This window comes from Streptomyces griseus (assembly GCF_001715295.1).
GTDB classification, from domain to species: Bacteria; Actinomycetota; Actinomycetes; order Streptomycetales; family Streptomycetaceae; genus Streptomyces; species Streptomyces griseus_G.
This window is the reverse complement of record NZ_MDKB01000004.1, coordinates 261,014-318,684: the sequence shown is the minus strand read 5'-3', so window position 1 is coordinate 318,684 and position 57,671 is coordinate 261,014. Positions and strand designations below refer to the sequence as shown.

Here is a 57,671-nt window from a genome sequence, read left to right as displayed (position 1 = left end):
CTCGCACGGTGGCGTGCCGCCGTCTCCCGGCCCGACGGGCTCCCCGCCGACGCGCTGGTCGAGGAGGTGCGGGAGGCGCTGTCCGACGACCTCGACACACCCGCCGCGCTCGCCGCGGTGGACCGCTGGGCCGCTGCCCAGACCTCGGACGGCGGTACGGACGAGGGCGCCCCCGGCCTCGTCTCGCGCACCGTGGACGCACTCCTGGGCGTCGCCCTGTAACCGCTCCGCTTCCCTGCCCGCACGCCCCTGCCCCCGGACTTCTCGCCGCAGTCCGGGGGCAGGGGCGTGCGAGGGCGAAAGGGCGGTCAGCCGTCCGTGGAGCCCGGGTCCTCGCCCGGCCCGGCGGGCGGGTCACTGGGCGGGTCCACGTCCTTCGGCCGGCCCTTCCCGGGCCGCTGCGGTCCGGGCGGCCTGGTGCGGCCGCTCGACGGGTCCCGCAGATAGGAGGTGTCACCGCTCTCCGTGGCGTGCCCGCCGGGGCCCTGGCCGGGACCGCCGACGTCCCGGCGCCTCAGGTACCGCTCGAACTCCCGGGCGATGGCATCCCCGGACGCCTCGGGCAGTTCCGCGGTGTCCCGCGCCTCCTCCAGCGTCTGGACGTACTCGGCGACCTCGCTGTCCTCGGCCGCCAGCTGATCGACCCCGAGCTGCCACGCGCGCGCGTCCTCGGGCAGCTCGCCCAGCGGGATACGCAGCCCGAGCAGATCCTCCAGACGGTTCAGGAGGGCCAGCGTCGCCTTCGGGTTCGGCGGCTGCGACACGTAGTGCGGTACCGCCGCCCACAGGCTCACCGCGGGCACGCCCGCGTGGGTGCAGGCCTCCTGGAGGATGCCGACGATGCCCGTCGGGCCCTCGTACCTCGTCTCCTCCAGATCCATGGTCCTGGCCAGGTCCGGGTCCGAGGTGACGCCGCTGACCGGCACCGGCCGGGTGTGCGGTGTGTCGCCGAGCAGCGCTCCCAGGACGACGACCATCTCGACGCCCAGTTCGTGAGCGAAGGCGAGGATCTCGTTGCAGAACGACCGCCAGCGCATGGAGGGTTCGATACCGCGGACCAGCACCAGGTCGCGGGGTTTCTCGCCGCCGACACGGACCACGGAGAGCCGTGTGGTGGGCCACACGATCTTGCGCGTCCCGCCGTCCAGCCACACCGTCGGCCGGTTGACCTGGAAGTCGTAGTAGTCCTCGGCGTCGAGGGCCGCGAAGACCTCGCCCTTCCACTCCCGGTCCAGATGGCCGACCGCTGTGGAGGCGGCGTCACCGGCGTCGTTCCAGCCTTCGAACGCGGCCACCATGACCGGGTCGATCAGCTCGGGTACTCCCTCGAGCTCGATCACCCAGGCCTCCTTCCGAAGTTCCCTTGGTTCCCTTGTGTACGGACCAACCTTACGGCTTACCCCCGCTGCGGCCGTAGCCCGTTTGCATGGATCCGTGAACCGTGCCGGGCTTGATTCGTCCGATCTGTGCCGGTCGCGCGCCGGGGCGACCTGCGCGCGCCCTGGACTCCGGGGCGCGCGGAGCGCGATACATCGGATGACCGTGAGAGATCCGATGTTCATACCCAGGGGGCGCGCATGGGCCGTACCGTCACGCACGTCGAGGTCCACGACATCCGCTTCCCCACCTCGGAACAGCTGGACGGTTCCGACGCCCTGAACCCGGATCCCGACTACCCGGCCGCCTACCTCGTCCTGCGTACGGACGGCGGCGGGGGGAGGCGGGACGGAGAAGCGCGCGGGCCGGAGGAGAGCGACCCGGGGGAAGGGCACGGCTTCTGCTTCACCATCGGCCGTGGCAACGATGTCATGGCCGTCGCGATCGAGTCGCTCGGTACCGCCCTGGTGGGGCGCCCCGCACCGGTCACCGCCGCCGGCCTGGCGGCCCTGTACCGCGAGCTGACCCACGACTCCCCACTGCGCCGGCTGCGCCCCGAGAGGGGGTGACGCACATGGCGGCCGGCGCGCTCGTCAACGCGGCCTGGGACCTCGCGGCGAAACAGGCCGGACAGCCGGTCTGGCGGTTCCTCGCCTCGATGACCCCCGAGGAGCTCGTCTCCCTCGTCGACTTCCGCCACCTCACCGACGCGCTCACCCCCGAGGAGGCGCTCGCCCTGCTGCGCGCCGCCGAGCCCGGCCGGGCCGCACGCACCGAGCGGCTGCTCGCCGAGGGCTACCCCGCCTGCACGACCTCGCCCGGCCGGCTGCTCGGCGGCGCTCGACGCCCGCCAGCCGCTGGGACGGCTCGTCTCGGCGGACGAGGTCGCCGCCGCGGTCGTCCACCTGGCGAGCCCGGCAGCCGCCTCGATGACCGGCACCGCGCTCGCCGTCGACGGAGGCATGCAGGGCCTGCGCCTGCGCCCCGCCACCGGCTGACCGGCGGACACGAGCCGCGGGGCAGGGGCCGGGGCGCGCCCGGGGCCCGGCACGGCGCCCCGGGTTCACAGCGAGGAGCGCAGCCACTGCTCCACGCTGGCCACGTGCACGGTGGCCCAGGAGCGGGCGGCCTCCGGATCGCGGTCCCGCAGGGCGGCGAGGATCGCCCGGTGCTCGTACAGGGTGCGGCTGACCGCGTCCTGCTGGGTCAGCCCCCGCCAGACCCTGGCCCGCGTGGTCGGCCCCGACAGACCGTCCAGCAGCGAGCACAGGACCGAGTTGCCGGAGGACCGGACGATCCCGCGATGGAACTCCAGGTCGGCGGCGACCAGTTGCTCCACCGAGGGATCGGCACCCAGGGCGTCCAGCTGCGCCCTCAGCACGTCCAGCTGCGACTCCTCGATGCGCAGCGCCGCCATCGCCGTGGCCGCGGGCTCCAGGATCCGGCGTACCGCGAGGAACTCCAGCACGGTGTCGTCGCGGTGAAAGTCCACCACGAAGCTGAGCGCCTCCAGCAGGAGCTGCGGGTCGAGGCTGGTGACGTAGGTGCCGTCGCCCTGGCGGACGTCGAGGATCCGTATCAGCGACAGGGCGCGTACCGCCTCGCGCAGCGAGTTACGGGAAAGACCCAGCTCGGCGGCGAGTTCGCTCTCCTTCGGCAGCCGGTCGCCCGGGGCCAGGGCGCCCGAGACGATCATCCCTTTGATCTTCTCGATCGCTTCGTCGGTGACGGCCATGGAGGGTCTCCTCGCACATAAGACATCGGATCTATGGCTCATTATGCGGGGTCGGGGAGCGCGTGCCGGTGCCTGGAGCGGGCGCCCCGGCAGGCCGGGGACGGACCGGACCGGGAGACCGGGAGCGGGCCGGCGGACAGGGCGCGCGGAAGGGGACGGCCCCGGTGGAGCCGTCCCCTTCCGCGCGTACGGGGTGTCGTCAGCGCCGCTCGGCCAGCAGGGCCTCGACCCGGGACCGGATGTCGTCGGTGGCCAGGCCCCGGACCGTCAGCGTCGTGCGGCGGCGCAGCACGTCGTCCGCCGTCTCGGCCCACTCGCGGTCGCGGGCGTACGCCACCTGGGCCCAGATCTCCGGGGCGTCCGGGTGGATCCGCTCGGCCAGCGCCGGGTCCTCGTTGGCGAGGCGCGCGATGTCGAAGGAGAGCGAACCGTAGTGGGTGGCGAGGTGGCGGGCCGTGTCGGCCCCCATCCGCGGCCCCGGTGCGCCGCCGTCGACCAGCAGCCGGTGCGCGACGGCGTTCGGGTTGGCTATGCCCGGAAGCGGCAGCTTCCTCGGCAGCCGCGCCATCGGCTCCATGTCCTCCGCCAGGGGGTGCCCCGGCAGGGCGGCCAGCTTGTTCATCACGGTGCGGCCGATGTGGCGGAACGTCGTCCACTTGCCGCCCGCCACGGACAGCATGCCGCCGCGTCCCTCCGTGACGACCGTCTCGCGCTTGGCCTTGGACGTGTCGCCGGGACCGCCCGGGAGCACCCGCAGCCCGGCGAAGGAGTAGGTGATCAGGTCGCGGGAGAGCTGCTGGTCGCGGACCGAGAACGCGGCCTCGTCCAGGATCTGCGCGGTGTCCTTCTCGGTCACCGAGACGTCGGCCGGGTCGCCCTCGTACTCCTCGTCGGTCGTACCGAGCAGCAGCATGTCCTCCCACGGGAGGGCGAACGTGATCCGGTACTTGTCGATCGGGGTGGCCAGTGCGGCCTTCCACGGCCGGGTCCGCTTGAGGACCAGGTGCGCGCCCTTGGACAGGCGTATGGAGGGAGCCGCGTTCGGGTCCTCCATCTTCCGCAGGTGGTCGACCCACGGGCCCGTGGCGTTGAGCACGAGACGGGCGTCGACGCCGAACTCCGTACCGTCCTGGCGGTCCTTCAGTTCGGCCCCGGTGACCCGGCCCCTGGTGAACCGCAGCCCGGTGACCGCCGCGTGGTTGAGGACCACGGCGCCCGCGTCCACGGCCGCGCGGACCGTCATCAGGGCCATCCGGGCATCGTTCATCTGGTCGTCGCCGTAGACCGCGACGGCCTTCAGGTTGTCCGTACGCAGCTCCGGCACGTCGCGCTGCGCACGGGCGGGGCTGATGACGTGGCCGACGCCGTCACCGAACGCGGACAGCGCGGAGTAGGCGAAGACACCGGCCCCGAGCTTGGCCGCGCCGTGCGGGCCGCCCTTGTAGACGGGGAGGTAGAAGGTGAGCGGGTTGGCCAGGTGCGGGGCGACCTGACGGGACACCGCGCGCCGCTCGAAGTGGTTCTCCGCGACCAGCTTCACCGCGCCGGTCTGCAGGTAGCGCAGACCGCCGTGGAGCAGCTTGGAGGAGGCGGAGGAGGTGGCGCCGGCGAAGTCGCTGGCGTCCACGAGGGCCACCCGCAGTCCGGACTGCGCGGCGTGCCAGGCGGTGGAGATGCCCAGGATGCCGCCGCCGATCACCAGGAGGTCGTACGTCGCCTTGGACAGCTGCTCCCGGGTCTCGGCGCGGCTCGGGAGGGAGCCGGAGGCCGGATGCGTCCCGAGGGCGGGGACGCTCTGCAGGGTGGTCATATCGATTACTCCTCGACAGTGTCGTCGTCGAGCCAGCCCATGGACCGTTCGACGGCCTTGAGCCAGCTCTTGTACTCGCGGTCGCGGGTGGCCGCGTCCATACGGGGTGTCCACTCGGCGGCCCGGCGCCAGTTGGCGCGCAGTGCGTCGGTGTCCGGCCAGAAGCCGACGGCGAGGCCGGCGGCGTAGGCGGCGCCGAGGCAGGTGGTCTCGGCGACCATCGGGCGCACCACGGGCGCGTCCAGGAAGTCGGAGAGCGTCTGCATCAGCAGGTTGTTGGAGGTCATGCCGCCGTCGACCTTCAGCGCGGTCAGCTCGACGCCGGAGTCCTTCGTCATGGCGTCGCTGATCTCGCGGGTCTGCCAGGCGGTGGCCTCGAGCACGGCACGGGCGATGTGGGCCTTGGTGACGTACCGGGTGAGACCGGCGATGACACCCCGGGCGTCGGGGCGCCAGTAGGGGGCGAACAGGCCGGAGAAGGCGGGTACGAAGTACGCGCCGCCGTTGTCGTCCACGGAGGAGGCGAGCGTCTCGATCTCGGCCGCCGACTTGATCAGGCCCATCTGGTCGCGCATCCACTGCACCAGCGAACCGGTGACGGCGATGGAGCCCTCCAGGGCGTACACCGGCTTCTCGTCGCCGATCCGGTATCCGACCGTCGTCAGCAGCCCGTTGTACGAGTTGACGGGGGTGTGGCCGGTGTTCATCAGCATGAAGGTGCCGGTGCCGTACGTGGACTTGGCCTCGCCCTGGGCGAAACACGTCTGGCCGAACAGCGCGGCCTGCTGGTCGCCGAGCGCGGAGGCCACCGGCACGCCGTCCAGGACGCCGCCCTTGGTGGTGCCGTACACCTCGGCGGACGAGCGGATCTCCGGCAGCACGGCGGGCGGGATCTCCATCGACTGCACGATCCGGTCGTCCCACTGCATGGTGTGCAGGTTCATCAGGAGGGTGCGGGAGGCGTTGGTCACGTCGGTGACGTGCACCCCGCCGTCGGTGCCGCCGGTCAGGTTCCAGATGACCCAGGAGTCCATGGTGCCGAAGAGGATGTCGCCCCGCTCGGCGCGCTCGCGGAGCCCCTCGACGTTGTCGAGCAGCCAGCGGACCTTGGGGCCGGCGAAGTAGGACGCCAGCGGCAGACCCGTCTCGCGGCGGAAGCGGTCCTGGCCGACGTTGCGGCCGAGGTGCTTGCAGAGCGCGTCGGTGCGGGTGTCCTGCCAGACGAGGGCGTTGTGGACGGGCTCACCGGTGTGCCTGTCCCAGAGCAGGGTGGTCTCGCGCTGGTTGGTGATGCCGATGGCCTTGACGTCGGCCGAGGTGATGCCGGCCTTGACGATCGCCCCGGCGACGACCTCCTGGACGTTCTCCCAGATCTCGGTCGCGTCGTGCTCGACCCAGCCGGGCTTGGGGAAGATCTGCTCGTGCTCCTTCTGGTCGACGGAGACGATCCGGCCGTCCTTGTCGAAGACGATGCAGCGGCTGGACGTGGTGCCCTGGTCGATGGCCGCGATGAACGGGCCGGTGGTGTGTGCGTCGGTCACGGTGTGCTCCCGGAGGTCTGTGGGGTGGTGAGGAGGTGGCTCAGGCGAAGGCGAGGTTGTAGAGCCCGCCGGCCAGGGCAGCACCGATGAGCGGTCCTACCACCGGTACCCAGGCGTACCCCCAGTCCGAACCGCCCTTGTTCGGCAGCGGCAGCAGCGCGTGCACGATGCGCGGACCGAGGTCGCGCACCGGGTTGATCGCGTAGCCGGTCGGGCCGCCGAGCGAGAGGCCGATGCCGACGACCACCAGCGAGGTGATCAGCGCACCGAGGGCCCCGAGGCCGTTGCCCTCGTTGTTGAGTCCCTGGGTGAGGATCGCCAGGATCAGGACGAAGGTCGCGATGACCTCCGTCACGACGTTCTGCACCGCGTTCCGGATCTCCGGACCCGTGGAGAAGACGCCCAGCACCGGGCCCGCCGCGGGCGCGGACGTCTGGTCGACCATGCCCTCCTCGACGGGCTGGTCCCGGAGGATCTCGGGGTCGGTGAGGTGGGCCCGGAACTGGCCGTAGTAGACGGCCCACACCAGCACGGCGCCGATCATCGCGCCCAGCAGCTCGGAGGCGAGGTACAGGGGTACGTCGCTCCACGCGGTGCCGCCCTGGATCGCGAGGGCGATCGTGACCGCCGGATTCAGGTGGGCGCCGGACACGCCGGAGGCGATGTAGGCGCCGGTCAGCACGGCGAAGCCCCACCCGAAGGTGATGGCCAGCCAGCCGGCGTTCTGCGCCTTGGAGCGCTTGAGCGTGACGGCGGCACAGACACCGCCGCCGAGCAGGATGAGTATGGCGGTACCTATGGTCTCGCCGATGAAGATGTCGGAGCTGGACACCCGCGACTCCTTTGTCCTTCGTCCAGGGGGAAGGCGAAACACCGGGTACCTCCGGTGGATCGCGCCCCAGGTGGGTATCCGTCGTGTACGGCGGACGCCACCTGTGAGGGCTTGACCGGCCCTCGGCACTGTCACACTCTAACGCGTATTGCCGTTAAGTGTTCGGCAATGCCGACCGGTGAACGGCAATGTTTCTCCCCAATGAACGACGCGTCAAGAGTTCCGGTGGTCCGGAGTCGGCACGGAGCCCGATCGTTACCGAGGGGTCGGGGTCCTCCCGGACGTCCCGGCGGGGCGGCCGGCGGCGCCGGGCGCGGGGCGTCGCGAGGCGGAGGGGCGCCGGCCGGCCGCAGGGCCGCGGACTCCCCGGAAGTGTGACGAGGGGGCGCGGCCGTCGTCGCGTGGCCGCGGCGGTGCGGCGCCGAGGGTGCGCTCAGAAGCGCCCGGCCCCCAGGTCCCGCGAGACGGCACGGGCGCAGTCCCGTACGGCGGCGACGAGCTCGGGCCGCAGGTCGCCGCCGGTGCAGACGCGCTCCACGGCGCCCGTCACGGCCACGGCGCCGACGGGCATCCTGCGCCTGTCGTGGATCGGCGCGGCCACGGCCGCCACCCCCCTCCCAGGTCTCCTCCACGTCGGCCGCCCACCCCTGGGCCCGGATCACGTCCAGCAGGGACTCGAACTCCTGCGTGCCGGTGACCGTGCGCTGGGTGAAGGCCCGCCGCTCCGAGTCGACGGCCTCGCTGTGCGCGACGGGGTCGTAGGCGGAGAGCACCTTGCCCAGGGCGGTGGAGTGCAGCGGCTGCATGGCGCCGACCTCGAGGACCTGCCGGCTGTCGTCGGGCCGGAAGACGTGGTGGACGATCAGGACCCCGTGCTGGTGCAGTACGCCGAGGTGGACGCTCTCCCCGCTGGAGCGGGCCAGGTCGTCGGTCCACACCAGGGCGCGGGCCCGCAGCTCGTGCACGTCGAGGTAGCTGTTGCCCAGGCGGAGCAGCTCGGCGCCGAGCTGGTAGCGGCCGGATGCCGGGTCCTGCTCGACGAAGCCCTCGAGCTGGAGCGTGCGCAGGATTCCGTGGGCGGTGCCCTTGGCCAGCCCGAGGGAGGAGGAGATGTCGGACAGCCCGAGCCGACGCTCGCCGCCCGCCAGCAGACGCAGCATCGCCGCTGCCCGCTCGAGCGACTGGATGTTCTTGGCCATCGCGCCGTACTCCTCCACCTCGGTTCGACAATGCTGAACACTATCGGTCGATGCCGACCTGTGTCTGGCCGCGCGACGATTCTGCGCCACCACGCGGACGGGGCCGCGCCCCGGACAGCATGCAGTCCGTCCCCTGGAACACGGCTACCGGCCCGGCCCCGCCCCGCTACGCTGGCCGCGTGCCCTCCTCCGCAGAAGGGCGCAAAGCCGACAGCCGTCGCATCCCAGGGAGAACATCCATGGCCTCGTCGCCGACCCCCTCCGCTGACAGCCGGACCCGAGCCGCAGCGCTCCGTGAGGCCCTTGCCACCCGTGTGGTGGTGGCAGACGGTGCCATGGGCACCATGCTCCAGGCCCAGGACCCCACCCTCGAGGACTTCGAGAACCTCGAAGGCTGCAACGAGATCCTGAACGTGACCCGGCCCGACATCGTGCGCTCGGTGCACGAGGAGTACTTCGCGGTCGGTGTGGACTGCGTCGAGACGAACACCTTCGGCGCGAACGCCTCCGCTCTGGGTGAGTACGACATCCCCGGCCGGATCCACGAGCTCTCCGAAGCCGGTGCCCGCCTCGCCCGCGAGGTGGCCGACCGCTTCACCGAGTCCACCGGCCAGCAGCGCTGGGTCCTCGGCTCGATGGGCCCCGGCACCAAGCTGCCGACGCTCGGCCACGCCCCTTACACGGTCCTGCGCGACGGCTTCCAGCAGAACGCCGAGGGTCTGATCGCGGGCGGCGCCGACGCCCTCATCGTCGAGACCACCCAGGACCTCCTGCAGACCAAGGCCGCCGTGCTGGGTGCGCGCCGCGCCTTGGCGGCGCTGGGCAGCGACCTCCCGGTGCTGTGCTCCCTGGCCTTCGAGACGACCGGCACCATGCTGCTCGGTTCCGAGATCGGTGCGGCGCTGACCGCGCTGGAGCCGCTCGGGGTCGACATGATCGGTCTGAACTGCTCGACCGGCCCCGCGGAGATGAGCGAGCACCTGCGCTACCTCACCCGCCACTCCCGCATCCCGCTGCTCTGCATGCCGAACGCCGGACTGCCGGTGCTCACCAAGGACGGGGCGCACTTCCCCCTCGACGCCGAGGGGCTGGCCGACGCCCAGGAAACCTTCGTACAGGAGTACGGACTCTCTCTGGTCGGCGGATGCTGCGGTACGACGCCGGAGCACCTGAGGCAGGTCGTCGAGCGGGTCCGCGGCGCGGTCCCCGGAGTGCGTGATCCGCGCCCCGAGCCGGGCGCGGCCTCCCTGTACCAGACGGTCCCGTTCCGCCAGGACACCTCGTACCTGGCGATCGGCGAGCGGACCAACGCCAACGGGTCCAAGAAGTTCCGCGAGGCGATGCTGGAGGCCCGGTGGGACGACTGCGTCGAGATGGCCCGTGAGCAGATCCGTGAGGGCGCTCACATGCTCGACCTGTGTGTCGACTACGTGGGGCGCGACGGGGTCGCGGACATGGAGGAGCTGGCCGGCCGGTTCGCCACCGCCTCCACGCTGCCGATCGTGCTGGACTCCACGGAGCTGCCCGTCCTGCGGGCGGGGCTGGAGAAGCTGGGCGGGCGCGCGGTCATCAACTCGGTCAACTACGAGGACGGGGACGGGCCCGAGTCGCGGTTCGCGAAGGTCAGCGCCCTGGCCGCCGAGCACGGGGCCGCGCTGATCGCGCTGACCATCGACGAGGAGGGCCAGGCCCGTACCGTCGAGCACAAGGTGGCCGTCGCCGAGCGGCTCATCGAGGACCTGACGACGAACTGGGGCATCCACGAGTCGGACATCCTCATCGACTGCCTGACCTTCACCATCTGTACGGGTCAGGAGGAGTCCCGCAAGGACGGCATCGCCACGATCGAGGCGATCCGTGAGCTGAAGCGGCGCCGGCCCGGGGTGCAGACCACCCTGGGCCTGTCGAACATCTCCTTCGGCCTCAACCCCGCCGCCCGGGTGGTGCTGAACTCCGTCTTCCTCGACGAGTGTGTGAAGGCGGGCCTGGACTCCGCGATCGTGCACGCCTCGAAGATCCTGCCCATCGCCCGGCTGGAGGAGGAGCAGGTCAAGGTCGCCCTCGACCTGATCCACGACCGGCGGGAAGAGGGATACGACCCTCTCCAGCGGCTCATGGAGCTCTTCGAGGGCGTCAACATGAAGTCGATGAAGCAGGGCAAGGCCGAGGAACTGCGGGCGCTGCCGCTGGACGAGCGGCTCCAGCGGCGCATCATCGACGGGGAGAAGAACGGCCTGGAGGCCGACCTCGACGAGGCCCTGCGGACGCAGCCCGCCCTCGACATCGTCAACAACACCCTCCTGGAGGGCATGAAGGTCGTCGGAGAGCTGTTCGGCTCCGGGCAGATGCAGCTGCCGTTCGTGCTGCAGTCCGCCGAGGTCATGAAGAGCGCGGTCGCCTACCTGGAACCCCACATGGAGAAGACGGACGACGAGGGCAAGGGCACGATCGTGCTGGCCACCGTCCGCGGCGACGTCCACGACATCGGCAAGAACCTGGTCGACATCATCCTGTCCAACAACGGCTTCAACGTGGTCAACCTGGGCATCAAGCAGCCCGTCTCCGCGATCCTGGAGGCAGCGGAGGAGCACCGGGCCGACGTCATCGGCATGTCCGGCCTGCTGGTGAAGTCCACCGTGATCATGAAGGAGAACCTCCAGGAGCTGAACCAGCGCAAGATGGCGGCCGACTACCCGGTGATCCTGGGCGGTGCCGCCCTGACCCGGGCCTACGTCGAACAGGACCTGCACGAGATCTACGAGGGCGAGGTCCGCTACGCCCGCGACGCCTTCGAGGGCCTGCGGCTGATGGACGCCCTCATCGCGGTCAAGCGCGGGGTCCCCGGCGCCACCCTCCCCGAGCTCAAGCAGCGCAGGGTGCCCAAGCGCGACACCGCCCTGCCGGAGGCCCCGGAGCCGGAGGAGGGCGTGCGCTCCGACGTGTCCGTCACCAACCCGGTCCCCGAGCCGCCGTTCTGGGGCACCCGGGTGGTCAAGGGCATCCAGCTCAAGGAGTACGCCTCCTGGCTGGACGAGGGCGCCCTCTTCAAGGGCCAGTGGGGCCTCAAGCAGGCCCGCGCCGGCGACGGGCCGTCGTACGAGGAGCTCGTCGAGAGCGAGGGCAGGCCGCACCTGCGCGGCTGGCTCGACAAGCTCCAGACCGAGAACCTGCTGGAAGCCGCCGTCGTCTACGGCTACTTCCCCTGCGTGTCCAAGGGCGACGACCTGATCCTGCTGCACGAGGACGGCTCGGAGCGCACCCGCTTCACGTTCCCCCGCCAGCGCCGGGGCCGTCGCCTGTGCCTCGCGGACTTCTTCCGGCCCGAGGAGTCGGGGGAGACCGACGTGGTCGGCCTCCAGGTCGTCACGGTCGGTTCGAGGATCGGCGCCGAGACCGCCAAACTCTTCGAGGCGAACTCCTACCGCGACTACCTGGAACTGCACGGGCTCTCCGTGCAGCTGGCCGAGGCCCTCGCCGAGTACTGGCACGCACGGGTGCGCGGTGAACTCGGATTCTCGGGCGAGGACCCGTCCGACGTCGAGGACATGTTCGCCCTGCGCTACCGGGGCGCGCGCTTCTCCCTGGGGTACGGGGCCTGCCCCGACCTGGAGGACCGCGCGAAGATCGCCGCGCTCCTGGAACCGGAGCGCATCGGGGTGGAGCTCTCCGAGGAGTTCCAGCTGCACCCCGAGCAGTCCACCGACGCCATCGTCATCCACCACCCCGAGGCGAAGTACTTCAACGCACGGTGACGCGGTCGCGTCCTGCCCGGCGGACGGCGGGCAGGACGCGACGGTCCTCGGGGCGCGGTTCGACGCGCGGTAACCGCGCGTTCCACGCGTCGTATGCGGACGAGTCGTACAATGGTCGGTCCAGCGCGGGCCGGTCACCCTTCCCACCGGGGAGGTGGCCGGCCTTCTCGTCCCCCATGGAGGTGTGCCGGATGACCAGTACGGTCCCCGCGTCCTTGACCCGTACGGCCGAAGGATCCGCCCTGCAGGCGGTCCTTCTCGACATGGACGGCACGCTGGTCGACACCGAGAACTTCTGGTGGGACGTGGAGGCCGAGGTGTTCGCGGACCTCGGGCACCGGCTCGACGAGAGCTGGCGTGACGTGGTCGTCGGCGGTCCCATGACCCGCAGCGCCGGCTACCTCATCGAGGCCACCGGCGCGGACATCGCCCTCGACGAGCTCACCGTGCTGCTGAACGACCGCTTCGAGAAGCGGGTGGGACTGGGGGTGCCCCTGATGCCCGGCGCCGCGCGGCTCCTCGCCGAGCTGGCCACCCACGAGATCCCCACCGCCCTGGTCTCCGCCTCGCACCGGCGCATCATCGACCGGGTGCTCGACTCGGTCGGCCACCACCACTTCGCGCTCACGATCGCCGGGGACGAGGTCACCCGCACGAAGCCCCACCCCGAGCCCTACCTCGCCGCGGCCGCCGGGTTCGGCGCGGATCCGTGGCGCTGCGCGGTCATCGAGGACACCGCGACGGGCGTGGCCGCGGCGGAGGCGGCTGGCTGCCGGGTCGTCGCCGTGCCGTCGGTGGCGCCGATCGCCCCCGGACCGGGGCGAGTGGTCGTTCCCTCTCTCGAACAGGTGAATCTCCGGTTCCTGCATGATCTGGTCGGCCAGGACAGGTGATCTTTGGCGTGATCAGGTGCATGCCCATGCGGCGATTCGAGCCCGGATGTGACGTTGCTCACGCGTCTCGGTGTTCCGGGTCCCGCGGGACCGGCTGCGCTGCCCGATATGGGCGTCCAAAAGTCCGGTTGGTGGAGCTGTGCACGAAACATTCCGGGGCGTGACATAGACAGGCCGTCATGGGCGATCACCGAACGGATACGGGTCCGGATCACGCCGGTAGGGCGTCTTGGCAGCGCCTACTAATGTCAGTTTTCTCGCATGCCGTGATGAGGGAGAACGCCCAGATGAACCGCAAGACGTTGGTGCTGCCGGCCGTAGTGGGCCTGCTCGCGCCTGTGCTCGCCGCCTGTGGCGGGTCGGACGCCGCGGGCGATGCCATCGTTGTCGGTACGACGGACCAGTTCAGCGCCTCCGCGGACACCCCGGCGCCGTTCGACCCGGCGATCGCCTACGACGCAGGTATCTGGAACGTGCTGCGCCAGACCGTGCAGACCCTCACGCACATACCGCGCGGCGGCGGCGAGCCGGTGCCCGAGGCGGCCGAGAGCTGCGCCTTCACCGACACGGAGAACGAGAGCTACCGCTGCACGCTGCGTGACGGGCTCACCTTCGCCGACGGCACACCCGTCACCCCGGAGGACGTGAAGTACTCCATCCAGCGCGTCCTGGACATCAAGGACGAGGCCGGACCGGTCGGTCTGCTCGCCAACATCGACACGATCGAGACCAAGGGCGAGAACCAGGTCGTGTTCCACCTGCGCACCTCGGACGCGACCTTCCCGTACAAGCTGGCCACGCCGCCCGCGGGCATCGTCCAGAAGGACAAGTACCCGGCGAAGACGCCCCGTGAGGGCTTCCAGGTCGACGGGTCCGGCCCGTACACCATGAAGCCCGAGGTCAAGGACGACCAGGTCGTGAAGCTCGTCTTCACGAAGAACCCCAAGTACAAGGGCGACCTGAAGATCCTGAACAACGAGGTCGAGATGACCCCCTTCCCTGACGCGGAGGCGATGGGGAAGGCCCTCGACGACAAGAAGATCGACATGATGACCCGCACCATGTCGCCCGAGCAGGCCCAGGAGATGCTCGCCGAGCCCAAGGACGGCATCAAGCTCACGGAGATGCCCGGCCTCGCCATCAGCTACCTCGGCTTCAACACCGAGGACCCGGTGGTGAAGGACAAGGCCGTCCGGCAGGCCATCGCCCAGGTCATCAACCGCGGCAGCATCGCGAGCAAGGTGTACGGCAGCACGGCCGAGCCGCTGTTCTCGCTGATCCCCTCCGGTATCACCAACCACACCAACTCCTTCTTCAACAAGTACGGCGATCCCGACGTCTCCAAGGCCGCCAAGACCCTGGACAAGGCGGGCATAGACACGCCGGTGAAGTTCACGCTTCACTACACGACCGACCACTACGGTCCGGCGACCAAGGCCGAGTTCGAGCTGCTGGCGAAGCAGCTCAACGCCTCCGGGCTCTTCGAGGTCAAGGCCGAAGGCACCCCCTGGGCGAAGTACCGGCCGGCGCAGAGCAAGGGCGAGTACGCGGTGTACGGCATGGGCTGGTTCCCGGACTTCCCGGACCCGGACACCTACACCGCGCCGTTCCTCGACAAGGACAACTTCCTCAACTCGCCGTACGCGTCGGCCGCCATCCAGAACACGCTCATCCCGCAGTCCCGGCGCGAGGCCGACCGCAGCGCCGCCGCCGAGACCTTCGCGAAGATCCAGAACATCGTGGCCGAGGACGTCCCCCTCCTGCCCGTCTGGCAGGGCAAGCAGTACGTCGCCTCGCTCGACGAGCTGACCGGCGTGGAGTGGGCCGTCACCTCCTCGGCCGACCTGCAGCTCTGGGAGCTGGGCCGGGGCACCGCCTCCTGACCTCCGCGTGAACGGCGATGCGGCCCGGGGCTCCCCAGCCCCGGGCCGCATCGCCGTTCACGCGGACACCCGCGTCACCCTGCGGGCCCCGGCGCCGCGCGGAGCGGGTCGCCGGGGCCGGGTGGCTCCCCGGGTCACTGGGCCCCGGGTCGCACCAGGCCGCTCTCGTAGGCGTAGACGGCCGCCTGCACCCGGTCGCGCAGTCCCAGCTTCGTCAGCACGTGGCCCACGTGGGTCTTGACCGTCGTCTCGCTCACGAACAGGTCGGCCGCGATCTCCGCGTTGGACAGCCCCCGCGCCACCAGCTTCAGCACCTCCACCTCGCGCTCCGTGAGCGTGTTCAGGGCGTCCGACACCGGCTCCTCGCCCGACGGGAGGTGATCGGCGTACTTGTCCAGCAGCCGGCGCGTGATGCTCGGCGCGAGCATCGCCTCACCCCCGGCCACCACCCGGATGGCCTGCACCAGCTCGTTGGCCGGAGCGTCCTTCAACAGGAAACCGCTCGCTCCGGCGCGCAGCGCCTCGACCACGTACTCGTCGAGATCGAACGTCGTCAGCACGAGGACCTTCGCCGGGCCGTCGCGCCCGGGGCCCGTGATCTGCCGGGTCGCCTCGACGCCGTCCATCCGCGGCATGCGGATGTCCATCAGCACCACATCGGGCTGCAACGCGCGCACCTGATCGATGGCCTGGAGGCCGTCACCGGCCTCGCCGACCACCGCGAGGTCGCCCTCCGCCTCCAGAATCATCCGGAAACCGGTGCGCAGCAGCGGTTGATCATCGACCAGCAGGACGCGGATAGCCACGGAATCTCCTTCAAGGGCCTTCGAGGGCCTCCGGTCGGCCGGTGCCGGCCCGGACCGGCTCCATTCTGCCCTGCACACCCTCCACCGGATCCGCCGGGCGGACGGACAGCGGATAGACCGGGGGAGTCCCGCCGAACTCGGGACACACCGCCCGGTGGTCGCACCAGCCGCACAGCTTCGTCGGCCTCGGCCGCCACTCGCCCGTCTCCGTGGCCAGCCGGATCGCCTCCCACAGCGCCACCAGCTTGCGCTCCACCCGCTCCAGGTCGGCCGGAACCGGGTCGTAGGTGAGCACGTCGCCGCTGCCGAGGTAGACGAGCTGGAGCCGGCGGGGCACCACGTTCTTCAGGCGCCGGATCACCAGGGCGTAGAACTTCATCTGGAAGAGCGCGCCCTCGGCGTACTCAGGACGCGGGGCCTTGCCCGTCTTGTAGTCCACGATCCTGACCTCGCCCGTGGGAGCGACGTCCACGCGGTCGATGACCCCGCGCAGCCGCAGCCCCGACTCGAGCTCGGTCTCGACGAACAGCTCCCGCTCGGCAGGCTCCAGACGCGTCGGGTCCTCCAGCGAGAACCAGCGCTCCACGAGCTGTTCCGCCTGCCTCAGCCAGCCGGCGAGCCGCTCCCCGTCCGCGTCCCCGGCGAAGAGCTCGGTCAGCTCCGGCTTCGACTCGAGCAGCCGGTCCCACTGGGCGGGGATGAGCGCCTTGGCCTGGGGGGCCGTACGCTCGCCCGCCGGCACGTCGAACAGCCGCTCGAGGACGGCGTGGACCAGCGTGCCGCGGGTAGCCGCCTCACTGGGCTTCTCGGGGAGCTTGTCGATGACCCGGAAGCGGTAGAGCAGGGGGCACTGCATGAAATCGCTCGCGCGCGACGGCGACAGGGACGAGGGTGGCCGGGGCGGGCGCGATACGGAGGTCATGTCGCAGACCCTACGGCCCGCCACCGACACCGAGCGGCATACCATCGACCACAGAGCTCGCACACTGCATGATCGTGGCAGACGCCACCGACCGGAGGGATCCCGTGGACGAGAGCGGCGACAGCGGGCGCCCGCAGCCCGGCGCAGGGGGCAAGGACCCCGGCACCGGCCCCGGGAAGGGCGCACCGCGACGGCCGGATGATCCCGGCGGCGGCCTCCTCATGGGCCGTCCCTTCGGCGTGCCGGTGTACGTGGCACCCAGCTGGTTCGTCGTCGCCGCGCTGATCACCTGGGTCTTCGGAGGCCAGCTCGACCGCGTGCTGCCCGAGCTCGGCGGACTCCGTTACCTGGTCGCCCTCTTCTTCGCGATCGCGTTCTACGCCTCGGTCCTCGTCCACGAGCTCGCCCACACCGTCGCCGCGCTGCGCTACAAACTGCCGGTCCGGCGCATCCAGCTCCAGTTCTTCGGCGGCGTCTCCGAGATCGAGAAGGAGTCCGAGACCCCGGGCCGGGAGTTCGTCCTCGCCTTCGTGGGACCCCTCCTCTCCCTCGTGCTCGGCGGCCTCTTCTTCGTCCCGCTCCAGTTCGTCGAGGCGGGCACCGTCCCCGGCGTGCTCCTGGCCGGCCTGATGGTCTCCAACCTCATCGTCGCCGCCTTCAACCTGCTCCCAGGCCTCCCCCTGGACGGCGGCCGTATGCTCCGTGCCGTCGTCTGGAAGCTCACGGGCAAGCCCATGAGCGGCACCGTCGCCGCGGCGTGGGTCGGCCGTGGCCTGGCCGTCACCGTCCTGATCGGACTCCCGCTCCTCACCCACACCGGCGCCCTCGGCAACGCCTCCAGCAAGGTCGGCGGGGTGGAGACCGTCACCGACGCCCTGCTCGCCGCCATCCTCGCCGGGATCATCTGGACCGGAGCGGGCAACAGCCTGCGCATGGCCCGGCTGCGCGAGCACCTTCCGGACCTGCGGGCCCGGGCGCTCACCCGGCGCGCCGTCCCGGTGGAGTCCGCCACCCCGCTCTCCGAGGCGCTGCGGCGTGCCAACGAGGCGGGGGCCCGCGCCCTCGTCGTCGTGGACGGCCAGGGCAACCCCAAGGGGGTCGTCCGCGAGACCGCCATCGTCGGTGTGCCCGAGCACCGCAGGCCCTGGGTGGCCGTCAGCGGCCTGGCCCAGGACCTCACCGAGGGGATGAAGGTGCCCGCCGAGCTCGCGGGCGAGGCGCTCCTGGACCGTCTCAAGGCGACCCCGGCCACGGAGTACCTCGTCGTCGAGGAGACCGGGGAGATCTACGGCGTGCTGTCCACCGCCGACGTCGAACGCGCGTTCGTCGCAGCCATGGCCCGTCCCGCGTCCTGACCGCCGGCCGGCCCGCCGCGGCCCCCGGAAACGCGGCCGCCGAATACCGGTAGGCTGATCGCATGTCCGAACCGACCGGTGCCGCCCGCCGTCGCGGCCCATTCACAGTCGGGGACCAGGTCCAGCTCACCGACCCCAAGGGACGCCACTACACCTTCACGCTCGAAGCCGGAAAGAACTTCCACACCCACAAGGGTTCTTTCCCGCACGACGAGCTGATCGGTGCTCCCGAGGGCAGTGTTGTCCGTACCACGGGAAACGTCGCCTACCTCGCGCTGCGCCCCCTGCTCCCCGACTACGTCCTGTCCATGCCCCGCGGTGCCGCCGTGGTCTACCCCAAGGACGCGGGGCAGATCCTGGCCTTCGGTGACATCTTCCCCGGTGCCCGCGTCGTCGAAGCCGGCGTCGGCTCAGGAGCCCTCAGCACCTTCCTCCTGCGCGCCATCGGCGAGCAGGGGATGCTGCACTCCTACGAGCGCCGTGAGGACTTCGCCGAGATCGCCCGGCAGAACGTGGAGCGCTACTTCGGCTCCCCGCACCCCGCCTGGCAGCTCACCGTCGGCGATCTCCAGGACAACCTCGCGGACACCGACGTCGACCGCGTCGTCCTGGACATGCTCGCCCCCTGGGAGTGCCTGGAGGCCGTCTCCAAGGCGCTCGTGCCCGGGGGCATCCTCTGCGCGTACGTCGCGACCACCACCCAGCTCTCGCGGACCGTCGAGTCCATCCGTGAGATCGGCTGCTTCGCCGAACCGCAGCCCTGGGAGTCGATGATCCGCAACTGGCACGTCGAGGGTCTGGCCGTCCGCCCCGACCACCGGATGATCGGCCACACCGGCTTCCTCGTCACCGCCCGCCGCCTCGCGGACGGCGTCGAACCCCCGCTGCGCCGTCGCCGCCCCTCCAAGGGCGCCTACGGCGAGGACTACGACGGTCCCGGCAGCCGGAGCGGCTCCGCACCGCGCGACTGAACCCGTACCCACGACGGCGCCGCCGCCCCGTTCCCGGACCGACCCGGGGGCGAGCCGGCGGCGCCGTCGCGTGGCGGCGGGCCGACCGGTGGTGACCCCGCCGTTCCCCCGGAGTGTGAGGTGTGGCACGATGCTGGCCACCCCCCGCCCGCCGGCCCCGCCCGGCACCGCCTGCCCCGGCTTCCAGGACCCACAGGAGACATACCGCGTGCAGACCTCCGCGCTCCCGGACCTCGCGCACACCGGCGCCAAGCCGGTGCACTGGCTCGCCACGGCCGCGGCGATGGCCGCGGTCGTCGCCGGGGCGGGGCTGCTCCAGCCCGGCGGGGCGACCGCGACGGCCTCCGCGTCCGAGCACCGCGCCACCGCCCCGCACGGCAGCGCACAGGCCGCCGCGGCTCCCGACCCCGCCCGGGCCGACTTCCCGCTCGACTGCGGCGCCGTCGGCCGCACCGTGGCCCGGAAGGCACCCGGTGACCTCGACGGCGACGGCAGGCCCGAGACCGTGGCCGTGGTCCACTGCGCCGCCGGATCCGGCACGCCGCCCAGCGGGGTCTACGTCCTGACACAGACGGGCGGGGCCGCACCCCGGGTCGTCGCGACCCTGGTGGACCCCGCCCGGAAGCTGACGGTCACGGATGTCGCCGTCCGCGGCGGCCGGGTCTCGGCGACCCTGCTCGGCTACTCCTCGACCGGCGTACCACGCTGCTGCCCCGACGTGCGGGAGAGCGCCACCTGGCAGTGGAAGGGCAGCGCGTTCGTCGAGACCACCGGCCCCGCGTCGGCCCCCGGTCGCAGCGCCTGAGGCGCTACGCCGCGTCCGGCCCGTAGACCTCGACCCTGTCCGACACACGCCGTACGTGGATGCAGTCGCCCGGGCAGTCCTTGGCCGAATCCGCCACGTCCCGGAGCAGCGGCAGTGGCACCGGGGTGGTGGCGCCCTTGTCCTGGAGGAGCTCGTCGTCCGCGCTCTTCACGTACGCCAGCCCGTCGATGTCGAGCTCGAAGACCTCAGGTGCGTACTGCACGCAGATGCCGTCGCCCGTACAGAGGTCCTGGTCGATCCAGACCTCGAGGTCCTGCGCGTCGCCGCCGCCCGGAGCGTCCTGCTGCACGGTCATGTGTCCTGCCGTTCCCTGCGTATCCGCACCAATTGAAGCCTGCCCTGACGGGTGTTGAACGCTTCGACGATACAACCGGCGGCTTTCCGATGCCGAAGGGTGGGTATTCCCCTGGCGTGAGGGAGAGCGCAGGGGTGAAGATCGGACACGCCCCCAGGTCTTTGTGATCTAGGGGTTTCAATCATCACTCACCCAGGTAGGGTCAGGAAGCGTCCAGCTCCCCTTGGAGGAGGTGAGGACCGTGGCAGCCCACGACGACGACATCAACCGCGGCATCCGGCCCGGGCGGGGGTCAGAAGACCCTGCCGGCCAGGTTGCCTTTCTCGAGCAGGAAATCGCCGTCCTGCGACGTAAGCTCGCCGACTCTCCGCGTCATACGAGGATTCTCGAAGAGCGGATCGTCGAGTTGCAGACCAACCTCGCAGGCGTGTCCGCACAGAACGAGCGGCTCGCCGGCACACTCCGGGAGGCCCGCGACCAGATCGTGGCCCTCAAGGAGGAGGTCGACCGGCTCGCGCAGCCGCCGGCCGGCTTCGGTGTCTTCCTGCAGGCCAACGAGGACGGCACCTGCGACATCTTCACCGGGGGCCGAAAGCTCCGGGTGAACGTCAGTCCCAGTGTCGAGCTCGACGGCCTGCGAAAAGGCCAGGAAGTCATGCTCAACGAGGCGCTCAACGTGGTCGAGGCCATGGAATTCGAGCGGGCCGGGGACATCGTCACCCTCAAGGAGATCCTCGAGGACGGCGAGCGTGCCCTGGTGATCGGGCACACCGACGAGGAACGGGTGGTGCGGCTCGCGGAGCCGCTGCTGGACATCACCGTCCGCCCCGGCGACGCCCTCCTGCTGGAACCCAGGTCCGGCTACGTCTACGAGGTGGTCCCCAAGAGCGAGGTCGAGGAACTCGTCCTCGAAGAGGTTCCGGACATCGACTACGACAAGATCGGCGGTCTGGGCGACCAGATCGAGCTGATCCGCGACGCGGTCGAGCTCCCCTACCTCCACCCGGACCTCTTCAAGGAGCACGAGCTCCGTCCGCCGAAGGGCATCCTGCTCTACGGCCCCCCCGGCTGCGGCAAGACGCTCATCGCCAAGGCCGTGGCCAACTCCCTGGCCAAGAAGGTCGCCGAGGTCACCGGGCAGCCGGCGGGGAAGAGTTACTTCCTCAACATCAAGGGTCCCGAGCTCCTCAACAAGTACGTCGGCGAGACCGAGCGGCACATCCGCCTCGTCTTCCAGCGTGCCCGGGAGAAGGCGAGCGAGGGCACCCCCGTCATCGTCTTCTTCGACGAGATGGAGTCCCTCTTCCGCACCCGCGGTTCCGGCGTCAGCTCGGACGTGGAGAACACCATCGTCCCGCAGCTGCTCGCCGAGATCGACGGGGTGGAGGGCCTGGAGAACGTCATCGTCATCGGCGCCTCCAACCGCGAGGACATGATCGACCCCGCCATCCTGCGCCCCGGACGTCTCGATGTGAAGATCAAGATCGAGCGGCCGGACGCGGAGGCCGCGAAGGACATCTTCGCGAAGTACCTCACCTCGTCGCTCCCGCTGCACGCGGACGACCTGGCCGAGCACACGGGGTCGAGGGAGGCCGCCGCCCACGCCATGATCCAGTCGGTCGTGGAGCGGATGTACACGGAATCCGAGGAGAATCGCTTCCTCGAGGTCACCTACGCCAACGGCGACAAGGAAGTCCTGTACTTCAAGGACTTCAACTCCGGAGCGATGATTCAGAACATCGTGGACCGGGCGAAGAAAATGGCCATCAAGGCATTCCTCGAGCAGGGCCAGAAGGGTCTGCGCGTCTCCCATCTCCTCCAGGCGTGTGTGGACGAGTTCAAGGAGAACGAGGACCTGCCCAACACCACCAATCCGGACGACTGGGCCAGGATTTCCGGAAAGAAGGGCGAGCGGATCGTGTTCATCCGCACGCTCGTCACCGGAAAGCAGGGCGCGGACACCGGTCGCTCCATCGACACGGTGGCGAATACCGGACAGTACCTGTAAGACGCGGATCGGCTGCGGACGCCCGGGAGGGGGTCCGCAGCCGGCTGTTTTCCCGGCAGTTCCGGCCTCACCCGAACAATGACCTAATTGATCTCCCCACCGGCGCAGAGGCGCTCTAGGCTCTGCCGTACCGCCGAGTCGCGCAGTGCGGGGACGCCGCCGCACGCGCAGGGACCAGCAGCGGTACTTGAGCGCCGCTCCCGGACGGGGAGCGCCGCCGGGCAAGGAGGGCCGCATGACCGTACGGCGAGTGATGGGCATCGAGACGGAGTACGGGATCTCCGTCCCCGGTCAACCCAACGCCAATGCCATGCTCACCTCGTCCCAGATCGTCAACGCCTACGCGGCGGCGATGCACCGGGCGCGCCGCGCCCGCTGGGATTTCGAGGAGGAGAATCCGCTGCGCGACGCGCGAGGCTTCGACCTCGCCCGCGAGACCGCCGACTCCAGCCAGCTTACCGACGAGGACATCGGCCTCGCCAATGTCATCCTCACCAACGGTGCCCGGCTCTACGTCGACCACGCGCACCCCGAATACAGCTCACCCGAGATCACCAACCCCATGGACGCGGTGCTCTGGGACAAGGCCGGTGAGCGCGTGATGGCGGAGGCCGCCGAGCGGGCCGCCGCGATCCCGGGCGCCCAGCCCATCCACCTCTACAAGAACAACACCGACAACAAGGGCGCGTCCTACGGAACGCACGAGAACTACCTGATGAAGCGGGAGACGCCCTTCTCCGACATCGTGCGCCATCTGACCCCGTTCTTCGTCTCCCGTCAGGTGGTGACCGGCGCCGGCCGGGTCGGCATCGGCCAGGACGGCAACGAGCACGGTTTCCAGATCAGCCAGCGCGCCGACTACTTCGAGGTGGAGGTCGGCCTCGAGACCACGCTGAAGCGCCCGATCATCAACACCCGCGACGAACCCCACTCCGATGCCGGGAAGTACCGCAGGCTGCACGTGATCATCGGCGACGCCAACCTCTCCGAGATCTCGACCTACCTCAAGCTCGGCACGACCTCCCTGGTCCTGGCCATGATCGAGGACGGGTTCATCAACGTCGACCTCGCGGTCGACCAGCCGGTGCGCACCCTGCACCAGGTCTCGCACGATCCGGACCTCCGCCAGCTGATCACCCTGCGCAGCGGCCGGACACTCACCGCGGTCCAGCTGCAGATGGAGTACTTCGAGCTGGGCCGCAAGTATGTGGAGGAGCGGTACGGGGCGGACGCGGACGAGCAGACCAAGGACGTGCTGGCCCGTTGGGAGGACACGCTCAACCGCCTGGAGAACGATCCGATGAGCCTCTCCGGCGAACTGGACTGGATCGCCAAGCGGGAGCTCATGGAGGGCTACCGGCGTCGCGACGGCGTGGACTGGGACGCCCCGCGCCTGCATCTGGTGGACCTCCAGTACGCCGACGTACGGCCGGACAAGGGCCTGTACAACCGTCTGGCGGCCCGCGGGAAGATGAAGCGCCTGCTCGACGAGAGCGACGTGGAGAGGGCCCGTACGAAGCCGCCCGAGGACACCAGGGCTTATTTCCGCGGCCGCTGCCTGGAGCAGTACGCGGACGACGTGGCCGCTGCCTCCTGGGACTCGGTCATCTTCGACCTGCCCGACCGTGACTCTCTGCAACGGGTGCCCACGATGGAACCACTGCGCGGTACACGCAGTCACGTCGAGGGGCTGCTGGACCGCTGCCGTACGGCGGAGGAGCTGGTCCGGACGCTGACGGGGGGCTGAAAGGCGTTCCGGCTGGGAATCAATCAGATGACCTGGGGACGTTGACTCAAGTACCGGGCCAATGTCGGACCGCGTAGGTAGGGTCTGATCAAGTGCTTCGAACCGAGCGGGGTGAGCTATATGGCGACCAAGGACACCGGCGGCGGACAGCAGAAGGCGACACGTTCCACCGAGGGGACCGAGGAGCAGGCGCAGGACGCGCAGGCCTCCGAGGACCTCAAGGAGCGCCAGGAGAAGCTGAGCGACGACGTCGACGACGTCCTCGACGAGATCGACGACGTACTCGAGTCCAACGCCGAGGATTTCGTGAGGTCATTCGTCCAGAAGGGCGGGGAGTAAGGGCTGTCCCGCAATTCCCGGCGGGCGCGCGACGACAGTTGCGGCACCTCGCCGCGTTGTCGGAACGTCCGCATGCATCCGGTGTGCGGACGTCCCTCGGTCGTGCGATGCACCGCATCCGACGCCGCGCGCTGGTCCACCGGGATGTGCGGGACAACCCGTGGCCCCGGGCCCGGTCCGGACTGCTCGACGGTCGGCTCCCGCCGCCGGCGGACGCTTCCGCGGGACGGCGCGTGCCCACGCAGGGCCGTCCCGCGGAAGCGCTTCTGCGTCAGGACAGGTTGATCACGGTCACGGGGCGGGTAGGGTCCGTGGCGTACCGCCGCAACCGCAATCCGGCCATCGGCAAGTTGGGGGATGATCCTGACTCCTTGCGCAGGGCCATCGCATACCTGGAGGGAAACGCGTGGAAGCCAACACTCGTAGCACCGGGCGTCTACCAGCTGCCTTCCTGACGCCGGGTTCGTCCTCGTTCATGGACTTCCTGTCCGACCACTCACCGGAGATCCTTCCCGGCAACCGCAGCCTGCCGCCGCTGCAGGGCGCCATCGAGGCGCCGCACGGCACGACCATCGTCGCGGCCAGCTTCCCCGGCGGAGTGGTCCTCGCCGGTGACCGGCGGGCGACCATGGGCAACATGATCGCCCAGCGCGACATCGAGAAGGTCTTCCCCGCCGACGAGTACTCCGCGGTGGGCATCGCAGGTACGGCGGGTCTCGCCGTGGAGATGGTGAAGCTGTTCCAGCTGGAGCTGGAGCACTTCGAGAAGGTCGAGGGCGCCACGCTCTCGCTGGAGGGCAAGGCCAACCGGCTCTCCACGATGATCCGCAGCAATCTGGCGATGGCGATGCAGGGGCTCGCGGTCGTCCCGCTGTTCGCGGGGTACGACGTCGACCGTGAGAAGGGCCGGATCTTCTCCTACGACGTCACCGGCGGCCGTTCCGAGGAACACGGTTACGCGGCCACCGGCTCCGGATCGGTGTTCGCCCGCGGGTCGATGAAGAAGCTCTACCGCGAGGACCTGACGGAGGAGCAGGCGCTCACCCTGGTCGTGCAGGCGCTGTACGACGCGGCCGACGACGACTCGGCGACCGGGGGCCCGGACGTGGCCCGCCGGATCTACCCGATCGTCACCGTCATCACCGACGAGGGCTTCCGCAAGCTGGACGACACGGAATCCTCGGAGATCGCGCGAGCGATCCTGGAGCGCCGGCTCGAGCAGCCCGACGGCCCCCGTGCCGCGCTGCTCTGACCGGCCCGATGCTTCTCCGATGCACTCGTCACTGACAGAAAGGGACGGATAGCCGGTGTCGACGCCGTTCTATGTCTCACCCCAGCAGGCCATGGCCGACCGGGCGGAATACGCCCGCAAGGGCATCGCCCGCGGTCGTAGCCTGGTCGTGCTGCAGTACGCCGACGGCATCGTGTTCGTCGGCGAGAACCCGTCCCGCGCGCTGCACAAGTTCAGCGAGATCTACGACCGGATCGGCTTCGCCGCCGCCGGCAAGTACAACGAGTACGAGAACCTCCGTATCGGCGGCGTGCGCTACGCCGATCTGCGCGGCTACACCTACGACCGTGACGACGTGACGGCCCGCGGGCTGGCCAACGTCTACGCGCAGACGCTGGGCACCATCTTCTCCAGCCAGGCGGAGAAGCCGTACGAGGTGGAGCTGGTGGTCGCCGAGGTCGGCGACGGGCCCGAGGGCGACCAGATCTACCGGCTGCCGCACGACGGTTCGATCGTGGACGAGCACGGCTCGGTCGCGGTCGGCGGCAACGCGGAGCAGATCAGCGGGTTCCTGGATCAGCGCCACCGCGACGGGATGTCGCTCGCCGAGGCGCTGAAGCTGGCCGTGCAGGCCCTGTCCCGCGAGGCCAACGGCAACGAGCGGGAGATCCCCGCCGAGCGTCTGGAGGTCGCGGTCCTGGACCGTACGCGGCCGCAGAAGCGCAAGTTCAAGCGGATCGTCGGGCGGCAGCTGGCGCGGCTGCTGGACGCGGACGGCGCGACCTCCACTCCGACGGACGCACCGTCCGACACGGAGGACACCGACGCCCCGGACGCCCCGAAGACCCCGGACGCCTCGGACACTCCGGCCAAGGGCGGCGACGAGTCCCCGCAGGAGTAGCACGCACCGCACCGTGTCCGGTGCCCCCGGCCGCTGTACGCGGCCGGGGGCACCGTCATGACCGGGCGCGGGCGGGTGGCGGGGCGGTGGAGCCCCGGACCACCAGGCTCACGGGCAGGTCGCCGCGGTCCGCCGGGCGGCCGTCCAGGACGGCGAGCAGCGCCCGCATGCCGCGCTCGCCCACCTGCTCGGCCGGCAGCCGCACCGTGGTCAGCTCCGGTTCCACGGCGGTGGCCAGGGCCAGGTCGTCGAAGCCGGTCACGGAGATGTCGTCGGGCACCCTCAGCCCCCGCCGCCGTACGGCCTTGCAGGCGCCCGCGGCCAGGATGTCGTCGTCGCAGACGATCGCCGTCGGCAGCGGCCCCGGGGCCGCGAGGACCTCCTCCACGGCCTCCAGGGCGGAGCGCACGTCCAGCGCGGCCGTCACGGTGTGCAGAGCGGTGTCGGGGACGGCGCCCAGGGTCCGTCCGAGCGCCCGGGCGCGGACCGTGAAGGTCCAGGTGTCCACGGCCGAGGCGAGGTGGACCAGGCGGCGGTGGCCGAGAGCGAGCAGGTGCTCCGCCACCTGACGCATGCCGTCCGCGATGTCGAGGTTCACGCTGGCCGCCGGGCCGGGGTCGTCCGGGTCGCTGTCCAGCATCACCAGCGGCAGGCCGGCTCCCCGCAGGGCCCCCAGGGCCCCGGCGGCCATGGAGGAGGCGATCACCCCGTCGAGGGCCGCCCGGGCGGAGGCGAACGGGTCCCGGGCCGGACCGGTGCCGTCGGGCGACGGGTAGAGCACCACGCCGAAGTCGTGCTCGGCCGCGACGGCGGCGGCGCCGGTGTGGACCCGGGCGAAGAACTCGTTGGTGAGCGCCGGGACGACGAGCAGCGCCGTGCGGGTGCGGCCCAGTCGCAGGCTGCGGGCGGCCAGGTTCGGCCGGTAGCCCAGGTCCCTGGCGGTGCCGCGCACACGGTCGGCGGTGGCCTCGGAGACCCGCCCCCGCCATTTGCCCCCCAGGACCAGCGAGACCGTGGCCTGGGAGACGTCGGCCGCCCGTGCCACGTCACGGCTGGTGGGCCGGGGCGGGGCCGGCTGCTGCGCGCTGCTCACTCGTGCCTCCGTGGTGGACCGGCCGGGTGCCGTGGGATGGACTCGGGACTGCGCACATGGTACGTATGAGCTCCGGCGTTATACGTAAAACCCCGAGGCTGCGGCACCCGTCGCGCCCGGCGGGGGAGAGGGGCGGGACATGGCCGCGGGCTATCTGGACATCCTCCGGGCGCGGCACGCCGCCCGGCTGCTGACGGGGACGCTGGTGGGGCGCCTGCCGAACGGCACCGCCCACATCGCCATCGTCCTGTTCACCCGGGCCGAGGGCGGCAGCTACACGCTGGCCGGCGCCCTGGCCGCCGCGTACGGCCTCGCCACCGCCGTGGGCCAGCCCCTGCTGGGCAGGGCCGTGGACCTGCACGGCCAGCCGCGGGTCCAGCTCCCCGCCGCGGTGCTCTCCGCACTCGGCATGGCTCTCCTGGCCCTGGTGGGCCTGGACGCGCTCCCCGTCGCCTATGCGGCGGTGATCGTGGCCGGCGTCTTCACGCCACCGCTGGAGGGCGGGCTGCGCGCCCTGTGGCCGACCGTCCTCGGCAGCGAGGACCGCGTCCACCGCGCGTACGCCATGGACGCCGTGGCCCAGGAGGTCATGTTCACCGTCGGCCCGCTCCTCGTGACGGTCCTGGTGTCGCTCTGGTCGCCGGCCGCGGCCCTGCTGGTCATCAACGCCATAGGCGTCCTCGGGGCGCTGAGCGTGGTGCTCTGCGAACCCTCCCGCACCTGGCGTTCCGCGCCCCGCGAGGCGCACTGGCTCGGGGCCCTGCGCTCCCCGGGGCTGCTGGCGCTGCTCGGCGCCTTCTTCTTCGTCGGGCTCGCGCTCGGCTCGATCACCGTCGCGGGCGTCGCGTACGCCGACGACCAGGGCCGGGAGTCCGTGTACGGCTGGCTGATGGCGGCGCTCGGCCTGGGAGCGCTGATCGGTGGTTCGCTCTACGGTGCCCGGCAGTGGGCCGGGGCCCCCGAGCGGCGGCTGCGGGTCATCGTCGCGCTGCTGGCGCTCGGCTACCTCCCGCTGACGCTGACACCCGGAGTGCCGGCCATGACCGCCCTGGCCGCGCTGGCCGGAGTGTTCCTTGCCCCGGCGATCGCCTGCTCCTTCATCGTCGTGGACCGGCACGCGCCCCGGGGCACGGTCACCGAGGCGTTCTCCTGGCTCGTGACGACGTTCGGGGTGGGCGCGGCGGCCGGAACGGCCGTGGCGGGCCCGGCCGTCGAGCTCGGCGGGACGGCATGGAGCTTCGCCGTGGCGGGGGCCGGGGGAGTGGCGGCCCTGCTGGTCCTGATGGCCACCGGGAGGGTCCTCGCAGTTCCCGTCCGTACGCCCGGCGTTGTGGCCGGATCGGAAAATGATCGAAACGGTGCAGCCGAACCCGGTTTCAGCTCAGGCCGTAAGGCGTAATGTTCAGTCATGGACCGCCGCATTTTCGGGCTGGAGAACGAGTACGGCGTCACGTGCACGTTCAGGGGACAGCGCCGACTGTCACCTGACGAAGTGGCGCGCTACCTCTTCCGCCGTGTTGTGTCATGGGGCCGCAGCAGCAATGTCTTCCTGCGGAACGGCGCCCGCCTCTACCTCGACGTGGGCTCGCATCCGGAATACGCGACGCCGGAATGCGACAACGTGACCGAACTGGTCACGCACGACAAGGCGGGCGAACGCATTCTCGAGGGCCTGCTCGTCGACGCCGAACGCCGCCTGCACGAGGAGGGAATCGCGGGCGACGTCTATCTCTTCAAGAACAACACCGACTCGGCGGGAAACTCCTACGGGTGCCACGAGAACTACCTCGTGGCCCGGCACGGAGAATTCTCCCGGCTCGCGGACATCCTCATTCCGTTCCTCGTCACCCGGCAGCTGATCTGCGGCGCGGGCAAGGTGCTGCAGACCCCGCGCGGAGCCGTCTACTGCGTGAGCCAGCGGGCCGAGCACATCTGGGAGGGCGTCAGCTCCGCGACGACGCGTTCCCGCCCGATCATCAACACCCGGGACGAGCCGCACGCCGACGCGGAGCGGTACCGCCGCCTCCACGTCATCGTCGGCGACTCCAACATGTCCGAGACGACGATGCTGCTCAAGGTCGGCGCCACCGACCTGGTGCTCCGCATGATCGAGGCGGGCACGGTGATGCGGGACCTCACCCTGGAGAACCCGATCCGGGCCATCCGCGAGGTCAGCCACGACACGACGGGGCAGCGCAAGGTGCGCCTGGCCAGCGGCCGTGAGGCCTCGGCCATAGAGGTGCAGCGCGAGTACTACGAGAAGGCCGTGGACTTCGTCGACCGCCGGGGCATCCGCACCGGCACCGTCGCCCAGGTCCTCGAACTGTGGGGCCGCACCCTGGACGCCATCGAGGCCGAGGACCTCGACCGGATCGGCACCGAGATCGACTGGGTCATGAAGTACAAGCTCATCGAGCGGTACCGGGCCAAGCACAACATGACCATGTCGAACCCGAGGGTCGCTCAGATAGACCTCGCCTACCACGACATCCACCGCCGGCGGGGGCTCTACTACCTGCTGGAGCGCAAGGGCCAGGCGACCCGCATCTGCAACGACCTGAAGATCTTCGAGGGCAAGTCCGTGCCCCCGCAGACGACCAGGGCGCGGCTGCGCGGCGACTTCATCCGCCGGGCCCAGGAGCAGCGGCGGGACTTCACCGTCGACTGGGTCCACCTCAAGCTCAACGACCAGGCGCAGCGCACCGTGCTGTGCAAGGACCCGTTCCGCTCCGTCGACGACCGGGTGGAGAAGCTGATCGCGGGCATGTGATCCGGAACCCGGCACGACCCGGTCCCGTGCGCGACAGGGCCCCGTACGTTCCTCGTACGGGGCCCCGCGCTCGGCCTAGAGTGGCGGGGACCTATGTACGTGCCGTCTGAGATCTGAGGAATTCGTGCGCCGACTTGCCGGCCTTCTCGTCGTCCCCCTTCTGCTGCTGTCCGCAGCCGCGTGCGGCGACGACAAGGCCTCCGACTCCGCCTCGTCCACGAACGGAGCTCCCGCGATCACCGCGGGAGAGAAGTTCGGCGAGAAGCCCACCCTGGCGAAGGGCGAGGGCGACCCACCCAAGGAACTGAAGACCGACGTCATCAGTGAGGGTGACGGCGCGAAGCTCAAGAACGGCGACGCGATCCAGGTCAACTACCTCGGCCAGTCCTGGGACTCCACCAAGCCGTTCGACAACAGCTTCGACCGCAAGCAGCCCTTCGACCTGACGCTCGGCGCGGGAATGGTCATCCAGGGCTGGGACAAGGGCCTGGCCGGCCAGAAGGTCGGCAGCCGCGTCGAGCTGGTCATCCCGCCGGACCTCGGCTACGGCGAGCAGGGGCAGGGGGACATCAAGCCCAACTCCACCCTCGTCTTCGTCGTCGACATCCTGAAGGCACAGCAGATCCCCGCCTCCGCCAAGGGCAGCGAGGTCGCCCAGGACAACATCGACCTGCCGAAGGTGGGTACCAACACCGACGGCAAGGCGCCGACCGTCACGATCCCCAAGACCGACCCGCCGAAGAAGCTGGTCTCCACCTACATCCTGGAGGCCAAGGGTGACGTCATCAAGGAGACCGACAGCGTCGTGGTGAACTACGTGGGCCTGCTCTGGAAGGGCTCCAAGCCCTTCGACAGCACCTACGAGGCGGGCAAGACCCAGACCTTCCCGCTCGCCCAGGTCACCCTCAAGGGGCTGAAGAACGGGCTGATCGGCAAGACGGTCGGCAGCCGCGTGCTGCTCGTCGTCCCGCCGGACCAGGGCTTCGGCGACCAGGCGCAGCAGACCATCCCCGCCAAGTCGACGCTCGTCTTCGCCGTGGACATCCTGGCGAAGATGTAAGACTGTCCCGGTTGCCCAGTTCATCAGTAAGAGGAGCAAGTCAGTGAGCATCGAGAAGCCCGAGATCGACTTCCCGGGTGGCGAGCCGCCGGCCGACCTGGAGATCAAGGACATCTGGGAAGGCGACGGACCGGTGGCCGAGAAGGGCCAGACCGTCTCCGTGCACTACGTGGGCGTGGCGTTCTCGACCGGCGAGGAGTTCGACGCCTCGTGGAACCGCGGCACCCCGCTGCAGTTCCAGCTCGGTGCCGGTCAGGTCATCGCGGGCTGGGACCAGGGCGTGCAGGGCATGAAGGTCGGCGGACGCCGTCAGCTGACCATCCCCGCGCACCTCGCCTACGGCGACCGCGGCGCGGGCGGCGGCGCCATCGCCCCGGGCGAGACGCTGATCTTCGTCTGCGACCTGGTCGGCGTCTGAGCCGTCCCGGTACAGGAGCGAGGGCCCGCGCCGCAAGGCGCGGGCCCTCGCTTTGGTCCGGACACCCCGGGGCGGTACGGTCGACGGTCGTAGAGCGCGTAGAGAAAGGGCGTCGATGGCGATCGCCAAGGCCGAACGGCTGATGAACCTGGCACTGTGCCTGCTGGGTACCCGGCGCCCGCTCAGCAAGCGTGAGCTCCGCGGGTCCATCGAGGCGTACCTGGAAGCCGGCACCGACGAGTCCTTCAACCGCATGTTCGAGCGGGACAAGGAGGACCTGCGGGAACTCGGCCTCGTCATCGAGACCGTGGAGAACCTGGACGGTGACACCGGCTACCTCGCGCGCCGCGACAGCAACCGGCTGCCCCCCATCACCCTGGACGCCGAGGAGGCCGCCGCCCTCGGGCTCGCCGCCAAGGTCTGGCAGCAGGCCCGGCTGGCCGGAGCCGCCAGCGGCGCCCTGCAGAAGCTGCGGGCCGCCGGGATGCCGGAGGCCGAGGACGCCTACGAGGTGCACAGCGCGCTGGAACCCCGGATCCCCGTCCACGAGGCCGCTTTCGAGCCGCTCATGCTTGCGTGCCGCGACCGGCGTCCGGTCACCTTCGACTACCGCAAGGCCAACGCCGCCCGACCGGAGCAGCGCCAGGTCGAACCCTGGACGCTCGAGTGCTGGCGCGGCCACTGGTACCTGGCCGGGTGGGACCGCGGGCGGGGTGCCGAACGGGTCTTCCGGCTGTCCAGGATCTCGGGCCGGGTCCGCTCGCGGGCCGGCGCGTTCACGGCACCGGTGCCCGACGTGGTCACCGTCCGCGAGACGGTGGAGAGCTGGGCGGGGGAGACCGCGACCAGGACCGCCCGCATCAGGCTGCGTACGGGGGCCGGCTACCCGCTGCGCTCACGCGCGATATCGGTACGGGAACTCGGCGACGGCTGGGACGAGTTGGAGATCCCGTACGGGCACGGACTGGACGCCTGGCTCGTCGAGTTCGGGCCGGACGTCGTCGTGAGCGAGCCCGCCGACCTGCGGGCCGATGTGATGGACCGGCTGCGTGCCGTGGCCAAGGACTGAGGGGACCCCGACTCGTGGCCACGAACGCGATCGACCAGACCCGGCGGATGCTCTCCCTGGTGACCTATCTGCGCGAGCGCCCCGGCGCGCACGTCCAGGACGTCGCCCGGGCCTTCGGGATCACCGAGGACGAGCTCATCTCCGACCTCGACGTGCTCCCCATGTGCGGCACCAGCTTCCGCGGTGGCGATCTGCTCGACATCGACACCGACGGCGACCGTATCTGGTGGCACAACCCGGACGACGTGGCCGAACCGCTGCGGCTCGCCGCCGACGAGGCGACCGCCCTGCTCGTCGCCGCCCGAGCGGTCGCCACGCTGCCCGGGCTCCGCGAGAGCGACCGCCAGGCGCTGGTGCGCGCCACCGCGAAGCTGGAGACGGCGGCCGGGGAGGTGGGGGCGGCCAGCTCGCGGCTCTCGGTCACCTTCGAGTCCGAGGGCGGCGTCTTCGCCGAGGTGGACCGGGCGATCTCCGAGCGGCGCCGGCTCTGGCTGCGCTACTACTCGCCCGCGCGCGACGAACTCACCGAGCGCGAGGTGGACCCGATCCGGCTGTTCGCCGTCGGCCACACCTATATGGAGGGCTGGTGCCGGTTCTCCGAGGCCCGGCGCACCTTCCGCCTCGACCGGGTCGCGGAGATCCGGCTGCTCGACGCCCCGTCGGCCCCGCCCGCGCTGGAGCTGCGCGACCTGTCGGAGGGGCTGGTGCACCCGGCGGCCGAGGACCCGGAGGTCGTGATCGAGGTGGGGCCCGGCGGCCGGTGGGTCGCCGAGTACTACCCGCACGACAGCGCCGAGGAACTGCCCGACGGAGGCATGCGGATCACGCTGCGCACGCCCGACCCGGCGTCGCTGCGCCGACTGGCGCTGCGGCTGGGCGGCGAGGGCCGCATCACCGCCCCGCGGGACCTGGCGGAGAGCGCCCGGTCGGCGGCCCGCGAGGCCCTGGCCGCCTACGACGGCACGCTCTGAGCGGGCGTCACCGGTGCACCGAGGAGACGGAGGTCACATGACGGGCACACCGCGGCGGTCCGGACCGGTTCCGGTCCCGGTGGCCGCCGCCGTACGGTTCAGGGCCGCCTGCCCGGACTGCCGCGGGCGGTTCGAGCTCGCGGCGGGCGCCCTGCGCCTGGCGATCGGGGCCGGCCCCCGCACCACCTTCTACTCCTTCACCTGTCCCGAGTGCGGCTCCGCCGTCCGCAAGCCGGCCGGGGAACGCATCATCGAACTCCTCACCGGCGGCGGGGTGCGGACGCTGCGTCTCCACACCGCCCTGCGGTAACGCGCGCGGTGACGACATACACATCGAGGCTCGTCCATGTTCTGGCCCATGCTCGCCATCGCCCTCGGATTCCTCGGCCTCGCCGTGCTGGGTGTCCTGGCCGTGAAGGTCTTCGTCGAGGCGCAACGGCTCGGCAGACAGGTCGCCACGGCCACGCGGCGGATCAACCGGGCGGCGGAGGATCTCGAACGAGCGGCCACCACTCTCGCCGAGACGGGGGAGGCCCTGCGTTAGCGCAGCGCGCCCTCCTGATTCACCGGTTCGGGGGGTACGCTGCTGGAGTCGGCCCAGGCAGGGGGACGGGGGCCGCAAGCGGGAGTACGCACGGGCATTGCCTCGTGTTTACCCCTGCGGGTTACGATCGCTGCCAGCGCGAAGGCCGGACGTATGCCCGTCCGAACGGGTAGCGAGCCCACTCCCCAGTCGCCACAGTGAGAAGGAAGTCGCACATGATCGGCAATCTGAAGCCCCTCGAGATCGTTCTGATCATCGCTGTCATCCTGTTGCTCTTCGGTGCCAAGAAGCTTCCCGACATGGCGCGTTCGCTCGGCAAGTCGGCCCGCATCCTCAAGAGTGAGGCCAAGGCCATGAAGAAGGACGACGCGGACACCGCGGCGCCCACCACGGAGACCGTCGCGGACCCGGCACCGCAGGCGACCACCGCCCGCACGATCCAGGCCGCCCCGGGAGACGTCGCCAGCTCCCGCCCGGTCGGCGAGGCCAAGCCCACCACCCAGAGCTGACGGCTGACCCGCACCGACGACAGCCGCCGCACGAGACGAGGGAAGTGGGTTGCTCAAGTCTGCCCGCAAGCAGGAGAAGGACGACGAGGGGCGGATGCCCCTTCTCGATCACCTGCGTGAGCTGCGCAACCGGCTGCTGAAGTCGGTCCTGGCCATCGTGGTCGCCGTCATCGCGGCAGCGTTCTTCCAGAAGGACATCTTCGAGTTCCTGATGAAGCCGATCCTGGACTCGGTCGGCTGCAGGAACGGCGCCGTGACCATGATCAACGGCCGGCCGTGCGCGGAGATGACCACCAACGGGCTGCTGTCGCCCTTCACCATCGCGCTGAAGGTCTCCCTCATGGCGGGTGTGCTGGTGGCCACGCCCGTGTGGCTGTACCAGCTCTGGGCGTTCGTCGCACCCGGCCTGCACCAGCAGGAGAAGCGGTACTCGATGGCCTTCGTCGCCGCCGGGGTCCCGCTCTTCACCGCCGGCGCCTACGTCGCGTACGCGATCCTGCCGCAGACCGCGGAGATCATGCTCGGCTTCACGCCCGACAACGTGAAGAACCTGCTGCCGCTCGACGACTTCCTCGACCTGATCACGCGCATGGTGATCGTGTTCGGGCTGGCCTTCGAACTGCCGCTCCTGCTCATCCTGCTCAACATGACCGGCGTTCTCTCCGGGGCCCGCATGCTGCGCTGGTGGCGCGGGATGATCGTGGGCCTCACCGCCTTCGCGGCCGTCGCGACACCCGGCGGCGACCCCATCTCCATGATCCTGCTGGCCGGTCCGCTGGCGGTGCTCTACTTCTTCGCCGTCGGGGTCTCCCTCCTCAACGACCGGCGCAGGCGGCGGGCCGACCCCGACGCCGAGCTGGACGACGACGAGGCCTCGCGGCTGGACCTCACACCGGAGGACATCGGAGCGGTCGAGGGCGTCTCCTCCCCGCGGACCGCCCTGCCCGGGCAGGCCACCGGCGACTCCGACGGTTCGCGCTCCCCCCGGCTCAACGGTTACGACGACATCACCTGACCTTGTAGGGTCCCCGGGTGACCAGCGAGATCACCCTCTTCGTCAATCCCACCGCGGGAAGCGGCCGGGGCGCGCGAGCCGCGCAGCCGGCCGCTTCCGCGTTGCGGGACGCCGGATTCTCCGTACGGACGGTCCTCGGGGAGGACGCCGGTGACGCACTGCGGCGGGCTCGCGAGGCCGTGGCCGGAGGGACGGGGGCGCTCATAGCCGTGGGCGGGGACGGCATGATGTCCCTCGCGCTGCAGGCTGTGGCCGGGACCTCCACACCGCTCGGGGCCGTGGCCGTGGGTACCGGCAACGACTTCGCACGCGCCCTCGGGCTGCCGGTGCGCGATCCGGCCGCGGCCGGGCGGCTGGCCGCGGAGGCGCTCAAGGCGGGAACGGCACGTGAGATCGACCTCGGCCGGGCCGGGGGGCGCTGGTTCGGCTCCGTGCTCGCCGCCGGGTTCGACTCGCGGGTCAACGACCGGGCCAACCGCATGCGGTGGCCCGGCGGGCGGTTCACGTACGACCTGGCGATCCTCGCCGAGCTGGCGGCCTTCCGGCCGATCCCGTACCGCCTCCGGCTGGACGGCGGGGCGGTGCGCGAGATCGAGGCGACCCTGGTCGCGGTGGGCAACGGGCCGGCGTACGGCGGCGGCATGCGGATCTGCGCCGACGCCGTCATGGACGACGGGCTCTTCGACGTCACGGTGGTCGGGGACTGCAGCCGGTCCACCCTGCTCACGGTGTTCCCGAAGGTGTACCGGGGTACGCACCTCGGTCACCCGAAGGTCACCGTGCACCGGGTCTCCTCGATCACGCTGGAAGCGCCCGGTGTCACGGCGTACGCCGACGGTGAGCCGCTCGGCGCGCTGCCCCTGACGGTCACCTGCGTGCCGGGCGCGGTCCGGGTCCTGGGGCCGTGATCACGCTCCGGAACGCCCGTGCGGTGATCCCCGCACCGGGAGAACAAAGATCGGGCTGACTGTCATACGCGGCGGGTAGGCTCGTATCAAGATGACAGAGGACCTCTCACCAGCTGAGCGATACCAGGCTTCCCGGGTCCGTGCCGCCGAGCAGGCCACGGCCCTCGGGCCCTTCCGCGAGATGTACGAGTTCGGGCTGGACCCGTTCCAGATCGACGCCTGCAAGGCCCTGGAGGCGGGCAAGGGGGTGCTGGTCGCCGCTCCCACCGGGTCGGGCAAGACCATCGTCGGCGAGTTCGCCGTGCACCTGGCCCTGCGGCAGGGCCGCAAGTGCTTCTACACCACGCCGATCAAGGCGCTGTCCAACCAGAAGTTCACCGACCTCGTCAGGCGTTACGGGGCGGACAAGGTCGGGCTGCTGACCGGGGACAACAGCGTCAACGCGGACGCGCCGGTGGTCGTCATGACCACCGAGGTGCTGCGCAACATGCTGTACGCCGGCTCCCAGGCGCTCATCGGCCTCGGTTACGTGGTCATGGACGAGGTGCACTACCTCTCCGACCGCTTCCGCGGCGCCGTGTGGGAGGAAGTGATCATCCACCTGCCGGAGTCGGTGACCCTGGTGTCGCTGTCGGCGACCGTGTCCAACGCCGAGGAGTTCGGTGACTGGCTGGACACCGTCCGCGGCGACACCGAGGTGATCGTCTCCGAGCACCGCCCCGTGCCGCTGTGGCAGCACGTCATGGCCGGGCGCCGGATGTACGACCTCTTCGAGGAGGAGACGGACCACGGGGGCCGGGGGACCGGCCGCCGGGAGGTGAGCCCCGACCTCGTACGCCTGGCCCGCATGGAGAACCAGCGCGGCTACGACCCGCGCGACCGGCGCCGCGGGAAGATGGTGCGCGAGGCGGACCGTGAGCGGGAGCGCCGCCAGCGGAGCCGGATCTGGACACCGGCGCGGCCCGAGGTCATCGACCGGCTCGACGCCGAGGGGCTGTTGCCGGCCATCACCTTCATCTTCAGCCGGGCCGGCTGCGAGGCCGCCGTGCAGCAGTGCCTGCAGGCCGGGCTGCGGCTCAACGACGAGGACAAGCGCCGGCTGGTGCGCGAGATCGTCGAGGAGCGGACGGCGTCCATCCCGGGTGAGGACCTGCATGTCCTCGGTTACTACGAGTGGCTGGAGGGCCTGGAGCGCGGGATCGCCGCGCACCACGCCGGCATGCTGCCGACCTTCAAGGAGGTCGTGGAGGAGTTGTTCGTCCGCGGCCTGGTCAAGGCCGTCTTCGCGACGGAGACGCTGGCACTCGGCATCAACATGCCCGCGCGCTCCGTGGTGCTCGAGAAGCTCGTGAAGTGGAACGGCGAGCAGCACGCCGACATCACGCCCGGCGAGTACACGCAGCTGACCGGGCGGGCGGGGCGCCGGGGCATCGACGTCGAGGGCCACGCGGTGGTGCTGTGGCAGCGGGGCATGGATCCGGGCGCGCTCGCCGGTCTGGCCGGCACGCGTACGTATCCGCTGCGCTCCAGCTTCCGGCCTTCGTACAACATGGCCGTGAACCTCGTGCAGCAGTTCGGGCGGCACCGCTCGCGCGAGCTTCTCGAAACCTCCTTCGCGCAGTTCCAGGCCGACCGGTCCGTGGTCGGGATCTCCCGGCAGGTCCAGCGCAACGAGGAGGGTCTCGCGGGCTACAAGGAGGGCATGACCTGCCACCTCGGCGACTTCGAGGAGTACGCGCGGCTGCGCCGTGACCTCAAGGACCGGGAGACGGAGCTCGCCAAGCAGGGCGCGGCCCAGCGGCGGGCGGCGGCGGCCGCGTCCCTGGAGAAGCTGAAGCCCGGTGACGTCATCCACGTGCCGACCGGCAAGTTCGCCGGGCTCGCGCTGGTCCTCGACCCGGGGCTGCCCGCCGGGCGGACCAACGGGCACCGCGGACTGGAGTACCACGACGGGCCGCGCCCCCTGGTCCTGACCGCCGAGCGGCAGGTCAAGCGGCTGGCCCAGATCGACTTCCCCGTCCCGGTGGAGGCGCTGGAGCGCATGCGGGTGCCCAAGGCGTTCAACCCCCGCTCCCCGCAGTCGCGCCGCGATCTCGCCTCGGCGCTGCGGAGCAAGGCCGGGCACATCGATCCGGGGCGGCACCGCAAGCAGCGGGCCGCGGCGGCGGACGACCGCGAGATCGCCCGGCTGCGCACGGAGCTGCGTGCGCACCCCTGTCACGGGTGCGACGAGCGCGAGGACCACGCGCGGTGGGCCGAGCGGTACCACCGCCTGCAGCGTGACACGCGGCAGCTGGAGCATCGCATCGAAGGACGGACCAACACGATCGCCCGGACCTTCGACCGGATCGTGGCCCTCCTCACCGAGCTGGACTACCTCCGGGGCAACGAGGTCACGGAGAACGGCAGGCGGCTGGCCCGGCTCTACGGCGAGCTGGACCTGCTGTCCAGCGAATGCCTGCGGGAGCGTGTCTGGGAGGGGCTCAACCCCGCCGAGCTGGCGGCGTGCGTCTCCGCGCTCGTGTACGAGGCACGCCAGGCGGACGACGCGGTCGCCCCCAAGCTGCCGTCGGGTCCGGCGAAGACGGCGCTGCGGGAGATGGTCCGTATCTGGGGACGGCTCGACGCCCTGGAGGAGGACTTCAAGATCAGCCAGACCGAAGGGGTCGGCCAGCGCGAGCCCGACCTCGGCTTCGCCTGGGCTGTCTACATGTGGGCCTCGGGACGGACGCTGGACGAGGTGCTCCGCGAGGCGGAGATGCCGGCGGGCGACTTCGTGCGGTGGTGCAAGCAGGTCATCGACGTACTCGGCCAGATCGCGGCTGCGGCCCCCCGGGACGGCAGTTCGGTGGCGAAGAACGCGCACAAGGCCGTCGACGCGGTGCTGCGCGGAGTGGTGGCGTACAGCTCCGTGGGGTGACCCGGCGGGTGCACGGAGAAGCGGTCACAGGCGGTGCGTCCGTCCTGTGACCGCTTTCGCCTGCCCCCTGTCAGGTCTTTCTGTTCCTGAACGCGAGTCCCGCGCACGCCGCTCCCAGCACGATCGCCAGTGCTCCGACGATGACGTTGTTGAGGATGACGCCCGTGTCCGGGCTCTGCCCCACGATCCAGGTCGACGCGATGAGCCAGGCACCCAGGGCGCTGATCGCCATGCTCATTCCCGTCATCCGTTCCGGCATGGCGGTGAAGGACAGCGCCAGTACGGCTATCGCGATCCCGATGACGAGGTTGTGCGTCACCAGGGAGGGCTGGCTCGCTGTGAAGTGCAGGACCCACGGTGAGACGGCGCAGTACAGACCGAGCAGGAACACCGGTGCGTCCGCCATGGCCGTGGTGCGCCCGCCGCCGCGGACCACGCGGTCGTGGCGCGCCCGCATCTCTTCGGCGTCCGGGTGGCCGGACATGTCCCTTCCGGTGTGTGAGACGTTGCTCATGAGGTTCGTCTCCTTCCTCTGGCAGGAGCGGCCGCGCTTCCGAGTACGCGGTCACCACCTCTCTCCGTCCAGTGTGCTCTTACCTGTCCCTTATGTGAAGTTTTTTCGGGAGGGGATTCCGCGGCTTCCCCGAGCCGGCGCGATACCTGGGGACGAGGGCCCGCGCGGAGGCCCGCGCGGCGCTCCGGGACAGCCGCCGAACCTGCGGGACCAGCGACGGCGCGAGCCCCGCGGCCCGCGGTGCCCCGGTCGTCGGGGCGGGCGCGGTGCGCGGGGCTCGTCCGTCTCAGGCCGTCAGCGTACCGACGGGCCGGTCGCTCAACTGGACGGCATCAGAACGGTGTCGACGATGTACACCGTGGCGTTGGCGGTCGGGACGTTGCCGCAGACGACCTTCGAGGAGTCGTTCACGGTGTACGCCATGTCCGAGCCGGAGGTCGTCAGCTTCGTCTTGGCCAGGGTGTCGAAGGACCCCTTGTCCAGCTGCGCCGGCGTCAGCTTCTGACCCACCACGTGCGCGGTGAGCACCTTGGTGAGCTGCTCCTTGTCGGCGAGCAGCTTGTCCAGGTCGGCCTTCGGGATCTTCGCGAACGCGTCGTCGGTCGGCGCGAACACCGTGATGTCCTGCGCGTTGTTGAGCGTGTCGACGAGCCCGGCCTGCTTGACCGCGGCGACCAGGGTGGAGAGCGCCGGGTTGTTCGACGCGGCGGTGGCGACGGGGTCCTTCGCCATGCCGTCGAAGGAGCCCGCGCCGTCCTTCGGAACGGTCGCGCAGGCCGGGCCGAACGGCTCGTCCATGGGCGTGGCCTCCTCGGTCGCTTCGGCCGGGGAGGACGCGGCCGCGCTGGGGGCCGAGTCGGCCGAGGAGGTGTCGCTGTCGCCGCCGCAGGCGGTGAGGGTCAGCGGCAGCAGGGCCGCTGCGGACACGGCGACGGCGACTCGGCGGAGGTGACGGGCGTTCATGGTGTTCTCCTGATGAAGTAGCTGATCGATCAGAGGGATCTGGTGGAAAAGGGGTGCGGGCAGGGAGGCGTCAGGGCACGTCGACCACCACCGAGTGCCATCCGGTCGCACCGTCGGGGACGGTGCCGACCCGCTTGCCGGTCTGGGTGGCGCCGGTGCCGTCCGTCGCCCGGACTTCGAGGGTGTGGTGCCCGGAGGTGGCCGGCCACTCCCAGACCCACTGGCGCCATGTGTCACGCCCGGCGTCGGCGGCCAGTCGTGCGGTGTGCCACTCGCCGCCGTCGACCCGGACCTCGACGCGGGAGATGCCCCGGTGCTGAGCCCAGGCGACCCCGGCGACGGGCACCTTTCCCGCCGTGGGGGAGGCGAAGGGGCGAGGGGTGTCGATACGGGACTCCGTTTTGACGGGTGCCTGGGCCGCCCAGTCGCGCTCGACCCAGTAGGCGTCGTACGCGTCGAACGTCGTCAGCTCGATGTCCCGGATCCACTTGCAGGCCGACACGTAGCCGTACAGACCGGGGACGACCATCCGGACCGGGAAGCCGTGCTCGAACGGCAGGGGTTCGCCGTTCATCCCGACCGCGAGCAGTGCGTCGCGCCCGTCCATGACCGTCTCGACCGGCGTGCCGATCGTCATGCCGTCGACCGAGCGCGCCACGATCTGGTCGGCCGGACCGCCGTCCGACGGAGGCCTCACGCCGGCCTCGCGCAGCAGGTCGGCCAGACGTACGCCGATCCACCGGGCGTTGCCGACGTAGGGGCCGCCCACCTCGTTGGACACACAGGTCAGCGTGATGTCGCGTTCGACGAGCTCCCGCCGCAGAAGGTCCTGGAAACCGACCGTCAGAGGCCGTTCCACTCCCTTGCCGTGGATGCGCAGACGCCACGTGCCGGCGTCGACGCGCGGGACCACGAGCGCGGTGTCCACCCGGTAGAAGTCCTTGTTCGGGGTGACGAAGGAGCTCAGGCCCCGGATCCCGAGGTCCGCTCCGGGGGGCGTCGCCGGGGCCGGCGAGGCGGGCGACGGCAGCCCCACTTCGCCGCGTGAGGCGGCGGCCCCGGCCAGCCCGGACGCCGTGAGCCGTCGGCCCAGGAATCCGGCACCGGCCGAGGCCGCCGCGGCGGTGGTCGCCGCGATCACGAATCCGCGGCGGTCGAAGGAGCCCTGCCTCCCGCCGTCCGGCACCCCGGCCGCGGGTGACGGTACGGACGCGGAGGACGGTGCGGAGGTGAGCCGTCCGGCCAGGAGATACAGCACTCCCGCGGCCACCACCGCTCCCACGGCCGAGGGCAGCGCGTCGCTCGGGCGGCCCTCCGGCCGCCCGGCCGCAGCCACCGCCCCGATCACGCCGAAGACCAGGACTGCCGCAGCGCCGCTCCGCCGGTGCCGCAGGGCGAGGACCCCCACCGCCATGGCGAAGACCGCCAGGAGGACGAGGATGCCCACCTGCAGCACCAGCTTGTCGCTCGTGCCGAAGTTCCGTACGGCGAAGTCCTTGACGGCCGGCGGGGTGCGGTCGATGACCGCCCCGCCGACCGCCGTGACGGGCCCCGCCTCGGGGCGTACGGCAGCCGCCACGAGCTCGGCGACGCACAGGGCGGAGAACCCGGAGATCAGACCGCTGAGCGCGGCATGACCCGCACCCGCCCAGCGGGATCCCCGGGGTCCGGTGGCCCCGTGCCTCTGCGAAACATCTCGGTCTGTTCTCACACCGGGAGTTCGACGCCGGCCTCCCCCCGGATTGGTCGTTCACTCGATCGGAGGAAGTCTGATCATCGGCCAATCCGGCGGCCGGTCGGCTTCGAATGACCTTCCAGGGGCCCCTCACCAGGGAAGTCACCAGCACGGACACCGGAAGGAACCGAATGACCAGGCAGCGGCGACGCACGGCCGTAGTGGGGAGCGGAGTGGCGGGACTGACCGCCGCACACGTCCTGGGCAAGGCGCACGACGTGACGCTCTACGAGGCCGACACACGCGTCGGGGGACACGCCCACACGCACGACCTGATCTCGTCGGACGGCCGGACCCACCACGTCGACTCCGGCTTCATCGTGCACAACCGGCGCACCTACCCGCGCCTTCTCCGGCTCTTCGGCGAACTCGGCGTCGCCACGCAGGAGTCGGAGATGAGCATGTCCGTACGCTGCGAGGGGTGCGGCCTCGAGTACGCGGGCGCCCGGGGCGCGGCCGGGCTGTTCGCCACGCCGCGCGCCGCCCTGCGGGCGCCGTACCTGCGGATGCTCGCCGAGGTGCCCCGCTTCCACCGGGCGGCCCGGGCGCTGCTCGCCCGCGAAGGGGACGCCCCGGCCATGACCCTCGGGGAGTTCGCCGCGCGAGGCCGCTTCTCCCCGTACTTCTCGGCCCACTTCCTGACGCCCGTCGTCTCCGCCGTCTGGTCGTGCGACCCGGTGACCGCGACGCGTTACCCGGCCCACTACCTCTTCCGGTTCATGGACCACCACGGGATGCTCTCGGTCGGCGGCTCCCCCGTCTGGCGCACGGTCACCGGCGGATCGCAGGCCTACGTCGAGCGGATCGCCAAGCAGGTGCACTCCGTGCGTACGGCGACACCCGTCCGCGCACTGCGCAGGCACAGCGACGGAGTGGAGATCGTCGCCGAGGACGGTTCGACCGAGGCGTACGACGCGGTGGTCGTCGCCACCCACCCCGACCAGGCCCTGCGGCTGCTCGCCGACCCCACCGACGAGGAGCGGCGCGTCCTCGGGGCGTTCCGCTACTCCCGCAACCCCACCCTGCTGCACACCGACACCACGCTGCTGCCGCGCAGCCGGGGAGCGGCGGCCTCCTGGAACTACCTGATGCCCTCCTGTGCCGCCGACGCCGAGCGGGTCACCGTCAGTTACGACATGAACCGGCTCCAGCGTCTGGACGCCCCCGAACGGTTCGTCGTCACGCTGAACGGCGCCGACCGGGTCGGCCCGGACCTCGTCCGCGCCCGCATGGTCTACGAACACCCCGTCTACACACCGGAATCCGTCGCGGCGCAGGCCCATCTGCCCGCCCTGTCGGGCCCGGTCACCGCCTTCGCGGGGGCGTACCACGGCTGGGGCTTCCACGAGGACGGCTGCCGGTCCGGAGTCGAGGCCGCCGCCGCCCTGGGAGTGATCTGGTGAGCATGCACCGCCACCGTCCGGGAGCGGCCCGGTGAACGCCCTCTATCCGTGCGCCATCACGCATGTGCGCACCTCACCCCGGCGGTACGCCCTGCGGCACCGCACCTACCTGTGGCTGATCGACCCGGACCGCCCGCCACGGCTGCCGCGCGCGCTGCGGCCGCTGGCGAGGTTCGACGCCCGCGACCACTTCGGCGGGACGGCCCCCACCGTCCGGGCCGGTCTCGAACGGTTCCTGCGGGCCCGGGGCGTCGACCTCGCCGACGGCACGGTCACGATGCTCACCCACGCCCGCGTGCTCGGCCACGTCTTCAACCCGCTGACCGTCTACTGGTGCCACCGTCCCGACGGCAGCCCGCTCTGCGTGGTCGCCGAGGTGCACAACACCTACGGGGAGCGCCACTGCTACCTGCTGCACCCGGACGGGGCCGGCCGGGTGTCCACCGGCAAGGACTTCTACGTGTCGCCGTTCTTCCCGGTGGACGGCGACTACCGGATGCGGCTGCCCGAGCCGGGACCGCGACTGGACCTGACGGTCCACCTGGAGCGCGAGGGTGCCCGGCCGTTCACCGCGACCGTACGCGGGGTCCGGCGCCCCGCCACGCCCGCGCGGCTGCTCCGGCTGGCCCTTCGGCACCCCCTGTCCACCCTGATCGTCTCCCTCGCCATCCGGCTGCACGGCGTCCGGCTGTTCCTGCGCCGGCTCCCCGTACAGCCCCGTCCCCGTCATCACACCCAGGAAGGCATGCAGTGAAGGTGCCCACCACTTCCCCCGAATCCCCCGCCCGGCAGGGCGTACCCGCCCAGGCCGGACCCGCGGCGCACGGCCCCGGGGCCGCACCGGCGCCCGTCGATCCGGCGCGCTGGCCGGACGTCGTGGCCCTGCCGAAGGCGTCCCGGGCCAGGACGGCGACGGCCGAACGGCTCGTACGCCACGCCCTCGGCCGGCTGCCCCTGAGAGCCCGGCTCGCCGGCCGGGCCGGTATCGGGCTCGGCGGACCCCTGATGGAGGTCCGCGAACCCGACGCGTTCTTCCGCAGGATCGGTGCGCGCGGGCTCATCGGCTTCGGCGAGTCGTACATGGCGGGCGAGTGGGACTCTCCCGACCTCGTCGGGGTCCTGACCGTGCTGGCCGGGAACGCGGCGGAGCTGGTACCGGCGCCGCTGCAGAAGCTGCGGGCCCTGTGGGCACCCCGGCAGCCCGCCGTCCAGGTCAACAGCCGCGAGAACGCGCGCGGCAACATCAGTCATCACTACGACCTGTCGAACGACCTCTTCGCGCTCTTCCTCGACGAGACGCTGACCTACTCGTCCGCAGTATTCCGGGGCTTCCCTGCGGACCAGGAACTGCTTCCGGCCGCCCAGCACCGCAAGATCGACCGGCTCCTGGACCTCGCGGGAGTGGGCCCCGGGACGCACCTCCTCGAGATCGGCACCGGCTGGGGCGAACTCGCCATCCGCGCGGCCTCCCGGGGCGCCCGCGTCGTCTCCCTCACCCTCTCCCGGGAGCAGCAGGAGCTGGCCCGGGGCCGTATCCGCGAGGCCGGCCACCAGGACCGGGTCGACGTGCGCCTGTGCGACTACCGGGACGCGACCGGGACGTACGACGCGGTGGTCAGCGTCGAGATGATCGAGGCGGTGGGCGAGGAGTACTGGCCGGTGTACTTCCGCACGCTGGAGCGCTGCCTCGCCCCCGGCGGCCGGATCGCCCTGCAGGCGATCACCATGCCGGACGACCGGCTGCGGGCCAGCCGCACCACGTACACCTGGATCCAGAAGTACATCTTCCCCGGCGGTCTGCTGCCCTCCACCGAGGCGATGGAGCGCGTCACCGCCGACGGCACCGGCCTGCGGATACGGCAGCGCACCGGCTTCGGCACGCACTACGCCGAGACCCTGAGGCTCTGGCGGGAACGCTTCACCGACCAGGGCCCCCAGGTCGAGGCCCTCGGCTTCGACGAGACCTTCCGCCGCATGTGGACCTTCTACCTCGCCTACTCGGAAGCGGGGTTCCGCTCCGGCTACCTCGACGTCCAGCAGCTTCTCCTGACCCGTGAGGACACCGCGTGAAGACCACGACCGAGACCCCCCGGAGCTCCCGCACCGGAGCGGCGCAGCGGATCGCGCCCGTCGTCGAGCAGTTCCTCGGCGGCCCCCCGCCGGTCAGGATCCGGATGTGGGACGGCAGCGAGACCGGCCCCGCCGACGCGCCCACCGTGCACGTGCGCTCCCGGCGCGCACTGCGCCGGCTGCTCTGGCAGCCCGGTGAACTCGGCCTCGCGGAGGCTTACATCACCGGTGACATCGAGGTGCCCGGCGACCTCTCCGACGGGCTGCGGGCCTTGCGCCGGGCGGCCCGGGCCGGGGCGCAGGCTCCCCGGCCCGGTCTCGCCGCGCGGGTCCGGGCCGCCGGCACGGCCCTGCGCCTCGGCGCCGCCGGGCCCCGCCCGCCCGTCCCGGCGGCGCGCGCCGGGCTCCGCGGCGCGCTGCACAGCAAGGCCCGCGACCGGGCCGCCATCAGCCATCACTACGACCTGTCCAACGCCTTCTACTCCCTGCTCCTCGACGGGACGATGGCGTACTCCTGCGGCTACTGGACCGGTGAGGAGCCGGGGTACGGGCCTGCCGACGCGCAGCGCGACAAGCTGGAACTCGTCTGCCGCAAGCTCGCACTCCGGCCCGGCGCGCGGCTGCTCGACATCGGCTGCGGGTGGGGCTCCCTGACGCTGTACGCGGCACGCCGGCACGGGGTCCGGGTCACCGCCGTCACCCTCGCCTCGGAACAGGCCGCCCATGTGCGCGGGCAGGTGGCGGCCCAGGGCCTGGAGGACCTGGTCGACGTGGAGTGCCGCGACTACCGGGACATCACGGCTCTGCCCGGTTTCCAGGGCGGGTACGACGCCGTGTCCAGCATCGAGATGGGCGAACACGTCGGCGACGCCGAGTACCCGGCCTTCACGGCACTGCTCCACGCGGTGCTGCGGCCGCGGGGGCGTGCGCTGGTGCAGCAGATGTCCCGCGGGACCACCGCCCCGGGCGGCGGCGCGTTCATCGAGTCGTACATCGCGCCGGACATGCACATGCGCCCGCTCGGCGAGACGGTCGGGCTCCTGGAGGGGGCCGGGCTCGAGGTACGCGATGTCGAGTCGCTGCGCGAGCACTACGTCCTCACCGTGACCGCCTGGTTGCGCACCCTGGAGGAGCGCAGAACCGAGTTCGAAGCGCTGGTCGGTGCGGAGACCGTGCGCGTGTGGCGGCTCTACCTGGTGGGCGCCGCCCTGGCCTTCGAGGAGCGGCGGATGGGCGTCGACCAGATCCTCTCGGTGCGGCCCGACGCGGACGGCTCGGTGGGGCCGCCGGCCACCCGGCACGGCTGGTACGACGGGCTGGGCGCACCGCACGGGCCGGAGGACGGCCGGTGAACGGCTTCGCGTGGGCGGATTTCGCCCGGAACCTGGCGGTGGGCGCGGGCACCGCCCTCGCGGTCATGCTCGTGACCTTCGCCGTGGCCCTGCGCGCGGGGGTGCACCGCGTCGTCGACGTGGCCTGGGGCATCGGCTTCGCCGCCGTGGCCCTCGTCTCGTACGTCCTCTCCCGGGGCGACGGCTCCGAGGGGCTCCGCCTCCTGGTGACCGTGCTGACCGTCGTCTGGGGGCTGCGGCTGGCCGTGCACATCGGGCGGCGGGGGCGTGGCCACGGGGAGGACCCGCGCTACGCGGCCATGCTCGCCCGCGCGCCCGGAAGCCAGGCCCTCTACGCCCTGCGCAAGGTGTACCTCCTGCAGGGCGCGCTGGTCTGGCTGATCTCCCTCCCCGTGCAGGCGGCGTACTACGTCACGGGCCCGCTGACGTGGTGGGCCGGGGCCGGAACGGCGCTGTGGGCGCTCGGGCTGGCCTTCGAGGCGGTGGGGGACGCGCAACTGGCCCGCTTCAAGGCCGACCCGGAGAACCGCGGCCGCGTCATGGACCGGGGGCTGTGGGCCTGGACCCGTCATCCGAACTACTTCGGGGACTTCTGCGTCTGGTGGGGGCTGTTCCTCCTCGTCTGCGTACAGCCCGCGGTCGCGGCCGCGACCCTCGTGTCGCCCGTCGTGATGAGCCTGCTGCTGACCATGGGCAGCGGCAAGGCGCTCCTGGAGCGGCACATGGCGGGGCGGCCGGGTTACGCGGAGTACCGGGCCCGGACCAGCGGCTTCCTGCCGCGGCCCCCGGCCCGGCGCTGAACGGCCGTTTCGGCCGCCGTACGGCCACACTCCCGGTCCGGTGTCCCGAAGAGGCCTCGCCTTCAGGACCCTGACACGCACGATCCCCGCAACTCCCCGAGATCCAGGGTGTTGCGGGGATCGCCGTGACCGGCCCCGGCCGCTCAGGCCTGCCCGAACTCCATCAGGGCCACCGGCTGCGAGGTGGGCCGTTCGGACCCGCCCGACGGCTCGACGGTGATCCCCATGCCGGAAGCACCGTCGACCGGTCCGTCGAGCAACACCGCGTCGTCCGTGGCCTTCGGGTTCATCAGGCCGGCGGACCGCATGGTGCCGTGGTCGTCGAACCAGAGCTGGTACACCTTGCCGCCGGGCGGCCGGGCCATGTCCGAGGCCACGAACACCGCGCGGTTCACGCGGTGCGAGACGACGACGGCTCCCCGGGCCCCGCCCGCCAGCTCCGCGGCTGCCGTCGTGGCGTCCGGCGCGGACAGCACCCGCGCCACCAGCTCGCTCCGCTGCTGCGCACGGGAGACCTCCTGCCGCGCGTCCTGGGCGACCTCGTGCTGCCACACGGCGACACCACCCAGTGCGGCGGCGGCGGCGACGCATGCGGCGAGCGCGTACGAGGACCAGCGGCCGGCCCGGCCCGCCCGGGAGGAGGCGCGCTGCCTCATGCCGGCCTGCGGCGGCTCCTGCCGTACGTGCGTGATCTCCCGCAGCACCCGGTCCCGCAGTGCGGGCGGCGCGGCGGCGGAGACCGCGAGCCCGAGCCTGGCGGCGGTGGCGGACAGCTCCCGGACCTCCTGGGCGCAGGCCTCGCACACCCGCAGATGGCGTTCGAACTCCAGGCGTTCCCCGTCCGGCAGCGCGTGCAGGGCGTAGGCGCCGGTCAGTGTGTGCAGCTCGGCCGTGCTCATGCGTTCACCCCCAGGCAGTCGCGCAGCCGGATGAGTCCGTCGCGCAGCCGCGTCTTGATGGTTCCCAGCGGTACGGAGAGCAGCTCGCCGACCTCGCGGTAGGTCAGCCCGCGGTAGTACGCCAGGGTGACGGACTCCCGCTGCAGTTCGGAGAGCGTCCGCAGACAGCGCCGGACCTGCTCCCTCTCGAGCCGGGTCTCCACCTGTTCGGAGACCTGGTCGAAGTCGGGCGTGCGGTCGAGCAGCGCCGCCTTGTGCTCCCGGGCGGACGCCGCCTCGGCGGAACGTACCCGGTCCACCGCCCGGTGATGGGCCAGCGTGAGCACCCAGTTCATCGCGCTGCCGCGCGACGGCTGGAAGCGCGGGGCGGTACGCCACACTTCGACCAGCACCTCCTGGGCCACCTCCTCGGACTGGGCCGGGTCGCGCAGGATGCTCCGCACCAGTCCGAGCACCGGGCCGCTGACCTGGTCGTAGACCTGCGTAAAGGCGTCCTGGTCGCCGCGCGCCACGTGGACGAGCAGTTCTTGCAGATCGGGTTCCGCCGAGCGGACCCCACTGATGTGTACGACTTCTTCCACGCGGTCGTTCCTCCCGGGCACGTGTCGGTTTCCTCCGTTGGTTCGGAGCCGACGACCCCGCGGATTGGCCTGCGGCCCGACATGGTCGCACGCCCTTGCGTCGGAGGGGCGTGCGGGTCACCCCGTGGGGTGTGCACCCGTACCCGCCTCGGCACCCCGGCGGGCACGGCCACGGGGGTGTCCGGGCACCACTCCGGCACCGGGGACGCGGAGGGGGAGCTCCCGCGAGGCCGGCCGGCGTCCTCCCGCCGTTCCTGGCCGCGCACCGGTGGCCGGCGTCCGGACACCGGGGACCGGCGGCCCGGGACGACTCCCCGCCGAGGCGCCTGACGGCCGGGTGGAGCGCTCCGTACCGCACGGGCGGGAAGCCCCCGGCGCCGCGGAACGGCACCGCACCCGGAGCCGACGACACCCGGCCGCCGTCCGTGACGTCGACCGGGTGTCCGAGCACAGGCGGGCCGGCGCTACCCGGCGTTCTCCTCGCGTTCCACCTGCTCGTTCCACTCGCGCTTGACCGCGCGCCACGCGTCGTCGTTCTGCCCGAGGCGCCAGTACCCGGAGATCGACAGCCGGGAGAGCGGGACGCCGCGCTCCTTACGCAGGTGGCGTCTGATCTCCTTCACGAACCCCGCCTCGCCGTGGACGAAGGCCTGCACCTCACCTTCGGGGAAGTCCAGGTCCGACACCGCGGCCACGAGAGCCTCGCCCACCGGACGCCCGTCCCGGTGCAGCCAGGTCACGGCCGCCCCGTCCCGCGTCACGATCTTCTGCTCCTCCGCCGCGTCGGCCACCTCGACGAAGGCGTGCACCAGGGCGCCCGCCGGCATCTGCTCCAGCGTCGCGGCGATGGCCGGCAGCGCGCTCTCGTCACCGGCCAGCAGATGCCAGTCGGCCGAGTCCTGCGGCCGGTAGCCGCCGCCCGGTCCCAGGAAGGTCACCTGGTCGCCGGGGCGCGCCCGGGTCGCCCACGGCCCCGCGAGCCCCTCGTCACCGTGCACCACGAAGTCGACCGCGAGCTCCCGCGTTGCGGGATCCCAGGAGCGCACCGTGTAGGTGCGGGTCGTGGGCCACAGCTCACGCGGGTACTCCTCGCGGATCCGGGCCATGTCGAAGGGGTGGGCGTAGTCCGCGCCCTCGGGGGCGAAGCAGAGCTTGATGTAGTGGTCGGTGAATCCGGCGAGGGAGAAACCGGCCAGGCCGTCACCCCCGAGGACCACGCGCACCATGTGCGGAGTGATCTGCTCGGTGCGCAGGACCTGTGCCCCCTGCGCCTTCGGTGCCTGGCGTGCCGGCCGCTCTGCCACGAGGTTCTCCCTGCTCTGGACGTACAAGACGCTGGGCGTGCGGGGTCCGCTGCCGCTCGGGCCCGCCGATCGCCCCCGCCGCACACCCAGGCCCCCCACACGCTTAGGCTTACCTAAGTTAGCATCCTCACGCCTGGAGCGTCACGAGCAGGCGCTGCAGGGCGCCCCCCAGGCCCCACCGGGCCGCGAGCGCCTCCAGCGCGGCAGGGTCGCGCGGCTCCCGCGGCAGGGCGAGGCCGACCTCGGGCAGCGGTACGTCGTCGGCGACGCGGACGACCTTCGGAGCGACCGCGACGTAGTCCCGTGCCTCGTCGAGGCGCTTGCGCTGCGACGGGGTCAGCCGGGCGGCGGGGTCGTCCACCGCGGCCATGATCCCCGCGAGGTCGCCGAAGGCGTCCAGCAGCTTCGCGGCCGTCTTCTCGCCGATGCCCGGGACACCCGGCAGCCCGTCGCTCGGATCCCCGCGCAGCAGCGCCAGGTCGACGTATCCGGCGCCGTCCACGCCGTACTTCTCCCGCAGCCAGGCCTCGTCCGTCACCTGGAGCGAGCCCACGCCCTTCAGCGGGTAGAGCACCCGCACCCCGCGGGCGTCGTCGACGAGCTGGTAGAGATCGCGGTCCCCGGTGACGATGTCCACGGGCCCGGTGGCCCGCCCCGCCAGCGTGCCGATCACGTCGTCCGCCTCGTACGGTGCGACACCGATACGGGTGATGCCGAGGGCGTCCAGCACCTCCTTGATGATCGGGACCTGCGGGGAGAGCGTGTCGGGGGTCTCCTCCTCGTCGGGCACGCCCGCGGGCGTCTCGACGGCCACCCGGTGCGCCTTGTAGGTGGGAATCAGCTCCACCCGCCAGTGCGGCCGCCAGTCCGCGTCCATGCAGGCGACCAGGTCGTCCGGCCGGTGGTCCTGCACCAGCCTGGCGATGAAGTCGAGCAGCCCACGCACGGCGTTGACCGGTGTGCCGTCCGGTGCGCGCACCGAGTCGGGGACGCCGAAGTAGGCGCGGAAATAGAGGGAGGCGGTGTCGAGGAGCATCAGGCGTCGCGTCACACCCCGATGATGCCGCACGCCACCGACAGTCACGGCCTACGGGCGGCCGCACCTCCGGGGCCGTGCACGCAGCGTTTCCCGGGCGGGGCGACCCTTTCGGGTGAGCTGGGTCACACGTGTGTTTGGGTTGTGTAAGCCGGGGCAGGCGCGCCAATGGAGCGGACCACGCCCATTTTTTGCCTGTGCGCGTGTTCTGCGGACCGAATCCGCCCGCTCCACGGTCTGCCCGCGGGGGTGACAGACCGTTTTCGGTTCAACGCGTGAGGTGTATGTGTCAAGGCTGCAAGCGGAGCATCTGTACAAGGTGTTCGGCAGACGACCCGATCAAGCCGTGCGGAAGCTCCAGGACGGTACCCAGCGAGACGAGCTGCGCGCCGACGGAACGACCGCAGCGGTGATCGACGCCTCGTTCACCGTGGAGCCGGGGCAGATATTCGTCGTCATGGGACTCTCCGGATCCGGTAAGTCGACCCTGCTGCGGATGCTCAACGGCCTGCTGGAGCCGACCGCCGGGCGGGTGCTGTTCGACGGGCAGGACCTGACGGCGCTCAGCGCCCGCGAACTGCGCGGTGTCCGCTCGTCGAAGATCAGTATGGTCTTCCAGCACTTCGCGCTCTTCCCTCACCGCAGCGTCCTGGAGAACGCCGGGTACGGCCTGGAGGTGCAGGGGGTGCCGCGCGCCGAACGCGAGCAGCGCGCCGCCGAGGCACTCCAGCTGACCGGCCTGGCCGGGTGGGAGAAGTCCTGGCCCGACGAACTGTCCGGAGGTATGCAGCAGCGCGTGGGCCTGGCCCGCGCGCTCGCCACCGACGCCGACCTGCTGCTGATGGACGAGTCCTTCAGCGCGCTCGACCCGCTGATCCGCCGTGACATGCAGGACCAGCTCCTCGAACTCCAGAAGCGGCTGAAGAAGACCATCGTCTTCATCACCCACGACCTCAACGAGGCCATGCGCCTCGGCGACCGCATCGCCGTGATGCGCGACGGCGAGATCGTGCAGCAGGGCACCGCCGAGGACATCCTCGTCCGGCCGTCCGACGACTACGTGGCGTCGTTCATCCAGGACGTGGACCGCTCCCGGGTGCTGACCGCCGGTTCGATCATGGAAGCGCCCGAGGAGGGCCGCTCCGACAAGGACCTGCTGGCCGAGGCCCCCGCGACGGTGTCCGCGGAGACCCCCATCGCCGAACTCTTCACCCCCTGCTCCACCAGCGGGGTCGCCGTCGCCGTCACGGACGCGGGCGGCGGCGTCATCGGGGTCGTGCCGCGCACCCGGCTCCTCGCCGTACTCGGCGAGGAACCGCAGGTCGAGGACGTCCTGCCCGCCCAGGGCGAGGCCGAGGCGGTGAAGGCCAGTGCCTAGGTTCTCCTTCGGCGCCTGGGTCGAGAACGCGGTCGACTGGCTCCAGTCGAACCTCTCCTGGATCTTCGACGCCATCAAGACCGTCCTCGGCGGCATGTACGACGGTGTCGACGCGGTGCTCGGCGGCGGTGAGCCGCTGCTGATGGCGGCCATCTTCGCCGTCCTGGCGTTCTGGCTGCGCGGTGTGGTGCCGGCCGTCCTCACCTTCGTGGGCTTCGCCCTCATCGACTCGCTCGCCCTCTGGGACGAGGCGATGGCCACGCTGTCGCTGGTCGTCGTGGCAGCGGTCATCACCATCGTGATCGCGGTGCCCACGGGTGTCTGGGCCGCCCGCAACAGCAAGGTCAGCGCCACGCTGCGGCCGGTGCTCGACGTCATGCAGACGATGCCGGCCTTCGTCTACCTGATCCCCGGCGTCATGTTCTTCGGCGTCGGTGTCACCCCCGGTGTGATCGCCACCATCGTCTTCGCGATGCCGCCCGGGGTCCGGATGACCGAGCTCGGCATCCGCCAGGTCGACGGCGAACTGGTCGAGGCCGCCGAGGCGTTCGGCACCACGCCCAAGGACACCCTGACCCGGGTGCAGCTGCCGCTCGCCCTGCCGACGATCATGGCCGGAATCAACCAGGTCATCATGCTGGCCCTGTCGATGGTCGTCATCGGCGGTATGGCCGGGGCCGGCGGCCTCGGCGAGAAGGTCTACGCCGCGATCACCCAGCTCCAGGTCGGCCTCGCCGCCGAGAGCGGGATCGCCGTCGTCATCCTGGCCATGTACCTGGACCGGATGACCGGCGCGCTCAACGAACGGGTCTCCCCGCTCGGCCGCCGCGCCGCCGCCAAGGCCGCCGCAAGTGCCCGCCGTATGAAGTTCGCGCACTACAAGCCGGGGACCGCCGTCGCCATGATCGGCGTCGTCGTCCTGGCGCTCGTCGCGGGTGGCCTCAACATGGCCGGCTCCGGAGGCAGCGGCGCGAAGAGCAACCAGGCCGGCGGCGGAAACGTCGGCAAGGGCCAGAAGATCAACCTGGGCTACATCCCCTGGGACGAGGGCATCGCCTCCACGTTCCTGTGGAAGGAGATCCTGGAGCAGCGGGGCTACGAGGCCGGTGTCACCCAGCTCGACGCCGGTCCGCTCTACTCCGGCGTCGCCCGCGGTGACATCGACTTCCAGACGGACTCCTGGCTGCCCACCACGCACAAGGACTACTGGGACAAGTACAGCGACCAGCTGGACGATCTCGGTTCGTGGTACGGGCCGACCTCGCTGGAGCTGACGGTTCCCTCGTACGTCAAGGGCATCGATTCGCTGGCGGACCTGAAGGGCCAGGGGAAGAAGTTCAACGGCAAGATCATCGGCATCGAGTCGAGCGCCGGGATGATGGGCACCCTCAACGACAAGGTGCTCAAGGCGTACGGCCTGGAGGGCGAGTACAAGGTCGTCTCCTCCAGCACGTCCTCGATGCTCGCCGAGCTGAACGCCTCCATCAAGAAGAAGGAGCCGGTCGTGGTGACCCTGTGGTCGCCGCACTGGGCCTACGGGAAGCACGACCTGAAGAAGCTCGAGGACCCCAAGGTTGCCTGGGGTGAGGGCGAGCAGATCCACACGGTGGCCAAGAAGGACTTCGCCGAGGACTTCCCCGAGCTCACCGGCTGGCTGAAGGACTTCAAGCTCAGTGAGGCGCAGCTGGCCTCCCTCGAGGTGGAGATCCAGAAGGGTGGTGCGGGCAAGGAGAAGGAGTCCGCCCGCCACTGGATGGACGCCAACCCGGACGTGGTGGACGAGATGGCGCCCGTCGGCGGCTGAGCGCCCGTCTCCGATCAGAACGCCTGCCCGAGGAAGGGGGCGGCCCCGGTAGCGAACCGGAGCCGTCCCCTTCAGGCTGGTCGGAGGAGCCCCGGACGGTTTCCCGTCCCGCCACTTCCGCTCCATCCCGCGAACGACATGCGTAGGGTGCTGGCAACCGGGAGGATGGCGAACCGGGGAGGGAGCCGGACATGGACGACAAGGAAGCCCTTCGAGTGGGTGCCGCGGTCCGACGCCGCCGCAGGACCCTCGGACTGACCCTGGCCGCGGTGGCCGGGCGCAGCGGCCTGTCCGTACCCTTCCTCAGCCAGATCGAGAACGAACGGGCCAGACCCAGCCCCCGGTCCCTGGACCGGGTGGCCCAGGCGCTGGAGACCACGACCGAGCGACTGCGGGCCGCGGCCGACTCGGCGCGCGCCGTGGACGTCGTACGGGCGGACGACGCCGACGGCGCACGGCGGCTGGTGCGCGGACGCCACCAGCTCAGTGCCCTGGAATTCGTGGGCGAGCAGGACCTCGGGCGCGAGTTCCAGCACCGCAACGACGAGCTGATGTACGTCGCCGAGGGAGCCGTCGAGGTCGAGGCCGAGGGGCAGGCCCACCGGCTCGGGAAGGGCGACACGCTCTTCCTCTCCGGCGGGGTCAGACACCGGTGGCGGACGACCGTCCCGGGCACCCGGCTGCTGGTCGTCTCGGTCGCCGAGCACATCGACGCCACGTACGACACACGCCGCTGACCGGCCGCCGGTACGCACCGTCACCCGGTACGCCCACCGGCCCCGGCGGGCCCGCCGCACGCGTCGGCCGGCGGCCGTCACTCACGCGCTGACCGGCACCGGCCGGGGCGCCGCGAGCAGTGCCCCGCTGAACAGCCCGCCCAGCGTCCGTACGCCGGCGACGGCCCACGCGGTCACCAGCAGCACGTAGAGCGCCACCGCGAGCCAGGTGAAAGCGGCCACCCCGGTGTGCCGGGCCAGGCCCGCCGCCCCGGTGACACACGTACCGACCGGGAAGGTGAACCCCCACCACGTCATCGTGAACCGCATCCCGCGCCGGGCCGCGCGCACCACCATGGCCGCGGACAGGGCCAGCCACAGCAGCGCGAACCCCATGACCGGCACTCCGTACAGCACGGCGAACGCGCCGAAGGCAGAGGCGTACGGGGCGCCGACCGCGTGGGGCGCCGCGTCGGCGAGCTGGCCGGCGGCGGTCGTGGACTGGCCGAGCGGGCCGAGTACCAGGAACAGCGCCGGGGTCAGCGCGAGCGGCAGCGGGCCCTCGTGCACCAGCCGGGCGAAGACGAGCGGGAGCACCACGAGGGTCGCCAGCAGCGACATCCCGAACATCGCGTAGCAGGCGAGCAGAAGCGCCCCGCGCGCTTGGCCGGGCGGCAGCTCGGGCACCAGCAGGGGGCCGACGGCGGCCGAGACCATGGGCGCGACCAGGGGGAGCAGCCAGACCGGCGAGGCGGTGCCGCGCGCCGGCCGGTGGCGTACGACCATCAGGTACGGGACCACCACGGCGGCGGCCAGGCCCACCACGGTGCCCACGGTGAACAGCACCGCGTCCACGGCGACGGCCGCCGGGCGCCCGATGACGTCCCGACCGAGCGTGAGGGTGCCCGCGCCGACGGCGAGCAGCGCCATGGAGAGGCAGCCGTAGAAGGGGGCGACGGCGGGGTCCAGCAGGTGGGCCCGGGCCTGGCCCGGGTGGAGGGCCCAGTGGCCGGCTCGGGCGGCGAGGACGACGGCGAGCAGCGCCGCGGACAGGGCCCAGACGGCGAGGAGGGTGCCACGCAGCCCCGGCACATGGACGGGCAGGGCCGCCCCGGCGGTGGCCACGATCGCGGTGCCCATGACCGTCGCGTACCAGTTGGGGCCGACGTGCCGCAGGGAGGGGAGCCGGAGGGCGGGGTCCGGGGCGGAGGGGTCGGGAAGGGCGGGACGCGCGGTCCGGGTCTGCGGAAAGATGGCCATGCCACGATCCTCGGCGGGTGGGTGCGGGCCCACCAGGGAGCTCGGCTCTATGAGGTCATAAGCTGGTTTTATGTCCCCTTCGGTCCCGCCCGCCGATCCCTCGTCCCCGTCCGCCCCCGCCGACGTGTCCCCGCCCGCCCCCGCCGACGTGTCCCC

49 protein-coding genes and 4 pseudogenes (1 of these 53 cut by a window edge) are annotated in these 57,671 nt (G+C 71.3%); 35 read left to right on the top strand and 18 right to left on the bottom strand.

All coding sequences use genetic code 11. The annotated features are described in order from the left end of the window. On the top strand, positions 1 to 222 hold the 3' end of the coding sequence (gene mshC / locus BA175_RS23020; protein ID WP_069173400.1) for a cysteine--1-D-myo-inosityl 2-amino-2-deoxy-alpha-D-glucopyranoside ligase. 1,008 nt of this gene lie to the left of the window's left edge; only the last 222 of its 1,230 coding nucleotides appear in the window; its start codon lies beyond the left edge, outside the window; it ends in the stop codon at positions 220 to 222. Positions 223 to 308: 86 nt separating this feature from the next. Here the strand turns inward: mshC and BA175_RS23015 are convergent, their stop codons facing one another. Further along, positions 309 to 1,340: a PAC2 family protein gene (locus BA175_RS23015; RefSeq protein ID WP_069173399.1), complete on the bottom strand. Its 1,032-nt coding sequence runs from the start codon at positions 1,338 to 1,340 to the stop codon at positions 309 to 311. Between the two features lie 237 nt (positions 1,341 to 1,577). On the opposite strand from BA175_RS23015, the pseudogene BA175_RS23010 reads away from it, so the two are divergent. Together BA175_RS23010 and BA175_RS29935 are read left to right on the top strand one after the other, a co-directional pair. Then, positions 1,578 to 2,206: pseudogene (locus BA175_RS23010) on the top strand (fuconate dehydratase); the annotation flags it as partial. Then, positions 2,196 to 2,375: pseudogene (locus tag BA175_RS29935) on the top strand (SDR family oxidoreductase); the annotation flags it as partial. The pseudogenes BA175_RS23010 and BA175_RS29935, both read left to right, overlap by 11 nt. Positions 2,376 to 2,440: 65 nt before the next feature. Here the strand turns inward: BA175_RS29935 and BA175_RS23005 are convergent. The 5 genes and pseudogenes from BA175_RS23005 to BA175_RS22985 form a co-directional block, all read right to left on the bottom strand. Then, on the bottom strand, positions 2,441 to 3,112 hold the full coding sequence (locus tag BA175_RS23005; protein WP_069173398.1) for a FadR/GntR family transcriptional regulator: 672 nt from the start codon (positions 3,110 to 3,112) through the stop codon (positions 2,441 to 2,443). A gap of 199 nt (positions 3,113 to 3,311) precedes the next feature. After that, positions 3,312 to 4,922, bottom strand: coding sequence for a glycerol-3-phosphate dehydrogenase/oxidase (locus BA175_RS23000; protein WP_069173397.1), 1,611 nt, complete (start codon positions 4,920 to 4,922; stop codon positions 3,312 to 3,314). 5 nt (positions 4,923 to 4,927) lie between these two features. Continuing rightward, positions 4,928 to 6,463 (bottom strand): glycerol kinase GlpK, encoded by a 1,536-nt coding sequence (gene glpK / locus BA175_RS22995; RefSeq protein ID WP_069173396.1) that lies wholly within the window; start codon positions 6,461 to 6,463, stop codon positions 4,928 to 4,930. Between the two features lie 40 nt (positions 6,464 to 6,503). After that, a complete protein-coding gene (locus BA175_RS22990; protein ID WP_069173395.1) occupies positions 6,504 to 7,295 on the bottom strand; it encodes an MIP/aquaporin family protein in 792 nt (263 codons plus the stop codon). A 433-nt stretch (positions 7,296 to 7,728) separates the two neighbouring features. Beyond that, positions 7,729 to 8,494: pseudogene (locus BA175_RS22985) on the bottom strand (IclR family transcriptional regulator). A 239-nt stretch (positions 8,495 to 8,733) separates the two neighbouring features. Here BA175_RS22985 and metH point away from each other — a divergent pair. From metH to BA175_RS22970, 3 genes are all read left to right on the top strand, one after another. After that, positions 8,734 to 12,246, top strand: a complete 3,513-nt coding sequence (metH, locus tag BA175_RS22980) for a methionine synthase (protein ID WP_069173394.1) — start codon at positions 8,734 to 8,736, stop codon at positions 12,244 to 12,246. A 191-nt stretch (positions 12,247 to 12,437) separates the two neighbouring features. Next, positions 12,438 to 13,139: an HAD family hydrolase gene (locus tag BA175_RS22975; protein ID WP_069173393.1), complete on the top strand. Its 702-nt coding sequence runs from the start codon at positions 12,438 to 12,440 to the stop codon at positions 13,137 to 13,139. 287 nt (positions 13,140 to 13,426) lie between these two features. Continuing rightward, a complete protein-coding gene (locus BA175_RS22970) occupies positions 13,427 to 15,022 on the top strand; it encodes an ABC transporter substrate-binding protein (RefSeq protein WP_069173392.1) in 1,596 nt (531 codons plus the stop codon). 134 nt (positions 15,023 to 15,156) lie between these two features. Here BA175_RS22970 and BA175_RS22965 read toward each other — a convergent pair whose 3' ends face one another. Both BA175_RS22965 and BA175_RS22960 read right to left on the bottom strand, forming a co-directional pair. Then, the gene (locus tag BA175_RS22965) at positions 15,157 to 15,828 is read right to left on the bottom strand and encodes a response regulator (protein ID WP_069173391.1); all 672 of its coding nucleotides are present in this window, start codon (positions 15,826 to 15,828) and stop codon (positions 15,157 to 15,159) included. A 10-nt stretch (positions 15,829 to 15,838) separates the two neighbouring features. Continuing rightward, positions 15,839 to 16,684, bottom strand: coding sequence for a RecB family exonuclease (locus BA175_RS22960; RefSeq protein ID WP_069173390.1), 846 nt, complete (start codon positions 16,682 to 16,684; stop codon positions 15,839 to 15,841). A gap of 170 nt (positions 16,685 to 16,854) precedes the next feature. Here BA175_RS22960 and BA175_RS22955 point away from each other — a divergent pair, with 170 nt between their 5' ends. The 3 genes from BA175_RS22955 (at position 16,855) to BA175_RS22945 (ending at position 19,881) form a co-directional block, all read left to right on the top strand. Next, positions 16,855 to 18,105: a site-2 protease family protein gene (locus BA175_RS22955; protein ID WP_069173717.1), complete on the top strand. Its 1,251-nt coding sequence runs from the start codon at positions 16,855 to 16,857 to the stop codon at positions 18,103 to 18,105. A gap of 62 nt (positions 18,106 to 18,167) precedes the next feature. Continuing rightward, positions 18,168 to 19,076 carry a tRNA (adenine-N1)-methyltransferase gene (locus BA175_RS22950; protein WP_069173389.1) on the top strand — a complete coding sequence of 303 codons (909 nt, stop codon included), beginning with the start codon at positions 18,168 to 18,170 and terminating at the stop codon, positions 19,074 to 19,076. A 208-nt stretch (positions 19,077 to 19,284) separates the two neighbouring features. Then, entirely contained in the window at positions 19,285 to 19,881 is a 597-nt protein-coding gene (locus BA175_RS22945; RefSeq protein WP_069173716.1) for a hypothetical protein, read from the top strand. Between the two features lie 4 nt (positions 19,882 to 19,885). Here the strand turns inward: BA175_RS22945 and BA175_RS22940 are convergent, their stop codons facing one another. Continuing rightward, complete coding sequence (locus tag BA175_RS22940; protein WP_069173388.1) at positions 19,886 to 20,197, bottom strand: ferredoxin; 312 nt, start codon at positions 20,195 to 20,197, stop codon at positions 19,886 to 19,888. A gap of 241 nt (positions 20,198 to 20,438) precedes the next feature. On the opposite strand from BA175_RS22940, the gene arc reads away from it, so the two are divergent. The 6 genes and pseudogenes from arc to prcA all read left to right on the top strand — a co-directional run bounded on the left by arc (position 20,439) and on the right by prcA (position 26,423). Further along, a complete protein-coding gene (gene arc / locus BA175_RS22935; RefSeq protein ID WP_069173715.1) occupies positions 20,439 to 22,205 on the top strand; it encodes a proteasome ATPase in 1,767 nt (588 codons plus the stop codon). A gap of 235 nt (positions 22,206 to 22,440) precedes the next feature. After that, positions 22,441 to 23,952: a depupylase/deamidase Dop gene (gene dop / locus BA175_RS22930; protein ID WP_069173387.1), complete on the top strand. Its 1,512-nt coding sequence runs from the start codon at positions 22,441 to 22,443 to the stop codon at positions 23,950 to 23,952. Between the two features lie 120 nt (positions 23,953 to 24,072). Continuing rightward, positions 24,073 to 24,291, top strand: a complete 219-nt coding sequence (locus BA175_RS22925; protein ID WP_069173386.1) for a ubiquitin-like protein Pup — start codon at positions 24,073 to 24,075, stop codon at positions 24,289 to 24,291. A 280-nt stretch (positions 24,292 to 24,571) separates the two neighbouring features. Continuing rightward, positions 24,572 to 24,746, top strand: a pseudogene (locus tag BA175_RS31890) (endonuclease domain-containing protein); the annotation flags it as partial. After that, on the top strand, positions 24,698 to 25,543 hold the full coding sequence (gene prcB, locus BA175_RS22920; protein ID WP_069173385.1) for a proteasome subunit beta: 846 nt from the start codon (positions 24,698 to 24,700) through the stop codon (positions 25,541 to 25,543). The pseudogene BA175_RS31890 and the gene prcB, both read left to right, overlap by 49 nt. Before the next feature lie 55 nt (positions 25,544 to 25,598). Continuing rightward, a complete protein-coding gene (prcA, locus tag BA175_RS22915) occupies positions 25,599 to 26,423 on the top strand; it encodes a proteasome subunit alpha (protein WP_069173384.1) in 825 nt (274 codons plus the stop codon). Positions 26,424 to 26,478: 55 nt separating this feature from the next. Here the strand turns inward: prcA and BA175_RS22910 are convergent, their stop codons facing one another. Further along, positions 26,479 to 27,516, bottom strand: a complete 1,038-nt coding sequence (locus tag BA175_RS22910; RefSeq protein WP_069173383.1) for a LacI family DNA-binding transcriptional regulator — start codon at positions 27,514 to 27,516, stop codon at positions 26,479 to 26,481. 139 nt (positions 27,517 to 27,655) lie between these two features. Here BA175_RS22910 and BA175_RS22905 point away from each other — a divergent pair, with 139 nt between their 5' ends. From BA175_RS22905 to BA175_RS22850, 12 genes are all read left to right on the top strand, one after another. Next, positions 27,656 to 28,915, top strand: coding sequence for an MFS transporter (locus BA175_RS22905; protein ID WP_069173382.1), 1,260 nt, complete (start codon positions 27,656 to 27,658; stop codon positions 28,913 to 28,915). A gap of 9 nt (positions 28,916 to 28,924) precedes the next feature. Then, positions 28,925 to 30,286: a Pup--protein ligase gene (pafA, locus tag BA175_RS22900; protein ID WP_069173381.1), complete on the top strand. Its 1,362-nt coding sequence runs from the start codon at positions 28,925 to 28,927 to the stop codon at positions 30,284 to 30,286. A 124-nt stretch (positions 30,287 to 30,410) separates the two neighbouring features. Continuing rightward, positions 30,411 to 31,346, top strand: coding sequence for an FKBP-type peptidyl-prolyl cis-trans isomerase (locus BA175_RS22895; protein ID WP_069173380.1), 936 nt, complete (start codon positions 30,411 to 30,413; stop codon positions 31,344 to 31,346). Positions 31,347 to 31,389: 43 nt separating this feature from the next. Continuing rightward, positions 31,390 to 31,764: an FKBP-type peptidyl-prolyl cis-trans isomerase gene (locus BA175_RS22890; protein ID WP_069173379.1), complete on the top strand. Its 375-nt coding sequence runs from the start codon at positions 31,390 to 31,392 to the stop codon at positions 31,762 to 31,764. Positions 31,765 to 31,879: 115 nt separating this feature from the next. Then, the gene (locus BA175_RS22885) at positions 31,880 to 32,833 is read left to right on the top strand and encodes a helix-turn-helix transcriptional regulator (RefSeq protein WP_069173378.1); all 954 of its coding nucleotides are present in this window, start codon (positions 31,880 to 31,882) and stop codon (positions 32,831 to 32,833) included. A gap of 14 nt (positions 32,834 to 32,847) precedes the next feature. Next, complete coding sequence (locus BA175_RS22880; RefSeq protein WP_069173377.1) at positions 32,848 to 33,804, top strand: helix-turn-helix transcriptional regulator; 957 nt, start codon at positions 32,848 to 32,850, stop codon at positions 33,802 to 33,804. Positions 33,805 to 33,841: 37 nt separating this feature from the next. After that, positions 33,842 to 34,114 carry a hypothetical protein gene (locus BA175_RS22875; RefSeq protein ID WP_069173376.1) on the top strand — a complete coding sequence of 91 codons (273 nt, stop codon included), beginning with the start codon at positions 33,842 to 33,844 and terminating at the stop codon, positions 34,112 to 34,114. 36 nt (positions 34,115 to 34,150) lie between these two features. Further along, on the top strand, positions 34,151 to 34,348 hold the full coding sequence (locus BA175_RS22870; protein WP_069173375.1) for a hypothetical protein: 198 nt from the start codon (positions 34,151 to 34,153) through the stop codon (positions 34,346 to 34,348). 215 nt (positions 34,349 to 34,563) lie between these two features. Continuing rightward, entirely contained in the window at positions 34,564 to 34,857 is a 294-nt protein-coding gene (tatA, locus tag BA175_RS22865; RefSeq protein WP_069173374.1) for a Sec-independent protein translocase subunit TatA, read from the top strand. Between the two features lie 49 nt (positions 34,858 to 34,906). Beyond that, positions 34,907 to 35,872 carry a twin-arginine translocase subunit TatC gene (gene tatC, locus BA175_RS22860; protein ID WP_069173373.1) on the top strand — a complete coding sequence of 322 codons (966 nt, stop codon included), beginning with the start codon at positions 34,907 to 34,909 and terminating at the stop codon, positions 35,870 to 35,872. 17 nt (positions 35,873 to 35,889) lie between these two features. Beyond that, a complete protein-coding gene (locus BA175_RS22855; protein ID WP_069173372.1) occupies positions 35,890 to 36,780 on the top strand; it encodes a diacylglycerol kinase in 891 nt (296 codons plus the stop codon). Between the two features lie 91 nt (positions 36,781 to 36,871). Next, a complete protein-coding gene (locus tag BA175_RS22850; protein ID WP_069173371.1) occupies positions 36,872 to 39,700 on the top strand; it encodes a DEAD/DEAH box helicase in 2,829 nt (942 codons plus the stop codon). Between the two features lie 70 nt (positions 39,701 to 39,770). Here the strand turns inward: BA175_RS22850 and BA175_RS22845 are convergent, their stop codons facing one another. The 3 genes from BA175_RS22845 to BA175_RS22835 form a co-directional block, all read right to left on the bottom strand. Then, complete coding sequence (locus BA175_RS22845) at positions 39,771 to 40,214, bottom strand: SPW repeat protein (RefSeq protein ID WP_069173370.1); 444 nt, start codon at positions 40,212 to 40,214, stop codon at positions 39,771 to 39,773. Between the two features lie 318 nt (positions 40,215 to 40,532). Further along, positions 40,533 to 41,177: a fasciclin domain-containing protein gene (locus BA175_RS22840; protein WP_069173369.1), complete on the bottom strand. Its 645-nt coding sequence runs from the start codon at positions 41,175 to 41,177 to the stop codon at positions 40,533 to 40,535. Between the two features lie 70 nt (positions 41,178 to 41,247). Then, positions 41,248 to 42,888 carry a molybdopterin-dependent oxidoreductase gene (locus tag BA175_RS22835; RefSeq protein ID WP_069173368.1) on the bottom strand — a complete coding sequence of 547 codons (1,641 nt, stop codon included), beginning with the start codon at positions 42,886 to 42,888 and terminating at the stop codon, positions 41,248 to 41,250. 155 nt (positions 42,889 to 43,043) lie between these two features. Here BA175_RS22835 and BA175_RS22830 point away from each other — a divergent pair, with 155 nt between their 5' ends. The 5 genes from BA175_RS22830 to BA175_RS22810 are packed head-to-tail and all read left to right on the top strand — an operon-like array spanning position 43,044 to position 48,537. Continuing rightward, positions 43,044 to 44,315 (top strand): NAD(P)/FAD-dependent oxidoreductase, encoded by a 1,272-nt coding sequence (locus tag BA175_RS22830; RefSeq protein ID WP_069173367.1) that lies wholly within the window; start codon positions 43,044 to 43,046, stop codon positions 44,313 to 44,315. A gap of 31 nt (positions 44,316 to 44,346) precedes the next feature. Further along, a complete protein-coding gene (locus BA175_RS22825) occupies positions 44,347 to 45,069 on the top strand; it encodes a DUF1365 domain-containing protein (RefSeq protein ID WP_069173366.1) in 723 nt (240 codons plus the stop codon). Next, positions 45,066 to 46,385, top strand: coding sequence for an SAM-dependent methyltransferase (locus BA175_RS22820; protein ID WP_069173365.1), 1,320 nt, complete (start codon positions 45,066 to 45,068; stop codon positions 46,383 to 46,385). Before BA175_RS22825 ends, BA175_RS22820 begins: the two co-directional genes overlap by 4 nt. Continuing rightward, positions 46,382 to 47,737, top strand: coding sequence for an SAM-dependent methyltransferase (locus tag BA175_RS22815; protein WP_069173364.1), 1,356 nt, complete (start codon positions 46,382 to 46,384; stop codon positions 47,735 to 47,737). The genes BA175_RS22820 and BA175_RS22815 overlap by 4 nt, the downstream gene beginning before the upstream one ends. Continuing rightward, positions 47,734 to 48,537: a DUF1295 domain-containing protein gene (locus BA175_RS22810; RefSeq protein WP_069173363.1), complete on the top strand. Its 804-nt coding sequence runs from the start codon at positions 47,734 to 47,736 to the stop codon at positions 48,535 to 48,537. The genes BA175_RS22815 and BA175_RS22810 overlap by 4 nt, the downstream gene beginning before the upstream one ends. A gap of 143 nt (positions 48,538 to 48,680) precedes the next feature. Here BA175_RS22810 and BA175_RS22805 read toward each other — a convergent pair whose 3' ends face one another. From BA175_RS22805 to BA175_RS22790, 4 genes are all read right to left on the bottom strand, one after another. Further along, complete coding sequence (locus tag BA175_RS22805) at positions 48,681 to 49,436, bottom strand: anti-sigma factor (RefSeq protein WP_069173362.1); 756 nt, start codon at positions 49,434 to 49,436, stop codon at positions 48,681 to 48,683. Further along, complete coding sequence (locus tag BA175_RS22800) at positions 49,433 to 50,017, bottom strand: sigma-70 family RNA polymerase sigma factor (protein ID WP_069173361.1); 585 nt, start codon at positions 50,015 to 50,017, stop codon at positions 49,433 to 49,435. Before BA175_RS22800 ends, BA175_RS22805 begins: the two co-directional genes overlap by 4 nt. A 464-nt stretch (positions 50,018 to 50,481) precedes the next feature. Further along, entirely contained in the window at positions 50,482 to 51,321 is an 840-nt protein-coding gene (locus BA175_RS22795; RefSeq protein WP_069173360.1) for a siderophore-interacting protein, read from the bottom strand. Between the two features lie 127 nt (positions 51,322 to 51,448). Continuing rightward, positions 51,449 to 52,357, bottom strand: a complete 909-nt coding sequence (locus BA175_RS22790; RefSeq protein ID WP_069173359.1) for a 5'-3' exonuclease — start codon at positions 52,355 to 52,357, stop codon at positions 51,449 to 51,451. Between the two features lie 286 nt (positions 52,358 to 52,643). Between BA175_RS22790 and BA175_RS22785 the strand changes: the two genes are divergently transcribed. From BA175_RS22785 to BA175_RS22775, 3 genes are all read left to right on the top strand, one after another. After that, the gene (locus tag BA175_RS22785) at positions 52,644 to 53,735 is read left to right on the top strand and encodes a quaternary amine ABC transporter ATP-binding protein (RefSeq protein WP_079159737.1); all 1,092 of its coding nucleotides are present in this window, start codon (positions 52,644 to 52,646) and stop codon (positions 53,733 to 53,735) included. Then, positions 53,728 to 55,539, top strand: coding sequence for an ABC transporter permease/substrate binding protein (locus tag BA175_RS22780; protein ID WP_069173357.1), 1,812 nt, complete (start codon positions 53,728 to 53,730; stop codon positions 55,537 to 55,539). The genes BA175_RS22785 and BA175_RS22780 overlap by 8 nt, the downstream gene beginning before the upstream one ends. A gap of 191 nt (positions 55,540 to 55,730) precedes the next feature. Beyond that, positions 55,731 to 56,276, top strand: a complete 546-nt coding sequence (locus BA175_RS22775; RefSeq protein WP_069173356.1) for a helix-turn-helix domain-containing protein — start codon at positions 55,731 to 55,733, stop codon at positions 56,274 to 56,276. A gap of 81 nt (positions 56,277 to 56,357) precedes the next feature. Here BA175_RS22775 and BA175_RS22770 read toward each other — a convergent pair whose 3' ends face one another. After that, positions 56,358 to 57,515 carry a TDT family transporter gene (locus BA175_RS22770; RefSeq protein WP_069173355.1) on the bottom strand — a complete coding sequence of 386 codons (1,158 nt, stop codon included), beginning with the start codon at positions 57,513 to 57,515 and terminating at the stop codon, positions 56,358 to 56,360. Between the last annotated feature and the right edge of the window lie 156 nt (positions 57,516 to 57,671).

Excerpts from the sequence above, each read along its gene's own strand:
- BA175_RS23005 (WP_069173398.1), bottom strand. The coding sequence starts at position 3,112 with ATGGCCGTCACCGACGAAGCGATCGAGAAGATCAAAGGGATGATCGTC.
- BA175_RS23000 (WP_069173397.1), bottom strand. The coding sequence starts at position 4,922 with ATGACCACCCTGCAGAGCGTCCCCGCCCTCGGGACGCATCCGGCCTCC.
- metH (WP_069173394.1), top strand. The coding sequence starts at position 8,734 with ATGGCCTCGTCGCCGACCCCCTCCGCTGACAGCCGGACCCGAGCCGCA.
- BA175_RS22975 (WP_069173393.1), top strand. The coding sequence starts at position 12,438 with ATGACCAGTACGGTCCCCGCGTCCTTGACCCGTACGGCCGAAGGATCC.
- BA175_RS22970 (WP_069173392.1), top strand. The coding sequence starts at position 13,427 with ATGAACCGCAAGACGTTGGTGCTGCCGGCCGTAGTGGGCCTGCTCGCG.
- BA175_RS22960 (WP_069173390.1), bottom strand. The coding sequence starts at position 16,684 with ATGCAGTGCCCCCTGCTCTACCGCTTCCGGGTCATCGACAAGCTCCCC.
- BA175_RS22950 (WP_069173389.1), top strand. The coding sequence starts at position 18,168 with ATGTCCGAACCGACCGGTGCCGCCCGCCGTCGCGGCCCATTCACAGTC.
- BA175_RS22940 (WP_069173388.1), bottom strand. The coding sequence starts at position 20,197 with ATGACCGTGCAGCAGGACGCTCCGGGCGGCGGCGACGCGCAGGACCTC.
- dop (WP_069173387.1), top strand. The coding sequence starts at position 22,441 with ATGACCGTACGGCGAGTGATGGGCATCGAGACGGAGTACGGGATCTCC.
- BA175_RS22925 (WP_069173386.1), top strand. The coding sequence starts at position 24,073 with ATGGCGACCAAGGACACCGGCGGCGGACAGCAGAAGGCGACACGTTCC.
- BA175_RS22905 (WP_069173382.1), top strand. The coding sequence starts at position 27,656 with ATGGCCGCGGGCTATCTGGACATCCTCCGGGCGCGGCACGCCGCCCGG.
- pafA (WP_069173381.1), top strand. The coding sequence starts at position 28,925 with ATGGACCGCCGCATTTTCGGGCTGGAGAACGAGTACGGCGTCACGTGC.
- BA175_RS22885 (WP_069173378.1), top strand. The coding sequence starts at position 31,880 with ATGGCGATCGCCAAGGCCGAACGGCTGATGAACCTGGCACTGTGCCTG.
- BA175_RS22875 (WP_069173376.1), top strand. The coding sequence starts at position 33,842 with ATGACGGGCACACCGCGGCGGTCCGGACCGGTTCCGGTCCCGGTGGCC.
- BA175_RS22870 (WP_069173375.1), top strand. The coding sequence starts at position 34,151 with ATGTTCTGGCCCATGCTCGCCATCGCCCTCGGATTCCTCGGCCTCGCC.
- tatA (WP_069173374.1), top strand. The coding sequence starts at position 34,564 with ATGATCGGCAATCTGAAGCCCCTCGAGATCGTTCTGATCATCGCTGTC.
- BA175_RS22850 (WP_069173371.1), top strand. The coding sequence starts at position 36,872 with ATGACAGAGGACCTCTCACCAGCTGAGCGATACCAGGCTTCCCGGGTC.
- BA175_RS22845 (WP_069173370.1), bottom strand. The coding sequence starts at position 40,214 with ATGAGCAACGTCTCACACACCGGAAGGGACATGTCCGGCCACCCGGAC.
- BA175_RS22840 (WP_069173369.1), bottom strand. The coding sequence starts at position 41,177 with ATGAACGCCCGTCACCTCCGCCGAGTCGCCGTCGCCGTGTCCGCAGCG.
- BA175_RS22830 (WP_069173367.1), top strand. The coding sequence starts at position 43,044 with ATGACCAGGCAGCGGCGACGCACGGCCGTAGTGGGGAGCGGAGTGGCG.
- BA175_RS22805 (WP_069173362.1), bottom strand. The coding sequence starts at position 49,436 with ATGAGCACGGCCGAGCTGCACACACTGACCGGCGCCTACGCCCTGCAC.
- BA175_RS22790 (WP_069173359.1), bottom strand. The coding sequence starts at position 52,357 with ATGCTCCTCGACACCGCCTCCCTCTATTTCCGCGCCTACTTCGGCGTC.
- BA175_RS22775 (WP_069173356.1), top strand. The coding sequence starts at position 55,731 with ATGGACGACAAGGAAGCCCTTCGAGTGGGTGCCGCGGTCCGACGCCGC.
- BA175_RS22770 (WP_069173355.1), bottom strand. The coding sequence starts at position 57,515 with ATGGCCATCTTTCCGCAGACCCGGACCGCGCGTCCCGCCCTTCCCGAC.